Consider the following 57671-nt stretch of genomic DNA (forward strand, 5'->3'; position numbering starts at 1 on the left):
GTGCCATTCAGCTCTGCCCCCTTCAGGCGTTCAGGCGCTGACGGTCCTAAAGAAGCTCTGACCCCTTCAGACGCAGGCTCTGACCCCTTCAGGCGGGCCGGCTCGCCAGCGGTTGGGCTGGCCGCTGGCGAGCTGCCGGCTGGAAACTCCGGACAGGCTCTGACCCCTTCAGACGCTGCCAGCCTAAAGAAGCTCTGACCCCAAAGGAACCGGCTCCAGCGGACGGTGTTACCAACGGCTGACCCGACGCAGCTCCGGACGAGCAAACTTTGGACAGGCTCTGCCCCCTTCAGACGGTCCTAAAGAAGCTCTGACTCCTGCGGGCACTGCCTCCTTGAGCACTAATTCTTCCGCTCGCAGTGCTAGCATTCCCTGCCGCCTAATACTGGCAGTGCTCAACGCCTAAAGCCCGTGCCATTCAGCTCTGCCCCCTTCAGGCGTTCAGGCGCTGACGGTCCTAAAGAAGCTCTGACCCCTTCAGGCGGGCCGGCTCGCCAGCGGTTGGGCTGGCCGCTGGCGAGCTGCCGGCTGGAAACTCCGGACAGGCTCTGACCCCTTTGGAGCTCCTAGGGAATGGCCGAGGAGCTCTGACCCCTTGGAGCTCTGGACCCCTTTGGAGCTCTGACCCCTTTGGAGAAGGGGGGCGGTGAGGGGTTCCGGGGCGAGAGTCAACGGTTGGGGACCGGAGGGGGGGGCTGGAGATAAATCGGCTTGGCCGGACTGACCTCAGCCGACGGCTCGGGGAGCGGAGACAGGTGTCGCGCCCAGCCGGCGTCCCCAGCGGTGAACAGATCGGCCGTCGACTGTGTCGGATCCTCCGTGCAGCCCAGCGCATGGTACAGCAGCGAGGCAGGGGTCCGCGTCTCAAACGACCGCTTGGCGGCTCGGTCGATGATCATGTGCAGTGCATGCCGCGGCCGCGTGACCGCCACATACAACAGGCACAGCGCTTCGGTCACCAATCCAGCGGCATGCTGGCCAAACGCTTCCCGCCACTCCGCCGGAAGCATCTGCCACTGCGTTTGCGAAAGGTATCGGAGCATCGCCCGCGGAGGTTCCGTAGGCCCGTCGGTCCGAGCAATGCACTTCCGCGTTTGACGCACCAGCGTGCCGCCAAGCTCCGGCAGGACAACCGTATCGAACTCGAGCCCCTTGGCTTGGTGAATCGTCATCACGCGGACCTGAGCCGGACGCGGGCGCTCGACCCGCTTCTGCTGGACCAACTCCACAAAGCTGCTGATCCGCGGTTGCCGGTTCAGCTCATACGCATGAGCCAATCCAAGCAACTGCCGAAGCCGCGTCGCATCGGATTCGCTGCAGATCGGAATCAAGGAACGCGAGAGCCAAATCAAAGTCGCCGCTAAGCCCTCGTACTCCAGACGCTCGCGGACCCGCGTCGCCGCCGCGTCCACCCGATCGGCAACTCGATCGTCCCGCCTGCGAGGACCGATCGCTGGCAGCTCGAGCAGCGCCGAGAGGGGCGAGTGCGAGACGTGATAGGCCCACCGGCGGTCACCCGGGTGCTCGGCCATCCGAAGCGCCGAAAGAACCACCTCGACCGCGCCCGAATCGGTCAACGGATTGCCCCCCTCCTGCGACACGTCGACGCCCAGCTCCCGAAGCAGATAAATCAGATATGCGACCGAACGATTGGTGCGAGTCAGGATCCCGATCGTCCGGCCCGGTGCTTCGCCGGCCAAGCGAGCGACTTCATCGGCCACGTACCGCAATCGTGCGACCTCCCGTCGTGCACTCGCTCCGGCACCCTCGGCGTCGACCTCCGGTCCCGTGTGCAGCCGAACAAAACCGGGCAGCGTCGTTTTCGCGCTCGCATGCCTGGGGAACTGAGCGGCGAACTGCTGCAAGGCAGCCGCCTCATAGTCCTCGCGAGATTGCAGTACCGGCTGCGAATCCGAGAACTTGGGATGCCGCCCGAGATGCTGAAAGACATTGGTCACGAACTGCGTGATCACCGGACTGCTGCGGAAGCTGAGATCCTGAGTCGCCTGTTCCACGCCCGGTATCTGCTCGGCTACGGCGTCGAAGATCGCGGCTCGGCCACCCCGCCAGCCATAGATCGCTTGCTTCGTGTCGCCTACGCAAAAGAAGGTCGTGCGAGGCGGATCGGTCGCGGCTCGCAGCGCCAGCGGGCGAAGCACCGACCACTGGGCCGGGGCCGTGTCCTGAAACTCGTCCAACAACACATGGTGGATCGATCCGTCCATCCGCGAATCGAGCGTGTCGATCGCGACCGAGTCGATCCACCGGGCGAGCCGGAATGCCACGTCGTCAAATCCCATCGCCCGCGACTGATGCTTGATCGCGTCAACGTGCTCGGCATAACTCCGCAGCACCTCTCCGGTCGCTTCGGTCTGCAGTCGCAACAAGCCGAGCACTTCCGTCTTGGCACCCGCGAAGGCCGTTTCCAGTGCGGCCACCACGTCGTCGCCCAGCGGTTTGCGATAGTAGGTCAAGCCGTCATCGCCCGACGAACGACCCGCCACGTCACCGATCAGCTTGTGACCGACAATGCCGGGCCAATGACGGCTCTCCAAATCCATCCCTAGCTTCCGCAGCTGGGCGTCGGCGCTCTTGTGCCCAACCAATGCCGATCCCAACACGCCCGCGGCCCGCGTCAGTTCGGCCGACTCGGGAGCCGAGGGGACCTGCAACGATTCCCATGCCGACGGCGGACACCACCGCGACTCGGAAAATGCATCCAGCACAATCCCCTGCAGCTCGCGGTCGACCGAACGGGCTGTGTCCCCTTTGCCGAGCATCGAAAGCAGCGTCGAGAGAATTTCACCGTCGATATCCGCCAACATCGTGTCGATCGCCCGGCGTCGCATCCACGCTTCCTCGATCTCGTCAGTCAGCCGCCACCCCGGGGGCAACCGCAACTCGAACGCAAACGATCGCGCCAACTGCGAAAACAAACTGTCGAGCGTGCAGACCCGCAGCCGGTGGATGTCGCGCATCAAGCGGTGCAGCAGCCGCTGGCAGTCCGCGGCCGAGAGCCCGGCGATCTCGACCTGCCCGCGGAGAGCTTCCAGTGCCTCGGGCTCCTCGGCAGCCCGCGCCAACGTGACCAGCACGCGGTCGAGGATCTCACCGGCCGCTTTGCGGGTGAACGTCGTGGCCAATACCGATTCCACGTCGGCACCGCCAAGCAGTACGGTCAGCAACCGTCCGGTCAAGCGATAGGTCTTGCCGGTACCGGCCGAGGCGCGAACCAGGAGCGGGGGAAGCGTCAGGCCATCCACGGCAACCTCACTCATGTATCGCTGGAAGTCAGATCGTCGGCCAGCAGATTCTGAGCCACGCCGGTCTGCAGAATCGCCGCGTAATCGTCGTACAACACCTCACCCACCTGGGGATCGAGTCCAAACGCTCCCTCGAGCACACCCCGCGCGACTTCCCTCGCCCGCGCCATTGCCGACGAAAGCAACTCGGGCGTGAACTCAGCGAGATGGATCCCGGTCTCGTCCGCCTTCTCGGCAATGTTGAAGTAACCAACGTCGACGTGCTCGGCCGGAGCGTCGATCCGGAGCGCCGAGAGCATCTGCAGGTACAGCGGCAGTTGGAGGTCGAGCCAGCTCTCGGTGCGGCGGTCGTAATGTTTGGCCATCGGCGCGTGGCCGTGCGTCTTGTAATCGAGGATCGCCCAGCGACCGCTGGTGGGATGGTGGTCGATCCGATCAACGCGACCCTTCAGAGCAAGCCGGCGGCCGTCCTCCAGCTCAATGCACGCTCCGTCGCTGGCCACCACCGCAGCCTCGGCGGCGAAGATCTCCCAGCCCGCCGCACGACGCTCGGCCTGTCGCTCGGCGACCACCCGCAATCGCTTCTCGGCCTGAGCAATCTGCAGCCGAACCGCCGCCGACGGAGCGCTCCCGAACTGCTTCTCCGCGTAGGCATGCAGATGCTCCATCAGGGCGTCGGTAATTGCATCCACCTCGCGAGCCGCTCGAGCATCGCACTCGCCAAAACCCTCCACCGCAGCGTGCACCAAGTCCCCAAACTGATTCGCCGCGAGCTCAAAAGCCGCGTCGTCGAGCGGCCGCAGGCCGACGACATGCCGCAGGTAAAAACGAAACGGACACGCCATGTAGTCGCGAAAAGCGGTCACGCTGATCGCCTCGAGCGACCTCCCCGGTTCGGCCTTCGGCAACGGCAGCTCGGTCGCGCCCGCCTCGCGATGCCAGGAGGTGCGAACCCGCGAAGGGTTCGGCGGATGCTCCAGCAATTTCCGCACGCGACGCACCACCACCGGCGGCGGCGAAGCGGCCAACAACCGGCTCGGTGGCGTCGGCGAACCATCCGGACCATTGCGGCCAACGATCAGCGCTTTCGCCGGTCGCGTGCTGAGGATGACTTGCAGCACATAGGCGTCGCGGGCGAACCGCCGCTCGTTGTCGGCCACTCGCAGCTTCGCCCGCAACGTCCCCGGCAAAAACGGGTCGGACGTCACCGCCTGCGGCACAAACGGCGTGTTGAGCCCGATCACGACCACCGCGGCGGCGTCGTCGAGCGGCAGATCGAGCCAACCCGATATCTCGATCCGGTCCGCCGGCGGGTCGCTCAGCAGACGCGGGTCGGCGAGCCGTTGCAGAAGCATCTCGATCGCCGCCGATCCGCTCACTTCCACGTCCAAGTGGGAAGCCAAGTCGGCAAAATGCTCCAGGATCTCGTCAATCTGCTCCAGCGCCCGAGCCACCGCACCGAGCGGTCCCTCGCGCTCCTCGAGCGCGTCTCCCTCGCCAGTATTCTCCTCGCCAGTATTCTCCGCGGGCACGACTCCGCGGCGGGCGTACAAATCGCCGAGTACCTGACGCGTGCGTTCGCACCAGGCGGCCAGCGGTTGCCGCGGTGCCATCAGGGGTGCCAACCACTCCGAAATTCGCGAAGCAGCCTCGTGGAGGTTGGCGTAGGTCTCGCCCGCGAGTGCCGCGGCCGGAAGCGGATGATTCATCCGCACCGGAAAATGGTTCGCCCGCAGAGCGTCCAACTCGGTCAGCAGATCGCTGCTGCGAGCCGTCCCCGAAAACACGCTCAGCACATCCGCGTGTCGCACGAGTGCCGCGAACGCCTGCCAGCTGTGGGAAGCGAGAAAGTCGCCGATCAGACGCAGCAGCCGGCCGGGAGCGGTCCGTGTCAGCGGAGTTCCGGCAACCCGATACGGCGTTAGCCCGCAGAGCGTCAGCTCCGTTTCCACGAGCGGAGCAAACGCGTCGTCGGTGATTCCAATCGTGATTTGATCGGGACTGAAGCGATCCCCCCAGTCGGCCAGCACCCCAGCAGCGGCCGAGCACTGCTGGTCGGCATCGCCGGCGGCAATCAAGTGGCGATCGACCACCTCAAGATGCTTGTCCGTCCAGAATGCCGGCTCGACCCGTCCGCAGCGGTCGAAGCCGGTCGCCTCGCTCTCGGGGACTCCGAGGAAAATCTCGACCGACTCCCCCACCGCATCGAGCATCTGGCAGATTCGCTGGCCAAAATCGACGCACGCGATCATCACGATCCGCTGCTCGGCGCGACACCGGCGTTGCTCGAGCGCTTGGCGGCGGGCTTCGTGGGGGTCGGAGAGTTCGGCCGCGTCGAGCAACCCCAAGTAGCGTTGATGCAGGCTGTCGATCAGCCGCCACCGCTGCCGCTCCGATTCAGTCTCCACATGCTCGATCACATCCAACGGCCCCAGCGCCTCGGCAGCCAAGTCTTCGTGCAACCGCCGCAGCGTCCCCGCCATCTCCACCCAAGGAGCAATCGGTTCACGCTCGGGAACCACCGGCATCAACGGCTGCAGTTCCGCGTCGGCCGTGGAGGTCAACGCTCGCGTCCAGGCCAAGGTTTGCTGCAGCTCCGATGCGATCGGGCGAGGGTTCTCATACAGCCACTCCGGCAGCGCGCCAATCGTCACTGCTCGTGGCGGCACGAGCGGCAAGTCGTGCTCCTCGGCATGCCGCTCGAGAAGTGTCAGCAGCCGACGGGCAGCCCGACCCACCGGCAGCACGACCATCACCCCTCCCAAATCCCAGACATCGGCAGCCGCGTACCGCTCGAACAACTCCTCGACGGCCGAATGCAGGATCGGCCGCTCCCAGCCGAGATAGGTTCGCCGCAGCACCGATGGGCTGGCTGCTGGGCGGCTGGCTGCTCGGCGATCGTCGTCCGTCGGGCCCAAGTCGCTGGCTCCCAGAAGGCGTGCAGGGAAAAAACGCGTGCAGGGAAAATAGAGGCGTGCAGGCGGAAGAGAGACCGCAATAGCCAATCGTAGAGCCCAGCGGAGGCAATGGGTAGCGGGGGTACAGTAGGGGCTCGCGCGGCCGGCCGTGGGTCGCTAGCGGGGGGGTGCCGCGGAGGTTCGGTTTGGGACCGCTTGGCCGGATCGGCCGAATCTGACGGTTGTGCTGAATTTACCGCAGCGGCGCGGCCGATAGTCAGGAGGGACTCAGATATGGCGGACCGAAGCGTGCGCGGGAGGCACCACGCCGATGATTCTATGGATAATCAAGCAGTTGCTGTCGTTGCGTCAGGCCGTCCTCGGCCGCGCTCGTCCGAGCGAGTTGGCGTGGGGGCTGGCGATCGGAGTGGGAATCGGCTTGATCCCCAAAGGGAATCTCGTTTCCGTGCTGCTGATCAGCTCGCTGGTGACGCTTCGTGTGAACCACGGAGTCGCCGCCCTCGCCGCCGTCGCATGCAGCTTCCTGGCCGCGCGATTCGATCCGTGGACGCATGAGCTGGGGGTGATGGTGCTCGGCGCCGAGCAGGTGCGGCCGTTCATGGAGCGGATCTGGAACTGGCCGCTCATGCCCTGGACCGACTTGAACAACACGGTCGTGATGGGCAGCACGGTTCTCGCCGGAGCTTCGCTGCTGCCGACCTACGCGATCTCGCTGCCGTTGTTCCAGTGGCTTGCGACCCGCACCGCGACGCGCGAGGTCCGCTTCGAGCCAGTCCCGCTGCCGAGCGCCGGTTCCGAAACGAAACCCGCACCCACCGCAAGCCCTTCACCCGACCGCGGTTTGCGGCCCAGCTTAAGTTCCGACACAACCGACCGAGAAGCGGTCCTCGCAAAGCTGATCGACGCCCAACCGGCTGGCGGGAACTCAGAGCAAGCCGCAGAGGAAGAGTGGGCCGACCCACTGGCCGACGGACTTGAGGCTGGCGAAGCTCAGCGGACCGAAGCTCAGCGGACCGAAGCTCAGCGGACCGAAGCTCAGCGGATTGAGACGCCGCATATCGAGACGCAAATCGACGTGATTCGGCTCAGGCCGGCGTTGGACGAAAACGTTGCATCGACGGGCGGCGGTGAGCCCGTCTCGGGCGGACAAATGAACGAGGCACTCGGCTATTTGCTGCGTCGTTTGCGAGACTCGCGGCAGGGGAAAGCGGCATGATTCGTTGGCGTTATGTGATCGTTCGGTTGCTGGTCGTGGGGGCGGTCCTCGCCGCACTTCGCTGGAGCGCCGGCCCGGTTTTGCAGTGGTGCGCGGTGCGAGGGCTGCAGAGTGCCACGGGGGCAAAGGTCGAGATCGCGAGCACCGAGGTCGGACTGTTTCCGCCGCGGCTGCAGTTCAGCGGCGTGCAGGTGGCCGATCCCCGCAAGGAGATGCGGAACGCGTTCGCCGCTGACCGCGTCGAGTTGATGATCGACGGCGCGGCGCTGCTGCAGCGTCGCTACGAGGTGCTCGGTGGGCGGATCAGTGGGATTGAGATCGGCGGCGGGCGAAGCGAAAGCGGTCGTCTCGACGTCGTTCCGGCACCGCCGATTGAGGGGAGCGAACCGTCGCTGCTCAGCCAGTGGTGCGGCGAGTTGGCGGGCGACGCTGAAGAGCGGGCCAAAGCATTTGGCGACGGGCTGCAGACGGTCCAAGAAGCCAAGCGGATCCGCGACCGCTGGGAAGCCGAGTACGCGGACCTTCGCGCTCGGGCCGACCAGTTGGAAGAGGAGATCCGGGCGCTGAAAGGGGCCGCCCGCGGAATCGACAATCCGCTCCGCGACCTGCCAAAAATGCAGGACGCGCTCCGCCGCGCCGAGGAGGTTCGCAAGCAGTTGCTCGCCGTCCACCAGCGGCTCGACGCGTTGCCGACGGAGATCCGCAGCGACCTCCATTCCCTGGAGGCGGCCAAGCGGGCTGACCGCGAGCGGATCGCATCGTATCTGCCTGCCGATTTTAGCGGCTCGCCAGCGGAGCTCGGTCCGGAACTGCTCGGCACGATCGTCCGCGACCAACTGGCTCAGGTCCGGGACTACCTCGATTCGGGACGCAGCATTGCCGGCGCGACGATCGCAGGGCCCACAATCGAGCGGAGCCGCGGCGAGACGATCCAGCTCGGTGGGCCGCCCCGTCCGACGTGGTTGATCCAGCAGTGCGGCGTGGACGGCCGACTGACCGTCAATGGCGATGCCTTCACCTTGTCGGGCGTGCTCGAAAACCTGACGCCCCAAACCGAGGTGATGGACGGGCCGCTGCGGGCTCGGCTCCGCCTCGAAGGCCCGCGGGTGGTCCGGATCGATTACCGCCGCTACTACGACCAGGCCGTGCCGCGGGACCATCTGCGGATCCACTGGCCGAGCCTCGACCTCCCCTCGCAGCGACTCGGCAACCGGGACGCCTCCTTGGTCGTCGATGGTGGGCGGCTGGAGCTGTGGGTCGATCTGCAGTCGGTGGGCAATCGCATCGAAGGACGCCTGGTCTCCAAGCAGACGGGGACCAAGCTCGATCTGGCGACTAACGAAAAACTGCAGGACACCGTCATCATCCGCTCGCTCAAAGAGAGCCTCGCGAAGATCGATCACGTCGATGTCGACGCTACGTTCGCCGGTACCTGGCGAAGCATCGACCTGGAGGTGCAGACAAACCTCACGTCGGGACTCTCGCGAGGCGTCCAGTTGGCAGTCGAAGCCCAGCTCGAGGCGACCCGGGCCAAGCTGGTCGCTCAGGTCGAGCGGGTTCACCAACAGCAGATGCAAGCGCTGCAAGAGTGGGTCAACGAACAGCAGATCGACGCCCGAACCTTGCTGGCCGAAACCCAAGCCTCGATCGATGCAGCCAGCCAAAAACTGGTCGGCGAGCTAGGAGCCCCCGAAGCCTACCTCGGTCGCCTCCGCGGCGGACTCGATAAAGCGCTGAAGTAAGGCTGCGTTCGCCTCAAAATCAGCGAAGCGGTACCTCGTACTCGTGCACGTACTCAGCGAAGCGGTACTCGTACTCAGCGAAGCGGTACTCGTACTCGTACTCGAATCGAGCGCGGCGTGGGACTCAAACGCAGCCTCGCCCTGGGATGGTGAAAAGCCCGGAAGAAAAGGGCGCCAGAAGTAGAAACGGCGAGTCAAAACATCATCCTCCCGCCCCGCGGGAGGGTCGGGCTCTTAGGCCCGGGGAGGGCAATGAGTTTCGGCACGAACTCCCGATGAAGCCGTTAGAAAAGAAGCCAATTCGTTGAGGAAAAAGGGTCACACCCACTCATCGCGCGAGCGTCTACCGGCCCCTCCCCGCTCGTTCCTCGCGACCCTCCCGGGGGGAGGGTGATGTCTTGGGCGGAACAGCTTCAACTCATTTACGAGAAAATTTTCACCATCCCAGCCTCGCCCCATTGGCTCGATCACGAGTACCGCTGCGCTGAGTACGAGTACCGCTGCGCTGAGTACGAGTACCGCTGCGCTGAGTACGAGTAGGGGAGGGAGAGTTACTTCGCTGGCAGTTTGGCGAGCCGGAGGTCGTCGACGCGGGAGGTGTCCGCCAGCAGGGCTTGGAGTTTGGCGGCAGCGGACGGTTCACCGCGAACTTCCTCACCCGGAGCGCTGCCCCAGATGAACCGCGTTCCGTCGGTGCGGATGATTGCGTAGACCCAGCTTTCGTTGAACGCTCGGTTGGGGTTGGTCAGCGTGATGGCCGCCAGGTTGCAAATCTCGCGGTGTTTTTCGAGCAACTCCGCCAGCGCCGCCGCGGCGATCACGCGTTGATCGCCAAACGGGCTGCCGATCCCGCCGGTCGGATAGGTTCCGGGGACTTCGATGTGCAGGAGCGAGGTGGTGTCGAAACCGACAAAGTCCTCGGGCGGCAGAAGAATCCCTCGGCCATCGACGACAAACACGGCGGGTCCTTTGACCTCCGCATGCTGGCTGATCACGCGGACCATCGCCATCGGCTGCCGATAGCGGAGATGGATGTCGACGCCATCGGAGCGTTTTTCGACCCGCACGACCTGTTGCACCCAGGGGTGGGTCTGGTAGGCCTGGGCGATCGTCGCCGTCGCTTGGCGATGGAGGAGCGACGTCTTTTCGAGCTGATGGGTCTCGAAGACAGCGGCGGTGATGTCCGACTGGACGAATGGCGGCGGGGGGGTAATCGACACCGCTTCGCGTTCGAGCCGGTAATACTGGCGGCCGATCCGCTCGGCGCCCCAGTGATGCCAGGCTACATAGCTGCCGACGAGCAGCGCCGCGGGCCAGATCAGCGAGAGCACAGCCGGGGCGCGAAGCACGCGCGCGGTCCAGGGGACCGGCGGCGGTTCAGGGGGCATCGGCGGATGCAGCTTCGGCACTTTCTTGTTCGCGCCCACGGTCGACGACTTCCTTGCGTCCGGCGAGTTTCTGAGCCGTTCTCCGGCGGGAACCTTACCAAATCTTCAGATTTAGCTGCAAGTCGACTGCCAGCTGCCGCGAAACCTGCTCGCGAACCGACTCGATCAGCTCGAGCACTTCGTCGCTCGTCGCCCCGCTGTGGGCGACCAAGTAGGCGGCGTGATGGGAATCGAGGCTGACGTTTCCACGGCGGGTTCCTTTGAGCCCGACCTGTTCGATCAGGTTCGCCGCATCGGCGCCATCGGGATCGACGAACGGGAGCGAGATGCGGGGCTGGTCGGCCGGCCGCGCCGCCCGCCGGACGATCCACAACTTTTGCAGTCGCCGGGTCAGTTCTGTCGCGTCGGCCGGTTCGAGTTCAAAATGGACGGTCAGCACGATCCGACCACCGAGGTCGCTTTTGCGGTGGCCGAATTGGATGTGGCTCCTCTCGAGCGTTTCGACCGTACCGTCGCTATTGACGCACTCGACCGCCGCGACCACCGAACCGATTTCCGCTCCGCCGGCGCTGGCGTTGCCCACGACCGCTCCACCGACCGAACCGGGGATTCCGGTCAGCCGTTCGAGGCCGCCGAGCCCTGCCCCGATCGCCCGCGTGATGGCGTGGGCGAGTTTCGCGCCGCTGCCGGCGATCAGGCGATTGCCCTGAACGTCCAGGGAAGACAGCGAAGCCGCGGCGGTATTGATCACCAAGCCATCGAAACCCGCTTCGCGCACTAGCACGTTGGAACCCTCGCCCAGCATCCGGACCGGGATTCCACTTTCGGCGGCGGCTTTGACCAGCCGGCAAAGCTCCTCGCGATCGGTCGGCTCGGCAAAGTACCGCGCCGGGCCTCCGATTCCGAGCCAAGTGTAGGGAGCCAGCGGCTCGTCGTTGCGGATCAGGTGGTCGAGGTCGGCGGGCAGAGGCATCGCGAGCGTGGGATTCGAGGGCGATTCGTGCAGGACGAACAAGCAAATGCCGCGGGGCTCTTGGGGAGCGGCCCGGGCGGTCTCCGCCCTCGCTGACCGAGGGCGATCTGTCCAGATGATAGCGATCGAGGCGCAAAACGAAACGCGTCTGGTTCGAGCGCTGCGGATGGCGAGCGCGAACCAGACGCGTGACGATGGAAAGCGACCGCGAGAACACCGCGGTCGTCGATGGGTTTACGAGCTACGGCGACCGAGCGTCAATGCCTTGCGGATCAGCGTGCGGACGCGGCCTTCGGTTTGGAAACCGGTCAACTGGAGCCGCTTCCAGCCGCTGTCGGTCTGCGAGAAAACAATGATCTGCGGAATCATCGGGCCCCGCATCAGCTGTCCTGCCAACTCGGGCTCTTGGTCGCGATCGACCACCGTCAACGTCACGTCGCTCAACTGCCCGCTGCTCTTCAACTGCGAGAGCGTCGAAGCCTTCAACGTCTGGCAGGCCGGGCAGCCTTCGCCGCTGACGACGACCATCAAGGGCTTGCCGCTCTGCTGGGCGGTTCGATAGGCGTCGGAGTACTTTTGCGTTGGGGAATGCTCAGAGACGACCGTTGCGAGAACTGCGGTCAGAAGCATCGACAACATCAGTAGGCCTTTGTTACGGGTGGGCGATACCACAGCGGCCGCCGACAACGCGCCGACGTAGGAAGCAACACACAGGACGCGATGGTATCTTCCAACGGTTCCGCGAGTCCCTTCGCCCCGATCCTGCCAAAGGCCCAGATAAGTCAAACAAGAAGTAGGTGGCAGCGATCGCGAAGAATATGCGGGTTGGATGGAGCGGAGTATAGGAACCGAGTTTTCGTCGGCAACCGCTGCTGGGAATTTGCCCGGGAGAAACCGGGGGAGGCCACCCGCAAGGGAGGGTGTTGCCGAGGCCGGGTTACGGCTCGAGCCGAGCGCTGTAACATACGGTTTTCAAAATAGTTAAGGCCCCCGCGAGAAATGCTAGAAATGGCCTGGCGGAGGGGCTCTCGGGGGAGCCAAAAAAGTTGGGCTCTCCCCCTCCCCTCGCTGCGAATCTTCTCTTCAGAAGCACTTGTATGAAGCTCCGGATCGCGTTACTCGGACTCGGCGAAGCATGGCCACAACGGCACCGCCCGTCGCTGCGAATGCTGCACGATCGCTTTGAGGTCCGAGCGGTGTTCAACGATGTTCCGCTGCTGGCTGAACAGGCGGCGCGGGAGTTCGGCGCGGTCCAGTGCGACGGTTTCCGATCCATGGTGACCCGGGCCGACATCGACGCGGTGCTGATGCTCGAGAATTCCTGGCAAGGCTGGCTCCCAGTGCTCGCCGCCTGCGACGCCGGGAAAGCGATCTACTGGGCCGCGGATCTCGATTTTGACTCCGCCATCGAGAGCGAGCTGACCCACCGCGTCGAGCGTGCCGGCGTCGCCTTCATGGCCGAATTCCCCCGCCGTTTCGCCCCCGCCACGTTGCGGCTGAAGGAGCTGATCGCCACCCGGCTCGGCCATCCCCAACTGCTGTTCTGCCATCGCCGCCTCCCACGCCAGGAGAAACGGCAGAGAAACGGCGCCCAGCACCCCGCTCGGCGGACCGATGCGGAACTGATCGAGTTGATCGACTGGTGCCGCTACGTCGTCGGCCGCGAACCGGTCTCGGTCAGCTCGATCCGCCACGGCCAGGCAGCCCATCCCGATTACTGGGCGATCACGCTCGAATTCGCCCCGGCCAGCGAGGGAGGAGACCCGGTCGTCGCCCAGATCAGTTGTGGCCGCTACATCCCGGCCGAATGGCACGAGGCGATCAGTTTTCGTCCCCCCTCGGCGATGCAAATCCGCTGCGACTCGGGCGTCGCATTCGTCGATCTGCCCACGACGCTCGTCTGGTTCGATGAAGCGGGAAGGCACCTCGAGTCGCTCGACACCGAACTGCCGGTCGGCGAGCAACTGCTCACCCAGTTTCACCGCGCCGTCACCAGCTTGGTCCGCAAGATGGGCGACCTCGAAGACGCCTGCCGATCGCTGCAGATCCTCCGCACGGCCCGCTTGGCCGCCGATGAAGGGCGGAAAATCAAGCTACCAGCCGCCGGGCGCTAAGCTCTGTCAGAGGACTCCAATTCACCACTACCCTCCCCCCGGAAGGATCGGGCTCTCAGGCCCGGGGAGGGCCTGCTGAATTCAGCCGCGCTCCGTGCTCGACGTTGCGCATCGCCCTCCCCGCTCGTTCCTCGCGACCCTCCCGGGGGGTGGGTATCGCTACCGGTTTTCTGAGAGAGCTTAGATTCGCGCGGTGTCAGGCTCTGGAAAGTCAGGCTGGAAAGCCGGACGGACCGGGCGTCAGCGCTGGCCGATCAGGGCTTGCAGCTTTTTCCAGGGCCGGGTGTTGGCCACGTCGGCTGCGGTCAACCCGCCGCGGCGGGCTTGCAGGACGCCGTATCGCATCACGTCGAGGCCCTCGGGCGAGTGGGCATCGGTGTTGATGACGATCGGAATCCCATGCCGGCGAGCCGCGGCACAGTGGATGTCGTGCAGATCGAGTCGCGCCGGATGGGCGTTCAGTTCCAACAGGGTGCCGGTTTCCGCTGCAGCGGCGAACACTTTCTCCATTTCGACTTCATAGGCCGGGCGGCGATTGATCAAGCGGCCGGTGGGATGGGCGATGCAGGTGACATGGGGGTTGTGAATCGCTCCCAAAATCCGCTCGGTAATTTGTTCCCGCGACTGCTTTTGACCGTAGTGCACGCTCGCCAGAACCCAGTCGGCTTCGGCCAACACCTCGTCGGGCAGATCCATCCCGCCCGCCTCGAGGATGTCGCACTCGATCCCTTTGAGGATCGTCAGCCGATTCCTGTACTCCTTGCGAATCTCCTCGAGCTCTTCCCACTGGGCCAGCAACCGCGCGGGTGTCAGCCCATTGGCCATCGAGACTCGGCGGCTGTGGTCGGTGATCGCAATGTATTCCAGGCCCCGCTCGAGCGCCGCATCGGCCATCTCTCGGATCGTCGCCGTACCGTCGCTCGCCGACGTGTGCATGTGCAGATCGCCGCGAATTGCATCGAGCGTGAGCAGCAGCGGAAGTTTGTCGTTCTGGTCGGCCCACTCAAACTCGTAGCGGTCCTCGCGGATCTCGGGAGGGAACAGGGGAAGCCCGAGCGTCGCGTAGACCTCTTCCTCGCTGCGGCCGGCGAGTCGCTTGTTACCGTCCTCGCCGAACACGCCGTATTCGTTGATCTTCAAACCGCGGCGGCGGGCGATTGAGCGGAGGTGAATGTTGTGAGCCTGCGAGCCGGTGAAGTACTGCAGCGCCGCGCCAAACTCCTCGGCTTCCACCATCCGCAAGTCGACTTGCAGCGAACCGCCGACGCGGATCGACATCTTCGTTTTCTTCTCGTCTCCCCGCAGAATCGTCTCGGTCCGTTCCGGGAACGCCTGCAGATGGTCCATCACCGCGTCGCGGTCGCTGGCCACGCAGAGCATGTCGAGGTCGCCGACCGTCTCGCGGCCGCGGCGGTAGCTTCCGGCAAACTCCAGTTGCTCGACCGCCGCGCACTGACGCATGTACTCGCGGAGCTGCCCGACCACGACGTCGGCGTCAGCCCATCGCATCCGCCGGTCCGCCGCTTCGGCGATCTCCAAGCCTTCGAGGATGGCTTGCTCGGTTTTGGCTCCAAAGCCTTTCAGCTTGTGGACTTCGCCCGCTTCACACGCTTTGCGAAGCGCTTCGAGGCTATCGATGCCGAGTTCGCGATGGAGCTGAGCCGCTTTCTTGGCACCCACGCCGGGGATTCGGACCATTGCGAGCACCGAGCTGGGAACCTCCTTGCGAAGGGCCTCGAGCTGCGGAAGCGAGCCGGTTTTGAGCAGGACCTGCGATTTCTCGACCAGTGTCTTGCCAATCCCGGGAACTGCAGCCAAATCGCGTTCGGGATCGGCGAGTATGTCGCGGACCGGTTCGTCCAAGTCGCGGATCGCCCGGGCACCATTGCGGTAGGCCCGCACGCGGAACGGGTTCTCGCCTTTAAACTCAAGCAGCTCGGCGAGTTCTTCAAAGCAGTCCGCGATCTTGCTGTTGTCCATCTCAGCGACCGGGCGACGACGACCAGCCGGAGTTGTCATAGACCCGCTTCGGCCGCTGCGGCGGTTGCCCGTGGTCCACGAAGTTCGCCACGGGGCGGACGTCCCCGCGGGAGTCGACCGGCTGCGGCTCGCTGATCGTGCGGGAATTCGCCTCGCCGCGGCTCGCATCGCTCTGCCAGTGAATCGGCTTGTAGCCCCAGTGCTGAGCCTGAGCGACCCGGCCCTCGGCCTCGCTCGGTGCGACCAAACGCGGCTGGGAGTCGCGGGCCGGACGGTGTCCCTGCGCGTCGTTGCTCCGCGGATACGGATACTCCGGCGCCGGCAGCGGCCGGATATCAGTTCGCGGAGCGGCCGTCGGAGGCTGCAGCTGCGGTGCGGCGAGCGGCTGGGAAGGGCGAGCCTGCGTCGTGCGTCCCGAATCAACCGAAGCGGCCCGATCGACCGAAGCGGCCCGATCGACCGAAGCGGCCCGATCGACCGAGCGGGGCCACCAGGTCGGCGCGGGCTCAGTCAGCGACGTCGAGGGCGAGTTCGACGTGGCGGACGACAAGGGGCGTCCGCTGGGATCCAGTTGCGGCTGGGGAACCGTCGATTGGTCGATGCTCGGGCCATACGGATTCGGCGCCGAAGTCCCCGGAACAGTCCCGTTGGCCGGAACGGTCCCGTTGGCCGGAACGGTCCCGCTGGCTGGGAGCGGTGGAGCGTAGTAACCGGCCGGCGCGTTGGTGCCTCCGGAGTACCCAGTGGCCGGCGCAACCGTGCCGTTACCGAGGGTGCCGTGACCCAGGGTCCCGCTTGCCGGAGCCGTGCCGCCGTAGGGATTGTAGGCTGGGGCGGTGGCCGCCGGTGGGCAATATCCCGGAGCCGGAGCGACCGCGACCGGCGCTTGAGCCGCCGGAGCGAACGAGGTGACCGGCGACCGCTGGAGCTGCTGCTGGTAGGAAGTGCATGGCTGCTGAACGACGACCGCGGCTCCGGTGTTCGGATCGGTGGTCGTCACCGGCCGGTAGTACGTCACCGGCGCCGAGTAGTAGGACGAGGAGTAGCTCGTGCCGAAAAACTTCGACAGCCCGCCCAGCAGTCCCGGACGCGATGCGGGGATGCCCGGGTAGGTCTGAATGGTCGACGGGACCGTGTTGACGGGCACTTGATACGCCGTCACGGGAGCCACTGCCGCGGGAGCAGCGGCCTGCGGGTAGACGTTCCCCGTGCCGTAGAACGAAGTCTGCGGCGTCGGAGCGACCGGGAAAGTCGTCCCCGCCGGGGGCGAAAACATCCCATACCCCCGGTCGTTCGCCCCTTGAGCGGGGATCGCCGCGGGGTACGCCGCCGAATAGCTCGGCATCTGGAGTGCGGAGGCGCCGGTTGCGCTACTTGGCGCGACCACCGCGGGGGCCGCTGCGACCGGAGCAGCTGCGACCGGAGCCGCCGCCGGAGGATAGGCCGCCGCGTAAGTCACAGGCGCTACCGCGGGAGCGTAAGCGGCTGCGTACGGGTAGGCCGCGGCGTACGGATAGGCTGCCGCGTAGGGGGCGGTGGTTGCGGCCGGGTAGGCCGCGGCGTAACCGGCTGCGTACGTCGGAGCGGGCGCCACCGGCACGTAGGCGGCGGTGTGGTGTTTGCCGAACAGCCAGTCGCACAGCGGGCCCCCATGAGCGGATTGTTCGGGGAGGGCCAGGCCGGCGACAGCCAACAACGTGGCTGCGGTTTTGTGTTTTGCAAACTTCAGTTGAGACATGCGTCACCAAGGAGGTGCGTTCGAATGAAAGGTCCGCTCAAGTGTTGGACTTAAATGCTGAGAAGGCCACAAGTCTTTCACTGCAATTTTCCAATAAATCAGGCGGTTGAGCGGTGCCGCGGGTGGGGATGCGCTGGTCCGGCAGGATGTTGCGCCGCCACGGCGTTCCGGTCGCTGCCTGAGCCGCCTGAGCCGTCACCGCAGCGGGGGCTACGGCAATCGGCTGAGGCGAGCGGAATCGCGGGCATGTCCCAGTGCGGCTTTGAGAATGGCATCGTCCTCGACCGTCGCCAAGCGTCCATCCTCGGTGGGCCGAGCGGCGATGTAGGTCGGCTGGACGGTCACGTGCGGGGCGACGCCGCGCTCGCTGATCGCGACGTTGTTGGGCGAGTAAAACTTGGCGGTCGTCAGGCAGAGCCCCGCGTGGGCCGACTGCATGCGGAAGATGCCTTGCACGCTCCCTTTGCCGTAGGTCCGCGTGCCGATCAGCGTCCCGCGGTTCTGGTCGCGAATCGCTCCGGCAAAGATCTCGCTGGCACTGGCGCTGTCGCCGTCGATCAACACGATCAGCGGAACGTCCCAGGTGTTGGTGTCGTGGGCGACGTAGTCGAAGTTTTCTCGGGCGTTGCGGCCACGCGTGGTCACGATTCGGCCGCGAGTGACGAAGTGGTCCGCAACCTCCACGGCGGCGGAAAGGAGCCCGCCGGGGTTTCCTCGCACGTCGATGATCAACTGTTGCATCCCCTGGCGATGCAAGTTCCAGAGTGCACGCTCGACGTCGCGGGTCGTCGTCTTTTGGAAGTTCGTCAGGCGGAAGTAACCCACGCCGCGATCCGGGTCGGCCAGGTGTACGTTTTCCACGCAGGGAACTTCCACGCGACGACGCTGCACTTGCAGATCGCGACGCTGGCCATCGGCTCCGAGGATCCCAACGCGAACGTAGCTGTTCTCCGGACCTCGCAGCAGATCGGCCACATGATCGGGATCGGCCGAATCGGTCCGCGTCCCATCGACTTCGATGATCGAATCGCCGGGGACGATCCCCGCCACGTCGGCCGGTCCTTCAGGTATCACGTTGACGATCGCCAGCCGGTCGGTGTCGGCTTTGAGCTCAACGCCGAGTCCCACGAAGTTACCCTCGATGTTGGAGAACGTCTCGTCGAGCTGGGCGCCGGTCAGAAACCGCGAGTAGGGGTCGAGCGTCAGAATCGCCCCGCACACGTATTCCATCACGGTCGCCGTCCCGCTCAGTCCCAATTCCTGGCGAGCTAGCCCGGCGACATAGGCAGCGTTGGCTCGCAGGTCGAACCGCGTTTCCGATGGCCGCGAGATCACGTAGCGGTGAACCGTTTGGCGGAAGGCCTCGATTCGCTCTGCCGGGACATCGGCCAATTGCTGCTGGCGGAAAGCTTTCTCGGAGAGCGCCACCTCGAGCGAGGCGGTGCCATGCAGGAGCAGCTTCGCCCAATCGGGCTCTTCCACATAGTGCGTCTCGATGTTCGCGAGCACTTCCGCGTACAGGTCGAGCGCCTGCTGGGTTGGCAGACGTCGTGCGGCGTCGACGAAGGAGCTATCGTCGTAGCGGCGGCGGACGTCGTAGTGCAGTCGGCTGATCAGCAGCCGCTGACGAAGCTGCGCGTCTTCCTCCCAGGTGCGGAGGGCCGACTCGTAGTGGCGGATCGCGTCCCCCCAGAGCTGCTCACTCTCGAGCTCCAGACCCTCGGCCAAAGCCGTGGAGGCGGTGGAGCCGGCAGCCGCACCCGGCTGAAACTCCTCGGCAGCCGTGAGGCGGGGTCCGAAACCGGCCGCAACCCAGGCTGCAGCAAACCAAAAGACCAAGGTGCGGAAAGTAGCAGTCATGCGCGTTGTCCGTCTGACGCGGGCGGGAGATCCGGCTCGGGAGGAAAGCCGGAGTGGCCCCGACAAAAGCGGCGGCCACGGGAATCTAGCTCACAGTTCATGCCCGGTCAAAAATCCGTTGCGGGCTTCTGGGCTCGGATTCCGCACGACCTGCGTGCTCCGCAGAGCCAGCGACAGATCGATCCGGATGTGCGGTCTGTTCCGCACGACTCGTGCCAAAAAAGATCAGGGAATTTTTTGCACGAGGCCGCCCGGGGGGCGGGCCCAGTTGCCGTGACTGTTTGGAGCGCTTCCCGGCGCGAGGTCGACGATCGCCGCTTCACTTCCTTCGTCCAGCGATTCGTCGGTGGGCGTCGCAGCAACGGTATGCGGCGCTGTAGCCCCGGTCAACGATCGCCCCGGCCGCCCGCACTCGCCACTCAAGCCGGCCGAGCCCCGGGCGGTTTCTTGAAGCCATGCGGTCGATGTTGACACTGCGCGGCGGCTGCTTCTAACCTTCCCGCCGGACGCCCCCTTTCGCCGCTCTGCCCTGGCCGCAGGACTCCGCAGTCGCTTTGTCACGACACCGAGTTTTCACGGATGAAGATCCCGGCACGGATGCCGACGAAACACCGCGTGTCGCCGGGCGACCGGCGATGTGATTGCGCGATCGCGGATCGACCAGCGGAGGTTCGCCGCGGGCTCTTGGCCGCCTGCAGCCTCACGCTGGTCCTTGCAATCAGCGGATGCGCTTCGACCCAGTATCTCACACTGCGTTCGACGCGGGAGAATGCACTCGCCGGGACACTTAAGCTGGTCTCCCGGCAAGGTCCCCAGATCCGCGACCGGACGGCCCATTTGCTACGCCGCTATGGGCTGTCGGATCAGTATGCAAAAGATCCCGTCGGCACGATTGAAGCGCTGCGGACGCGAACCGACGCCGCGGATGCCGATGAGCGGAAGTTCGCCGTCGCGGAACTGGCGTATATCGAGGGCAAGCGAGCTGAACGCGAACGCCAGATCGGCCAGGCGCTCGATCACTACGCCGTAACGCTGATCAGCAGTTACGACTATCTGTTTTCAGAGGATTATAGCGCAACTCGCAATCCTTATGATCCGCAGTTCCGCGGTGCCTGCGACCTTTATAACGAAGCGCTCGAAGATACCTTGCGGTTGCTCTGCGCCGAACACCAGTTGCGGCCCGGCCAGAACTACACCATCCAGACCGGGAAGCGTGAATTCACGATCGAAACCAAAATGCGCGGTAGTTGGTCGGCCGAAGATTTTGATCATTTTGAATTCGTCAGCGATTATCAGATTCAAACTCTCAACAATCGCCATAAGACCTACGGACTCGGCGTGCCGCTGATCGCGGTTCGCAAGCCACCGGTCGATTCGAGCGGCGTCGAGGCCTACTATCCCGAGGGAGTGAGCTTTGCGGTGACCGCGATGATTCGCGGTGTTCGCGATCGACGCTCCCGTCAGCCCCAGGCCGCGATCGCTTCGGCCCATGATGATTCCGACGCTGGTTATGGAGCCTTCCGCGGTGGTGCCGGCGAGCTGCAGGCTGTGGAAGAGGGTCGCGAGCACACCCCGCGGTGCGTGTTGGAGTTCTTCGACCCGCTACGTCAGAACCAAATCTATCTGGCGAACCAGTGGGTTCCATTGCAAACCGATCTGACGACCCCGCTCGCATACTTTCTCGACACACCACAGTTTCGCAAACGGAATACGCCCACCGCCGGCCTGCTCGATCCCAATCAGCAGCAGGAGACAAAGGGTCTATTCATGCTAGAACCCTATGACCCGGAGCGGATTCCGGTCGTCATGGTGCATGGGTTGTGGTCGAGCCCGCTGACCTGGATGGATATGTTCAACGACTTGCGGAGCTTCCCGGAGATTCGCGAGCGTTATCAGTTTTGGTTTTACCTCTACCCTACCGGTCAACCCTTCTGGATTAGCGCAACACAGATGCGGGCCGATCTGGTCAAGGCTCGGCAGGTATTTGATCCTCGAGCCGAACATGCGACGGTCGATCAAATGGTACTGGTCGGGCACAGCATGGGAGGGCTGGTCAGCCGGATGCAGTCGATCGACAGCGGCGATGAATTCTGGCGAATCGTCAGCGATCAACCAATCGACCAGCTTCGCGGAGAGCCCGAGGATGTGCAGAAGCTCGTCAGCACGCTCAAATTCCGCCCCAACAATTCTGTCGCTCGCGTGATCACCATCGCGACGCCGCATCGCGGCAGCGATTTCGCCAACGAGTACACGCGGTGGCTGGGGCGGCGGCTGATCAAATTGCCGAACTTTGCGGTCAGCACTGGCAACCGGTTGGCGAAGGAGAACCCCGACTTCTTCAAGGACAGCGAACTGCTGACGATGAACACGGCCATCGACTCGCTCGCTCCCGACTCACCGATCTTCCCAGTGATGCTCCGCGCCAAACGGTCGCCGCGCGTCGTCTACCACAACATTGTGGGAGTCGTCGACAGCGAGAGTTGGCTCGGCAGCGTGGCCCCTGCCTCCGACGGAGTGGTAGCATACCCAAGCGCGCACATGGATGACGTGGAGAGCGAGTTGATCGTCAACGCCGACCACACCACGATTCATACCGAGCCCGAGTCGATCCTCGAAGTCCGGCGGATCTTGCTCGAGCACATCGCCGAGATCGACGCCCAGGACCGCGTCGCCCGCGAAGGAGTTCGCTCGCAAGCCGTGCAACCCGCCGCAGCGATCCGTCGCGAAGAGGCAACTGCGAAGCCGCCCCGCTACCGCTTCGGGCTCGAGCCCGCCCAGTGAGCCGAAGGCGCTAGCCTCGGGCCTCCTTTCTTCTGAGCCGAAGGCGCTAGCCTCGGGTCTTCTTTCCTTTGAGCCGAAGGCGCTAGCCTCGGGCCTTCTTTCCCTTGAGCCGAAGGCGCTAGCCTCGGGCTTTCGCCAGCTCGGCATCTCCGCTGCAGAACCCGCGGCTAGCGCCGTCGGCTGAGGGTTCTCTGACAGCGTTCCGTGAGGCCGAACCAGTTCACCGTACCGCCATCGTGCTGAGCGCCGCGGTGCGGACGAACCGCGACAGCGGTGCAACGGTTCGCATCTGATAGACCTGCGGCTCGCTCGCCGCAGACTTTTCCGCGGGCTTCTCAGTGGCGGGCTGGGCGGCGGCGTTAGCCGGGGCGGACTCGGTGGCGGCCAGGACGGACGCGAGCTCCGAGCCGTCGAATTCGAGGTCGAATTCCAATTTCTCGGTGGCCGGGGCCTGACGGGGCGCCGCTGCCTGATGGGGCTCGAGTTCACCGCGGAGCACGCGGACATCGCGGGGGGCTTCGACGCCGAGGCGAATCGAGTTGCCCTGGACGCGGAGCACGGTGATGGTGATCTCTTCGCCCAAACGGATTTGTTGGTTGACTTTGCGGGTCAAGACGAGCATGGCAATCTCCTTCTGCCGTTCCGAAGAGGTTCGGTGGTAGCTTCCTTTTTGGTCAGCACCGCGTCGCTCGCAGTGCGGTGACTCTTAAGAGCACGAGCCGTGCCAAAAGTTCGGTCCCGACCGTCGCCTTGTGTCGCAACCAATTGTCTCGCAATCAGTTAAGGTAAATCCAGCGAGTCCGGGTTTGGGCTCGCGGGGCGGCTCCCGCGGAATCTTTTACAACCGCTTGTAATCCGCCCGCCCGTCCTCGTACTCAGCGCAGCGGTACTCGTACTCAGCGAAGCGGTACTCGTACTCAGCGAAGCAGTACTCGTAATCGAGGTCCGAGGACAACGGCGCAGGAGCTCCATCTGCTTATCGGGATCGGCACCGGCTCTCAACCGGATTCGAGTACGAGTACGAGTACCGCTGCGCTGACTACGAGTACGATTTCGAGTACGAGGACGAGTACGCGTCCGACTGGCGGACCTCTGGACTCGGCTTAGGGTGCTAGGGGATGATGGGCGGCAGGACCGCGTGACGACGTGGTGCCGATCGTCCCCCGCCCGAGGAGTGAACCGCGTGCCGATGCTCGACCGTGCCGAATACGTCGAACAGGCACACCTCTTCAAAATTCTCGTCGCCCGGCTCAGCGAGCAGATCCCGCTTCAAGACCTGCTCGGGGTCCTCCGCCACGAGTTGCTGGCCAGCACCAAACTGCCGATGGCGGTCGACTTCCTGCTGACTGAGCTCAAGCACAGTGGGATGATGTCGCCAGCGATGCTCCGGCTCGGCCACTACTTCACGCCCTACCAGGCCTACTTGATCAGCGAAGCGGAGGCCGAGCGGGGGCAGTTCGATATGCGGATTGCGGTCCGCATCCTGCAAGCCGAAGCGGAGTACCGAAGCGAAGGAGCCAGCCCGCAGGGGATTTTCTTCTTCCAGTTCGAGTCGATCTCTCGCAATCGGCTGCGGTACAGCCCGGGGCTGAAGGCGATCAGCCAGGACCCGGCGTACGATGAGCCCTGGACGCACTTTATTCTCGAAGTCCGCAACCAGGTGGGGCTGATCGATCTGGCCGACTTGATCTTCATGCGGTCGGAGGACTACCACCGCCGCCGGACCGCCGCCGGGGCCGACAATTCGAAGCTCCCACCGCCGCTGTTCGGTGAAAAGGAAGGCCGGATTGCGTTTGCCAATCGCCACAAAGATCCGCTCTACCTCTTCTCCGCAATGCAGCGCCACCTCGGCTACCCTCAGGTACCGCGGCCCGAACCGCCGGACCCCAGCAAGGAGCTGCTGCCACAGCTGATGCGACGGATGGAGCGGCTCGAGACGCGGATGAAGCTGATGGAAGAGGAGAATCGGCAAGGGATCGACATCACCAAATTCTACGGCGACCGCCCCCCGAGTCCCTAGAAAGTCGCCTTTCGCTCCGCTCATAGTCGCCTTTCGCTCCGCGAAAGTTGTGTTCAGTGCGCTACTTTCGCGGAGCGAAAGGCGACTATCGCTCCGCTAGGCGATCAGCTCCTCGATGACGTTTCCGTGGACGTCGGTCAGGCGGAAATCGCGACCGGCGTAGGGGAACGTCAGCCGTTTGTGGTCGAAGCCCATCAGCTTGAGGATCGTAGCGTGCAGGTCGTGGACGTGGACGCGGTTTTCCTCCGCGCGGAAGCCGAGCTCGTCGGTGGCTCCGTGCACATAGCCACCCCGGACTCCGCCGCCCGCCATCCACATCGAGAAGCCGTGGTGGTTGTGGTCGCGGCCGTTCATCTTGCCTTGATTGCTTCCCTCCTTGGGCATCTCGACCACCGGCGTGCGACCGAACTCCCCGCCCCAGATGACCAGCGTGTCTTTGAGTAAGCCCCGCTGCTTGAGGTCTTTGAGCAGCGCCCCGATCGCCTGATCGCACTCGCCCGCCAAGGCGCGGTGACGGGCTTCGAGATCATCGTGGTTATCCCAAGGCTGCCCCGCGCCGTGCCAAACCTGCACGTACCGCACGCCCCGCTCGACCAGCCGCCGGGCGATCAGAATCTGCCGGGCTTGGGTTCCCGGTCCGTACAGGTCGAGAATGTGCTGGGGCTCGCGAGAGACGTCGAACGCTTCGGCCGCTTCGGACTGCATCCGGTAGGCGAGCTCGAACGATTGGATCCGGCTCTCCAGTCGCGGATCGTGTTCTCGAGGTTCCTGATGCACGCGGTTGAGGGCAGCGAGCAGGTCGAGCTGCTCACGCTGATCGGACCGCGATAGCCCGTCGTTGGTGACGTGTTCGATCAGCCGATCGATTCGCGTTTGACTGCTGTCGACGTACGTCCCTTGGTAGACGCCTGGCAGAAAGCCGGCTTGCCAGTTCTGCGTCTCCTTGATCGGATAGCCGCCGGGACACATCGCGATGAAGGCGGGGAGGTTTTGGTTCTCGGTCCCCAGGCCATAGGTCAACCATGAGCCCATGCTGGGGCGCACCAGCCGCGACTCGCCGGTGTTCATCAGCATCAGCGACGGCTCGTGGTTTGGCACGTCGGCCCGCATCGAGCGGATCACGGCGATCTCGTCGATCGACTCGGCGGTTTTTGCGAACAGCTCGCTGACTTCGATGCCGCTTTCGCCGTAGGGGCGGAACTTGAACGGCGACGGCATCACCGCGCCGGTGGGCCGCTCGGTTTTGAGATTTCCGCCAGGTGCTGTTTTACCCGCGAATTTTTCCAGTGCGGGCTTGGGATCGAACGTGTCGACTTGGCTGGGCCCGCCGTTCATGAACAGATGGATGACGTGCTTGGCGCGGGCCGGGAAGTGGGGTTCGCGGGGGGCGAGCGGCCCGTTCTGATCCAGGCTGTTCCGTGTCAGCCCATTCTCAGCCACCGCCGCCGCGACGCTCTGGCCATCGGCGAGCAATTCGTGCAGCGCGAGGCCGCCGATTCCCATGCCGCAGGCCCGCAGCATTTGCCGCCGCGTGTATCCGCCGCAGCCCGAGTGGTGGCCGTCGCTCGAAGAGTCGTGATTCATGCGATGCATCCACGGTCGATTGAGGAGATCAGTCGACGAAGGCGAACTCGTTGCTCATCAACAGTGCCTGCGCCAGTTGCTCGCGGCGATTGAGGCCGGGCTTCGGGCCGCGGCGATCACCGGGACCACGAAAGTCGTCTTGGGAATGAAAGGCGTAGCTGGTTTGCTCGACATCGAGGCGTATTGCGAGCTCGCTGGAAAAACCGTCGAAGCTGGTCGTGCCGTTGTCGTCGACCACGAGATCGAGCGGCTGCCCCGCGGCGACGTCGACCTGCAGCGAGCCAGAGCTCTGGCGGTTCTCGTGCGCCACACCGCTCCAGAGAACCGCTTCGCCGAGGACCAATGTCGCGCGGACTCCGTCCCCTTTGGGGTTGGGATGGTTGACGCTCGCGGAGACCTCCACGCGGCCGCCGCGAGGGGCGATCCAGCGGCGGACGACTGCTCGCTTTCGACCGCCGCCTGGATGTCCGCCGCGGCTGGTGAGCGAAGCATAGCCCCACTCGGGATGCGGGAACTTCTCGCCTCCCGCATACCGGTTTTCGCTGAAGTGGGGAAAGGGCTGAAACTCGCTGACCGTCCCTTGCTCGTCGAGCGTCGCGATTCCGTACTGCCAAGCCGATTGGTAGTCGACGGGCTCGAAATCGTCGGCCGGTTCGCGCACAAAAGCTTCGGCCAAACTGCGTTCCCGATCGCTCGGGGATCGCCGCAGCACGCGTCGGTAGAGCGCTTCGACGAATCGTTCGGCGTCGTCCGCTGATCCGCTCGGCGGCGAGTTGTCAGTCGCGGAGGCTGCGAGTTCGCGCTCGACGGCCGCGGCGGAGTCCCGCGCCGCTTGCAGTGCAAACGGGCTGTTCATCAAGTACAGGGCTTGCTGCGGGACGGTCGTCGCGTGGCGTTCGGGCGTGTGGGCGTCGGGGCTGGCCAGATCAAAGACGCGAAATACGCCCGGCAGTTGCTGGCGGTCGATGAAGGCGTAGACGGTTCGCCGCGGCGGTGTGGAGGCCTCGGTGATCTTCACCGGCTCACCCCCGAGCGTTCGCTGGAGATGGCCCGAGACCACCAGCGTCGAGTCCCGCAGCGCTTCGAAGCCGAGCCGCCGACGATTGCCGCGGGCCAGCAGCCGGTTCTCGGGGTCGGCTTGCATCTGCCGCTCGCTGGCACGGGATCGCTGCTGGTACAGGTGCGTCAGCACGATGCGGCGGACGAGCCACTTCGTGCTGTACCCTTGGGCGACGAACTCCGCGGCCAAGTCATCGAGCAACTCGGGGTGGGCTGGTCGCTCGGTGCGAACGCCAAAGTCGCTCGGCGTGTCGACCAGGGGACGCCCCAGCAAATGTCCCCAGACGCGGTTGACGTAGACGCGAGCCGTCAGCGGGTTTGCCGGGTCGGCGATCCGCATCGCGAGATCGAAACGGCCGCTGCCGGTGGTGAACGGTTCCGGGGTGGCGTCTTCAAGAATCGAGACGAACTGCCGTGGTGCGACCGGGCCGCGGTTGCCGGCTTGGCCGCGCACGAACACGCGAACGTCTTGCGGCTTCTCGATGTCGGTCATCCGCAGCGGCCACGGACTGTCGTCCCCTTCCTCGGTCTGGCTGCTGTTGAAGACGCCGTACAACGCGTAGTAGTCGGTCGTCGGCACCGGATCGAACTTGTGGTCGTGACAGCGGGCACAGGCGACGGTCAGTCCGAGCAGTCCACGCGTCACGACGTCGATCCGATCGTCGATCGTATCGTGTTTGGAGAGGAAACGCCGGCCGATCGTCAGGAATCCCATGGCGTCGAGATGCCCCTGTTCGCCTTCGGGATCGAGCCGATCGGCAGCCAACTGGTAACGAATCATCTCGTCGTAGGGCAGGTCGCCGTTGTAGTGGCGGATCAGCCAATCCCGGTACCGCTCGCTGCCACGCAACCGACGCTCGCGGCCGGCGAGCGTGTACCCGATCGTGTCGGCGTACCGCGCCACGTCCATCCAGTGCCGCGCCCATCGCTCGCCGAATTCGGGCGACGCCAGCAGCGAATCGACCAGCCGGGCATAGGCGTCGGGCCGCTCGCTGGCGACAAAACGCTCGACGGCAGCTTCGCTCGGCGGCAGCCCGGTCAGATCGTAGGTCAGCCGGCGAACGAGGGTCCGTCGATCGGCCGGCTCGGCCGGAGCGAGTTGGTGTTCGGTCAACCGTTCGGCGACGACTGCATCGAGCACGTCGCGGGCGGAGTCGGCCACTACCTGCGGCGGCGGAGTCCGCTCGGGAAGCTGAAACGCCCAGTGCTCTCGCGGATCGGCCGCCGGCTCCGCATCTTCCGGTTCGTGCTCGAGCGGCTCGCGAGGGTCGTACGCACCGCTGGCGATCCACTGCCGCAGGACTTCGATCTCCTCGTCCGCGAGCTTCCCTTCCGGGGGCATTTGAAGATCGGGCGAGTCGTACTTCACGGCAGTCAGCAGCAAACTCTGTTGCTCATCGCCAGGGACGACGGCCGGACCACGCGAGCCGCCGCGGCGGGTGGCTGCGGCGTCGTCGAGCCTCAAGTCGCCGGAGGAATCTCCCAACTCGAGCGAGTGGCAGTCGTAGCAGTGTTCGACCAGCAGCGGACGCACTCGCGACTCGAAGAAGGCCTCCTCTTGGCGGTCCGCAGCGATCGCCTCGGCGGCACCGGCCCTCCCCGCCAGCGGCTCCAATCGAGCGGCGCCGAGCAGCGTCGCTAGGATCAGGAACATGCGAAGAGTCATCGCTGGCCTGTGAGTGGGCATCGGTGGCCTGTGCGAGGGGAGTGGCACGGGAAAGGACGCTTCGCAGGCGGGACCGCTCCCATCGCAGCGACAGGAACGGCGCGAAGCGACAGGCGAACGAAACCCGCTCGCCCGTCCTAGCTACCGATAAAGTATAGCTGTGCGGTGGTCGGGGGAGCAAATCCGCGCCCCCACCCGCTTTACTCGTCCGAGGCCCGCATGACCGGAGTCAACAGCGGGCTGGAGGAACAGATTTCCGAGTCGCGGAAGTACAGCTGCCGCTCCCGCTCGGCCGCTTCGGGACCGTCGGAGGCATGGACGAGGTTCATCTGTCGGCTGCTGCTGAAGTCGCCGCGGATCGTTCCCGGAGCCGCTTTGAGCCCGTTGGTCGCGCCGAGCATCTCGCGAACGACCGAGATCGCTTCGAGCCCTTCGAGGACCATCGCGACGATCGGTGCCGAGGTGATGAAGGCCTCGAGTCCCGGGTAGAACGGCTTTTCCACGTGTTCGGCGTAGTGTTGCCGAGAAAGTTCGGGCGTCACGCGGAGCATTTTCATCGCCACGATCTGCAGCCCCTTGGCTTCGAAGCGAGCGGTGATTTCGCCGATCAATCGGCGCTCTACACAGTCGGGTTTGAGCAGGACGAGTGTCTGTTGCATGGGAGTGTTGGTTCGATCGGTTGAGCACGGAATTGCGAAGGCCGCAATTGTGCCCCAACGGCGAACTAGCGTGAAGGGTGGTCAGCCCGCTCCCGATTGGGGCTAACGCCTCAACCTTGCTGAGCCGTAGGCGCTAGCCTCGGGCCTCGCGGTCCCCGGAGGTTCCGCTGCAGAACCCGCGGCTAGCGTTGTCGGCGCAGGGTTTCTGACCGAGTCTAACGCTGGAGCGGCCCCCAGAAGGGACTCGACGCCGGCTGGCCGGCAACGCTCGGCGAAGCGGGAGGCGCTGCCGGCGGGACCGGCAGCCCCTTGGCGGCAGCCAGCCAGGGGAGGCGAACGTATTCGGGATCAATGAACCGGGGACCGTCTTGCGCAGGACCGTGGTGCACAGGGCCGTGGTGCACAGGGCCGTGGTGCGCAGGCGAGTCGTAATAGGTGGCCGGCGGAGCGTCGGCGAGATGCCCCGCCCGGCGCGGCTGGCAGGCATGGTAGCCATCGCCCCAGCCGATGCCCAACCAGCGGCCGAGTTGGTTGCCGGCTGGCGTCGCGCGGTTTTCCTGCCCGCGGGCGTGGCCGCTGAATCCAAAGTCAGCACCGGCCGCGGGGACCGCTGCGGTCGAAAGGACCGTGCCGCTGCAGCAGGCCAACGTCAACGGCAGAGTGAGCGACCGCAGGGTGGAGTGGAGGGAGGTGCGCATAGCAGCTACCGGCAAAGGGGGGCGGGAGGTGTCGGCGCGAGCGAGCGCCGCTGGCAGGACTTTCGACCGTCTGCCCGGCCGGGCACCAGCGGTTGTCGGGTTAAGGCAGTTCGTCGGTCGAGAGGGCCTGGCGCGGCAATCGGCCCTGTGACGCTTGTCGCAGTCGCACCGCGTTCAGCTAAAACCCGGCTCAGTAGGGGCCCGGCTCAGACCACCGCCGCTGGCAATGGCTGGTCGAACAGACCGGCCAGCAGGTTGTCGGCGGCGATGCGTGCCATCGCTTCCCGGGCCTCACGCGTGGCGCTGCCGATGTGCGGAGCGATCACACAGTTGGCGGCCTGGGCCAGCGGATGTTCCGGCGAAAGCGGCTCGGGATCGGTGACGTCCAATCCGGCTCCGAGCAGCGGCCCGTTGCGGAGAGCCTCGAGCAGCGCATCCTGATCCACCACTCCCCCGCGTGCCGTGTTGACCAGCACCGAGCCTGGCTTCATCCGCTGCAAGGCTGCGGCGTCAAACATGCCCGCGGTTTCCGGATTGAGGTCGCAGTGGATGGAGACGAAATCGCTCTCCTCCAAGAGCTCTTCGAACGAGACGCGACGGGCTCCGGTGGCTTGCTCGAGGTCTCGCTTGTCGCTCCGGGCCGTGTACAGCACGCGCATCTTCCAACCGCCATGTAGCCGCTGGGCGACTGCCGCACCAATCCGCCCGCCGCCGACAATCCCGATCGTGCGGTCACTCAATTCGACCCCCAGATAGCCGAGCGGCTTCCAGGTTTGCCAGCGGCCCTCGCGAACATCGTCGACGCCTTCGCGGAGATGGCGGGCGGCGGCCAGCAGCAGGGCAACGGCCATGTCGGCGGTCGCTGCGGTAAGGACGTCGGGCGTGTTGCCGACTCGGACCCCACGCTTTTGCGCTTCGACGGTGTCGATGTTGTTGTAGCCGACGGCGTAATTGCTGACGACTTTCAGCTGCGGTCCGGCCGCGGCAAATACCTCGGCGTCGATCCGGTCGCTGAGCAACGTCAGCAGCCCTGCCGCACCGGGCACCTTCGCCAGCAATGTATTGCGGTCCGGGGGCAATTCGCCGGGCCAGACTTCCACGTCGCAGTGTTCCGACAGCCGCTCCAGGCCGATGCAAGGAATCTGCCGGGTCACAAACACACGCGGTGCAGCCATACCACTTTCTTTCTTAGATGTAGAACATCGTTTCGGGGCTCTCGGTGCACTGCCGCACGAGATCGATCAGCCGCGTCTGGGCGAGGATCTCGCGGGCGGCTTCGTCAGCTTTGGACCAGACGCCGCGGAGGGCCGCGAGCTCGCTGGATTGGTCATTCGCATCGGCGGCCGGGGAAGCTGACTCGCCGCAGCCGATTGCCTCGGCGATGTCCATCAGCGTGACCCGCTCCGGTTCGACCGCCAAGCGATACCCGCCTTGGCTCCCGCGCGTGCTGGTGACGAACCCCGCGGCCTTCAGCGTCTGGAGGATCTGCACCAGGAACGGCTGCGGAATCTGGTGTTGGGAGACGATCTCGCGAAGCGTGACCGGCCGCTCCTGATCGTGGCGGACGGCCAACTCCAGCATCGCTAGACAGCCGTAATGCACCCTCGCGGAAACCTGCAAAGCAATCACCCTCGAAAACTTGGGGAGAGGAAAGCGGAACCGAGCTCAACTGCTATGCAGCCCGCATTCGGTTTTCTCGAACCCACTCCAGCGACCCGCCCGCTCGTCCTCTCCGTCCATCACGCTCCGGGTGCAGGGCCAGCAGCCGACGCTGGGGTAACCGCGGTCGTGTAGCGGGTTGTAGGGAATGTTTTGGGAGGTGATGAGGCCCCAGACCTGCTGTTTGGTCCAGTTCGCCAAGGGGCTAACTTTGACCAACTGGAATTTTTTGTCCCAACCTACAATCGGGGCCTTGGCCCGGTCTGGGCTCTGGTCGCGACGGATCGCACTTGCCCAGGCGTACTGGCCGCGAGCGGCGCGGTGCAGCACTTCAAGCTTGCGTTCACCGCAGCAGCGGTTGGGGTCGGTTTTGTAAACCGGACCGCCGTTGGCCGCTTCGTACTGCTCGACCGTCAGCTCGGGATACTTGTACTCGACTTCGATCCCATAGCGACGGCGGACCGTCTCGCGAAGCTCGAGCGTCTCTTTGAACTGGTAGCCCGTCTCCAAATTGAAGATCGGTGTCTTCGGTGCCACCTCGGCCAGCATGTGGATCAAGCACATCCCCTCGGGGCCGAATGCAGTCGCCATCGTGAATCGGGGAGCAAACCGCTCGGCCGCCCACCGCAAGATCTCTTCAGGCGAAGCCGACTCGAGCCGCTGGCTTTCCTCGGCTAACTCGGCCAAAAACGTCTCGGTCGGCTCCAGCGGCGGATCAGCGGCCAAGGCCCCCCGCAATTCCAGCTGATCCGAAGCATCCCCGGGGACATCATTGAGGACGCGGAGCTTGGGAGGAGAGGATGCGCCCGACGAGGCTACTGGCAGAGATGAGGACGTGCGGGCTGGAAGCGGCGCGGCCATGGTGGAACCCGTTTCGATCGACGGCAATGATTGCGGAAGAACAGCAATACTACAATGATGATCCAAAAGGTCAAGTATGCGTATCATCGGCCGCTGATCCGCCGCCACTTGGCCCCTTTTTCAGCGGATTTGCACAATCCGTAGCCTCGCTCTGTGCAGCCAGTGCCAGCCGCCCGCCGCCCAAAATCTCCCCCCACCCCGCCCCAACTCTCGCTAACCTCAGGAGCCGGCCGCCCGCGAGTCTCCGCGCCAATCAAGGCCCTCCCGCAGAACTCGGCTCCCCCGTTGTGCTCCGGCCCCTTTCCTCCCTGACCCCCTTTCCCACCACTGACCACCTGTCCTCCCTGGGCTCTGCACCTATTTCGAAAGACTGGGGGGGAGAGCGGAAGCGGGGCGTTGGGGATGGTTGGGTGGGCGTAATCGAGATCCACCACAGCTCTGGAGGAAGAGCTCTCGCCCCCTTCCGAGTCTCTGACCCTTTGGCGCCTCTAGATGATTCTCCTCGGGGCTCTGACCCCTCTGTGCTAGTAACCCCTTTGCGCTACTAGGTTGGCGAGCTTGGGAGGACGGGGTTGTGGGGGCAGCTTAGGTCGTCGCGACCGAGGCTCCGTTAGGAAGTTGCTCGTCAGGGCAGTGCCCCCCTTCCGAACTCGGCTCTCCCGTTGTGCTCCGGCCCCTTTCCTCCCTGACCCCCTTTCCCACCACTGACCCCCTGTCCTCCGTGGGCCCTGACCCCAATTCGAAAGACTGGGGGGGAGAGCGAAAGCGGGGCGTTGGGGATGGTTGGGTGGGTGTAATCGAAATCCACCACAGCTCTGGCGGAAGAGCTCTGCCCCCTTCCGAGTCTCTGACCCTTTGGCGCCTCTGGAGGATTCTCCTCGGGGGCTCTGACCCCCTTGTGCTAGTGACCCCTTTGCGCTACTAGGTTGGTGAGCTTGGGAGGACGGGGTTGCGGGGGCGACTTGGGTCGTCGCGACCGAGGCTCCGTTAGGAAGTTGCTCGTTAAGGCAGTGACCCCTTTGCTCGTTACGGCTATGACCCCTTGCGGGCGCTTGCTGCTAAATTGGAGGGCTTGAGAGGGTCGCGTTGCTGGGGAAGTTCAGGTCCTCGCCGCCGCAGCCCTGATAGGGGGAGTCTCGTTAGGGCTATGACCCCTTCTGGGCGAGGGCTGTGACCCCTTCTGGGCGGTGACCCCTTCTGGGCGGGCGAGCTTGGGAGGGTGGGATTGCGGGGGCAGCTTAGCTCGTGGCGGTCGAGGCTCCGTTAGGTAGTTGTACGTCAGGGCTGTGACCCCTTCTGTGGTGTGCAGGGCCGCTTGATGGACGGGGGGGCTGGCGAGGGTGGTGAGCTTGGGGTTCCTGGGTGGCCGGAGGACCGTCAGGGCTCTGACCCCTTTATGCTGGGGGGCGTCTCCTTAGGGCTGTGCCCCCTTGTGGGGGTTTAGGCTGTGACCCCTTCCGAACGGTGACCCCTTCTGGGCAAGAGCTGTGACCCCTTCATGTCAAGCGATCCGAACTGCTAGCGTTGGGGCTGTGACCCCTTCCGAACTAGTGACCCCATCCGGGCACTCGGTAGACTGGAGGGTCTGGCGAGGATAGGTGTCTTGGGGTCTGCGGGTGGCCGAAGGGGAGTCTCATTAGAGCTGTGACCCCTTCTGGGTTAGGGCTGTGACCCCTTCTGGGTTAGGGCTGTGACCCCTTCTGGGCAGGGCCCTAACCGCTTGCAGGGCCTCTCGGTAGACTGGATGGGCTGGCGAGGATGGGGGAGGTTGGTTTCTTCGGGTGGCCAAAGTCTCGTCAGGGCTCTGACCCCTTTGGGACTGACCCCTTTGTGAGAGAGGGAGCTGACCTCTTTCTGTTTCCCCTCTTGAGGGTGGGGCGCGATTCGGCGGGTTGGTGTGCTCCTGATGGGGTGTGGGCGTCGGATCGGTGTGGGGGTTCAGGTGGCGAGGTCGATGTGCAGCCGCTCGACGATTTCGTCCGGCCCTCCGCTTTCGCTGCTACCCTCGTCCGTCCTTTGCTCTTCGGCAACGGTGCCCGATCCGGCGAGGATCGCCATCCCCACAATGGCACTTGCTAGCGATCCGAACAGCACGCCCACCTTGGCCGAGCGGAGGAGGCTTTCCTCCAGCGCCAACTCCGTGATGAACAATGCCATCGTGAACCCGATCCCTGCCAAAAATCCGCCGCCGATGATGTGCCGCCAACGGACTCCGGCCGGATGCGGAGCAATCCGCAGCTTGATCGCCAACCAGCAGATGAGCACGATCCCGAGCGGTTTGCCAACCGCCAAACCGACGATCACCGCGAGCGCCACGGGCGAGACGATGTCAGCCAACTCAAAGGCCACCCCCGCGTTTGCCAGCGCGAACAGGGGCATGATCAAAAAGGCCACCCACGGGTGGAGCAGACGGATCAAGTACTCCAGCGGCGAAACGACTTCCCGCGTTACCCGGCGAAACCGCACCACTCGTTCGGCCAGTCGCGACTCCGATTCCCAACGCTCGCCCTGCAGCCCATGCCGCGCTCGGCTCAGAACATCGGCGATCAAACCGCGATTGAGGTAGGCGTGGGCCGGCGTCATCAGCCCCAGAATCACGCCGGCGATCGTGGCATGCACTCCCGATTCGTGGAACCCTAGCCAGATCCACGTTCCCATAAAGACATAAATCCCCATGCTGCGGACGCCTACCCGCTGCATCAGCCACACGACCGCGATTCCGACACCTCCGAAGAGCAACCAGTTGAACTCGATCCCCGAGGTGTAGCCGACAGCGATCACCAGAATCGCGCCGATGTCGTCGACGATCGCCAGCGAGAGCAGCATCACGCGGAGGTTGGCCGGAATCCGCCGACCGAGCAACGCCATGCAGCCGACGACAAAGGCAATGTCGGTGGCCATCGGAATGCCCCAGCCATCCTGCCCTTCCTGGCCAGCCTGCAGGGCCAGGTAGAGGCCCGCCGGAACCAGCATCCCGCCGAGCGCAGCGGCAACGGGTAACGTGGCGCGGCGAATCTCTCGCAGTTCCCCGAGCACCAGTTCCCGCTTCACCTCCAGCCCAATCACGAAGAAGAAAATTACCATCAGCCCATCGTTGATCCAGTGCTTGAGCGAATGGTTCAGTTCGAATTCGCCCAAGGAGATCCCGATCGGGAGCTTCCAAAACCCCAGAAAGCTTTCCGCCCAGGGAGAGTTGGCTAAGAGGAGCGCGGCGACCGAAGTGGCCAGGAGCACAAAACCGCTCGACGCTTCGATGTGCATGAAGCGGGCGAGCGGTTTGATCCAGACGTGGATCCGTTCGTTGGGCAGCAAAGAGGGTTCGTCGGAGTCGTGATGTTCGGCCATGGTCTCGAAGGGGCTGCGGACGGATTCGCGGAAAAAGCTTACAGCGGCAAAAGTGTCAGCGGACCAGGTCGGCGCTGGTTCCCCAAACGCCCGCGAAGACCTGCTCGCTGAGCGGCAGCCGAGTGCGGGGTTGGCGGTCGCGGGAGGCAAGGGGATCATCTGCATCGCGGGCCTCCCCGGGATAGCCAATCGCGATCGCCGTTTGCGGCTCGTGGCCCTCGGGAACGCGATACGCCTGGCGAACGCGGCTGAGATTCACGCCTGCCATTTGATGCACCTGCAATCCTTCCGCGGTGGCTTGCAGCGCCATGCCGGCCGCGGCGGCCCCCAGGTCGTGCAGGGCCACGCGGTTCGGCTTGCCGTTGCGGCGAAACGTCGTGCGGATCACCGTCAGCAACAACACCCCGGCGTGTTGCGCCCACTGTTGGTTCGCCTCCAGAAGACACGACAGCGCGGTCTCGAATGCCTTGCCATCTTGCCGCCTCGCAAACATGAACGACCACGGCTGATCGTTGTAGCTGCTCGCCGCCCACCGCGCCGCCTCGAGGCAACGCAGGACCTTCGCATCCTCGACCACTCGCGGCTCGAACCGGTAGGGGCTCCACCGCTCAGCAATCGCTGGCAGTACCTCGTGGTCGGTTTCGGATCGCATGAGTCTCTCCAGGGGGGGCAGGTTCAGTCGCTCGCCGTACGGCACAATCTTCGTCGCACCAGCCGTCGGGCGCTAGCCCCCCGAATTCCGGAAAACGGTAAAACCGAACGCAAGAAGCGTGGCGGCTGATGGGGTGAGAAGCTTCCGGCCACCGCCTATAGTCGATGGACGTGAAACGCGTCGTCCGGCAAATTCTCTTTGGCTAGATCGATCAAGTGCTGGTGGTGGGTGAAGAAAACCACCTGCGTCTTGCGGCCAATCTCCGCGAGCACGCCGAGTGCCGCTGCCGATCGCTGGTCGTCGAACTGGACCAGGATGTCGTCGAGGATCAAGGGCACCGGGCCGCGCCGCTCGAGGTGCGCCTCGAGGCTGGCCAAGCGGAGGGCGAGGAAGAGCGCATCGGCCGTCCCTTCGCTCAAGCAGGGAGCCGGAACGGCCGCGTCATCGGGGCCGCGGATCCCGACCAAGATCGGCGTTCCTTTGTCGTCGAACTGGGGCCGCAGGGCGTGGTAGTCACCGCAGGTCAGGCGGCTGAAGATCGCTTCGGCGCGGCTCAGGATCGGCCCTTGGTTTTTCTGCCGGTAATCCTCGATGGCCCGGCCAAGGGCAACCGCGGCGACCCGCAGCTGGGCGTAGCTCCGCGCTTGCCGCGCCGCCCGCGCCGTCAGATCCTGGATCTGCTGGCCGATCTCCGCCGCCTGTCCGCTCCCATCCATCGACTCGACCACGCTGCGGAGGGCGCCGACCTGCTCACGCACATCGCCGTGCTTCCCCGCGAGCGACTCGGCGGAGATCCGCAGCTGTTCGATCTCCGCCGCCAGGGGCTCGCTTTCGCAGGCGAGGCTGTCGGCGACCAAGTCCTCGAGGGGCCGTCCGGCGGCTAGTCGTTCGAGCTGCGATTCGGTTTGCCGGAGTTCCGTTTCGAGTCGCCGCCGTTCCGTCGACCGCCGTTCGATTTCCGGCAGTTGATCGACCGCTTCGCATCCGACTTCGCGGCACAGCTCCCGCAAGATGGCTTCGAAACGCACGATCGAACGCTCGGCGGTTTGCATCTGTCGTTCATTTTCTTCCCATTGCTCGGTAAGAGTCTGGCGTTCACGTGCCGCTGTCTGAAACTGAAGCAACCGCTGATGGAGCCGGTCCATCGCCTGGTAGGGCGACATCGCGTCCAAGGCAGCATCCTCAAGAATCCCCGCGGTGTCGGCGACGAGCGCCGCGACCTGGGCGGCGAACGCCTCGCTGTCGCGGCGGATTCCGTCGATCCGCTGCTGGTGCTGGTCCCGCTCCCGTTTCTTCTCGAAAATCTCGTCGATCCGACCCACGCGGTGACGGACCTCGTCTGGGGTCGCATCGGCCGGAGCTCCGATCGGTTCAACCGCAGCAGCCCATTCGGCCTGCCACCGTGTAAGACGCTCCGTGGCCGATGCAAGTTCGCCCGCAATCCGTTCAGCCTGCGTCCGCAGCTGGACGACTTCCTTTTCGGCCGCCTCGTACGCCTCTCGCTGCTTGGCCAACCCATCCCGCAACCGCTCGGCCGCATCGCAGAGGCTGAGCAGATCCTCGCCCTCGGCAAAGTCGCTCTCAGAGCCGTCTCTCTTGGGGCCGTCTCTCTCGGGATCGGGAAATAGACTCGCGGTGCCCGAGCTGGCGGTGCCCGAGCTGGCGGCAGTGCGCGCGGCAGCCGGTTGGGGACGCACGCCTCGAGCGGCGGCCAGCGACGTGCGGACGGCTTTGACGGCAGCGTCGCGATCGGCAACCAAAGCAGCCACCGCTCGATCCGCGGCCTCCGCCTCCGCCACGGCTTCCACGACCGCCTCGTGCGCGTCCAGCCAGTGCCGCATCTCGTCGGGCCAAGCTGCTTCGATCCCAGCTTTCTCCCACAGCGTCCGCCACTCCTCCCAGCACCGATCGCGAACCTGCTCGGCCGTCGCCAGTCGCTGTTGGAGTTCGCTGCCCTCGTGCTCGAGCGCTGCCAGCTGCGATTCGGCCCGCGCCCGCTGGGCGACCCGTTCGGCTTCCTGCCGCATCCGGTCGACGATCCGGTCGGCGTGCAGGATCGCTCGCCGGAGGGCATCGCGAAGGGCATCGCGGCGGGCGTCGCGGCGGGCGGCTGCCGCAGCGTCGGCGGTCGCGACCCACGACTCGAGTTGTTCATCGCGCTCGCGACGAGCGGCTTCCAGTTCGGCTTCACTGGGAATTGCATGCTCGCCGCGCAGTCCCTCCAGTTCTGCGTTCAGCCGGGAGCGGTTTCGCTGCCAAATCTTCGCTTCCCCCTCGAGCCGCTCGTGTTCCGCGACAGCGTCGCTGAGTGCTTGTGCCACCCGCTGGACGGTCGGTTCGGCGGGCGGACGCAGCCGCACGGCCTCGCGGAGCGAGCCATGAAAGCCGCTCAGCCGTCGCACCGCCGCGTCGGCTCGGGCCGCGTGGTGCGCGGCGACTTCTTCGGCTTTGCGAAGCTCGCTCAGCAACCGCTGGGGATTGCCGACCCGCCGCAGCACCGCGTCGAGTGGAGCGGGATCGGCTGGCGGCTCACTCACCGTCCACTGCTGTTCGGCCAACGCCAGATCGCGGCGGCTCGCGGACAAGCGGGCGGTGTCGGATTCGACCTGCTGGTGAAGCCGAGTGCCTTCGTCGGTGAGCCGCCAGATGCGATCCTTGACCGCGTCGGGGATCCGCAGCGAATCGAGGTCGACGTCCGCCGAGGAGCCGATCCGGGCGAGCAATTCGGCGATATCCGCGTCGGCCTGGTCGCGGCGTTTTTCGATCCCGCGGAGATGCTCGCGGGCTTCGTCCCGAGCTCCGACCTGGCGGGCAAGCGATTCGATCCGCGGCGCGAAGGGAGTCAACGCATTCTCGTTCGGCAGCGCCGCCAGCCGTTGCTGGAGTTTTGCCCCCCGCTCTTTCAACTGGGTGTGCTCGACCGCGGCCACCCGCAGATCGATCTCTGCTTGTCGGCGGCGAGTGCTGAAGGCTTCGTCGAGCAGCGGCACGTCAGCGAGCGGTTTGAGAGTTTCGCGGATCGCCTCCCGGGCGTGGGCCAGGGGGACCGCTTCGAGCGTCCGTTCGGCAGCAGCCAGCTTGGTCCGCACCTCGACCAGTTGCTCGGCGAGCTGATTCGATTCGTCGCGAGCGGCTTCGAGTTCCGCACATCGCCGCTTGTATTCGTTCGTCGGCAAGGTTGCCGCCCGCATCGCGGTGCGGAGCGTGTTCAGCTCGCTCAGTGTTTGATTCAGCGCAGGCTTCGTGCCGCTGGGCAAAAACAGATCGCGGCATTCCTTCTCGAGCCTCGCTTGGACTTCCCGCAAGCTGCTGACCCCAACGCCGGCGGCGAACAGGATCTCTCCCATGTCCCCCTGCCCTTCGACGATCGCTCGGCCTCCTTCGACCAGCCGGTCGCGGTCGAGCCCAAATCCCTGGATGAACGACTCCTCGTCCATCCCGCCGAGCATCGCGGCTAGCTCGGCCGGGTCGATCGCCTCGCTCTCGTCCGGCGTCAGCAGCGTCTTGGCTTTTCCCTTGCGACGGACGCATTCGAGCGCGCGGCCGTCGGCCGCCGAGAGCCGTCCGCCGACGCGGAGATTCGCGTAGCTGTGCAGATAGCTGTCGGTGCTTCGCGTCGGGACGCCGAACAGCCAGGCGAGGATCGCCCGCAGGCTGGTCGATTTGCCCGACTCGTTGGGTCCGTAAATTAGATGAAAGCGGTTCGGACCGGCCGACAAATCCAGCGACGTGTCGGTGAAGCGGCCAAAAGCCTTCAGATCAACGCGGTCGATGCGCACGGGCGGAACGAGCTGGCGGAGCGGGCGGAGAACAGAATCGCGACGTACTACGGTGAACTACTGTCGCCGATTCCACGCAGTCTGGCCAGCAGGGAGGGCCGCGCTTCGGCGACGAGCTCCGCGATGTCAGCCTCAAAAATCTCCGCGGGCACTTTGCGGCTGAGCTCAGCAAAGGCTTTGCCAAGGGTCTCATCGGCTTCCCCATCCCCGCCCAGTTCGTCGAGCACCAACAGCAAGCTGGCGATCGGTCCATCCCAGTCGATGTCCGGATCTCGAGCCGCCGGCAACTCGCTGCGGATCCGCAGGCTCTCGACCCAGACTCGCCCCCCGCCGATGTCAAGCGCCCGCGCCCGGAGCGCGTTCTCGTAGTGCGTGTGCTGGCCGATCAGGGTCGTATGCAGTTCCGAGCGTCCAGAGACGCGAGCCCGCACGACCAACGAGCGATCGTCGCAGTGCTCGAGCCGTTCGCTGAGAAAATTGCCGAAGCGATCGACGATCTCGTCGACGTGGTCGTGCTCGCCAAGGTCGATCGGGCAGATCTCCCACCGCACGACGTCGAGCGGCACGAACGTCCGCGTCGTCTGCCGGTTCCCGCCAATGTCAACGAGCACGCACCCCTTGGGGCCCGTCTCGCGGGTGTGGCGACCTTGCACGTTGCCCGCGAAAACCACGGGAGCGGTTCCCTCGAGATGACGCTCGCCGCGGAGATGGATGTGCCCGAGAGCCCAGTAGTCGTAGCCCTTGTCGGCCAGATGCTGGGGAGTGCAGGGAGCGTAGGGTTCGTGCCCTTCTCCGCCGGTCAGACTCGTGTGCAGCAGCCCCAGATTGAACATTCCGGCGTCGGGTTCGGGATACTGCAGGGCCAAGTTATCGGTCTCGGCGCGGTTGCGAAACGAGAGCCCATGGATCGAGACGCCGAGCGACTCGAGCCGCACCGTCTCGGGACGCTTGGAGGAGAGCAGGATCGGCGAGCCGTCGGGGTTCTGGGGCAACGGCAACGACTGCGTGAGTATGCTCGCCGCGTCGTGGTTCCCGCGGATCACGTACAACGGGATCCCGTGGCTGATCAGCTTCGTCGCTTGGCGGACGAAGAACAGCCCAGTGTTGTGGTCCCGCCAATCGCCGTCGTAGAGATCGCCGGCGATGACCACGAAGTCGACCTCTTCGCGGATCGCCAGATCGACCAGATTCTCCAGCGCTCGCCGAGTGGCTCCGCGAATCTCCTCGACCGGAGCCCCCTCGTACGATTCGAGCCGTTGCAGCGGACTGTCGAGATGGATGTCGGCAGCGTGGATGAAGCGTGGCATAGGAAAATCGTACGAGAGTCGGCCGGCATCCGCTACTGCCGCTTGCGGCCCCGCTTGCGGAACCGATCTCGCGCTTCCCCCACCGCGTCGACCATCGCATCGACCTCGTCCGGGGTGTTGTAGAAATAGAAGCTCGCCCGCGTGCTCGCCGTGATCCCCAGCGACTGGTGCAGCGGCATTGCGCAGTGATGGCCGGCGCGGACAGCAATTCCTCGCGTGTCGAGCCACTGGGCGATGTCGTGGGCGTGGATCCCTTCGATCGCAAAACTGACGATGCCCGCTTTATGCTCCGGAGCCGGACCCAAAATCTCCAGTCCCGGAATCTCTCGCAAACCGGCTTCGGCTCGTTCGACCAGCTGACGCTCGTATCGACCAATCGCTTCGAGACCGACGTGGCCGAGATACTCGACCGCCGCTTCCAGACCGATCGCTTCGGTGATCGGCGGCGTCCCCGCTTCAAACTTTTCGGGCAGCGGTGCGGGTTCGAAGCCCCGCGTCGTGACGCGGTGGATCATCGCGCCGCCACCGAGGAACGGCGGCATCGCGTCGAGCACTGCTTCGCGGCCGTAGAGGACGCCGATACCGGTCGGTCCGCAGACTTTATGACCGCTGAAGACGACGAAATCCGCCCCCCACTCGCGCACGTCCACCGGCCCATGCGGCGCTGCTTGAGCTGCATCGACCAGCGTCGCTGAGCCTCGCTCGCGAGCCATCTCCACGAGTGCGGCGACTGGATTGACCGTCCCCAGCACGTTGCTGACGGCCGTGAAGGCGAACATCTTGGGACGCAGCGCGTCGAGCATTCTGGCGACGCTCTCCAGATCCAACCGGCCGTCGTCGGTGAGCGGCACGAAATGGACGTGCGCCCCGACCTGCGTCGCCAACTGAAACCAGGGGACGATGTTCGCGTGATGCTCGGCCATCGTCAGCAGGATATGGTCACCTTCGCCGACGTTTGCCGACCCCCAAGCCCGGGCAACCGTGTTGATCGCGGCGGTCGTGCCGGCCGTGAAAATCAGCTCGCGGGCGTGCTCGGTGTTGAGGAACCGGGCGACCGTCTTGCGTGCTCGCTCGTACCGCTCGGTCGACTCTTCGCTGAGCGTATGGATTCCGCGGTGGACGTTGGCGTAATAGCCGCGATAGCAGTCGGCGATCGCGTCGATGACCGCCGCCGGGTGCTGTGTGCTGGCGGCGTTGTCGAGGTAGGCCAGCGGCGCACCGCTCCGCGAGCGGGTCGTGAGCACCGGAAAATCGCTTCGGAAGCGGCCTGCGTCGAGCGCGAAGGCTTCGGTCACCGTCATCAGCTCTCCTCACTCAAACTCGGTCCGCCAAAGCTGTCCACCTCGGCATCTTCATCCTCGCCGTCGATTGGCGAATGCATCGCTGCCTGCAGCACTCGCCAAGAGAGCAGGCAGCATTTTTGTCGGTTCGGCGTCAGGCTCGCCTGGAACAGCGCGAGCATGTCCTCGGCCGAGAACTGCTTGAGTTCCTCGACCGTCATCCCCTCGATCCGCTCCATCAGCATCGAAGCGGAAGACTGGCTGACCGTGCAACCGTCGCCTTCGAACCACGCCTGGCGGACCCGCCCCTCGTCATCGAGTTCGATCTCGACGCGGACGACGTCGCCGCAAAGCGGATTGTCCCCCTCGTGAGCATGCGTAGCCACTTCGCAGTGGCCGCGATGGTAGGGATCTTCGTAGTGCGGCAGCACGTGTTCTTCGTAGATGTCGCGTTCGTCGATCGACATGTCGTCAGCAAGCGAAAGAGCGGATGGAGAAACGAGCAGATCGATTTAAGTCTACGCGAGTTGTCAAAAATCGGACAGGGGCAGCCCCCAGCCCCCTCTTCCGCAGACGTCGGAAAGTCGAGCCTCCATTGTGGCTCGTAGATCGTCCCACGCTGGGGTTGCTCTCGGGGGGCGGTCGTTGCTATTGCTCATCATCGTCGATGGTGGGGGGATCACCACCTGGAAATTCATCCGCTGCTATGCCCTACGGACTGTACGTCTCGGCTGCCGGTGCCAACGCTCAGAATCACCGGCTGCAAGTTCTCAGCAATAATCTGGCCAACGTCCAGACGGCTGGTTACAAGCCGCAGCAGGCGATCATGCAGGCCCGTTTTGCCGAGCTGATTGAGCGCGGTGAAGTGCCTCCAGGTACGGGCGGGATCGACGACGTCGGGGGCGGAGTCACCGTCCAGCCGGTCGCCACCCAGTTTGGAGAGGGATTGCTCCGCAGTACCGGCAACGAAACCGATTTTGCGATCAACGACAGCGAGTCTTTTTTCGTCGTCCAGCGGGGCGACAAATCGCTGCTGACTCGAGCCGGTGACTTTCTGTTCGACAGCGCGGGGCGGTTGATCAATCAGGCAGGCGATCCGGTGCTCGACACCGGCGGCCGACCCATCGCCATCGATCCGACGCTGCCGCACAGCGTGCTCGACGGCGGCCGGATCCAGCAGGCCGGCGAAACGTTCCAGTTGATGCTGGCGCGGCCGCAGGAACTCGGCGAGCTGAAGCATCTCGGTGGCAACCTGTTCGAGGCGCCAGCGGAATTTGACCTTGTTCGCGGCAACGCGCGTCCGGTAGTCAGCGGGTTCATCGAGCAGTCGGGAGTCAAGCCGACGGCGGCGATGATGGAGTTGATCGAGGCCAGCCGGGCCTACGAGGCAAACGTGCGGATGATCCAGAACCAGGACCACGTCATCGGCTCGCTGATCTCCCGCGTGTTGCAAGCCTAGGTTTCACCCAAGGAAGTTGGATGAGCGTTCAAACGTTGTATACCGCGGCCACTGGCATGGACGCGATGCAGACCAAGCTGGACGTGATCGCCAACAACTTGGCGAACATCAACACGACCGGCTTCAAGAAGGACCGCGCGAACTTCGAAGACTTGCTCTACCGCACCGAGGTCTACCCCGGCGTGCAGGATGCTTCGCAGCAGTCAACGGCCGTCGGGACGCAAGTCGGTCTCGGTGTCCGGATCTCGAGCACGCAAGCCGATCAGCGGCAGGGGACGCTGCAGCAAACGGGGCGCGATCTTGATATCGCGATCGAAGGCTCAGGGTTGTTGCGAGTGCTCGACCCCGGCACGCAGGCGCCGATGTACACGCGGGCCGGAAATCTCAATATCAACGCCGACGGCCAACTCGTTATTGGTTCGGCCCAGACCGGGCGGTTGCTCGATCCGCCGATCCAGATTCCCAACGACGCGATCAATATCGTGATCAATCCCAATGGGCAGGTCATGGTGCGGCAGCCGGGAAATGTCGAGTTGCAGCAGCAGGGGCAAATCCAGCTCTCCCAGTTCGTGAACCCCGATGGGCTGCTCAAGGTCGGCGAAAATATGTATGTCCAGACCGACGCTTCGGGGCCCGAGCAGAACAGTGAGCCCGGTCAGAACGGCGTCGGAATTATTCGGCAGCAGAACCTGGAAGCTTCCAATGTCGAGCCGGTGCAGGAATTAATCGATCTGATAACCACGCAGCGGGCGTTCGAATTAAATAGCCAGGCAGTTCAGGCCGGCGACCAAATGATGCAGACGATTTCCAATCTGCGTCGGTTCTAAGGTGAGTATGTTGTGAACTGCGTATCCGGCTTCCTTGCGACGACCGTGCGCCGCCACTCTATTCTCGGGGGTGTTGGTGGCATGCGCGTGGCGACGCAGTTCATTTGCGCGCTGGCAGGTTTGGTTTTGGCGGCCGGCTCGTTCGTATTCGCGGCTCCGCCGGAGTCTCCGTCGGCCCAGTTGGCTGCGCTGCCTGGCGGAGTGCGAGATGCGCCTGAGTCGGTTGGCGGAGCGGCAACGCCGATGGCGATGCTTCAGCTCCGCGGCGATGTCGTCCTCGACAGTGTGATCGTGCGACTCGCCGATGTGGCCGCGCCGGTGGGTCAAGCTCCAGCGGGCTGGGAGCGGGCCGCCGCAGCCGCGGTGGGATTGCTGCCGACCGATGGACGGCGCCTGCGAATCGAACGTCAGCGGCTGAGCGAGATGCTGTATCGGTCGGGGTTGCTCGGGGAGCGAGTGCGGTGGAGTGGTCCCGAAACGGTCACGCTCCGGTATGCCGAGCCTGTGGGCAAAACGTTCGCCGGCCGGGTTCGCCCTGTCGCCGCAGTCGGGCCGGTCGTCGCAGCGGGGCTTGCGGCCGACGCCGCGCCGCTGGCGCCCGCCGAGCGGAACCGAATCCGGCGAATGATCGAAGTCGCTTTCGAGCAGACGTACGAGCGTCTTGACGAGCGGTACGAATTCACAGTTGACCATCGGCAGGCGAATTTTGCGGCCCTCGACGGGCTGCGGGCGATCCGCTCGTTGCAGCTTGCCGATGAGCCCACCTCCGGAAAGCCTGGCGGTCAGACGCTCGCGATGATCATCCGTGGCGAGACGGAGTTCGAGCGAGTCGAGGCGACGCTTCGAATCGAGTTGGTCGAGCTGCCGCTGGCAGTCGTTGCCGGCCGGACGCTTACCCGTGGGGACATTATCGCCGACGGGGACGTGCGTCTCGAGCCCGTCGCCCGCGAGCGATTTCACGATTCCTTGATTCGCGATTTGGAATCCGTCGTGGGCATGGAAGTCAAACGCTCGATCTCCGAGGGGCGGCTGATGGATCTCGATGACGTGACAGCCCCGCTGGTGATCCGCCGTGGCGACTTGGTCGAGCTCCGCGTCGTCGGTGGAGGTGTCACGGTTACCACGGCAGCACGAGCGCTGGACTCCGCAGCGGCCGGGGAGCCGGTGAGCGTGGAAACGCAATCGCCACGCCGCAAGCTGTTCGGACACGCGGTCGCTCACGGTGTCGTCGAGATCGTCACCCGGCCGCCGGCGACAGCCAACCCGGGCCAGTAGAGATCGGAGAGCTGGAACCCGGCTGGGGATTTGAGGTTTGAGATTTTGGTTGCTGGTGTTTGTTTGTTTCCCGCTGAGCTGACACAACGATGATGGATAATTTTGCTACCGCCCGGCGATGCCTTTTGGCTGTGGCGGTCGGTGGGCTCGTCACCGCAGCGGAGACGTCGGCTCGCGGGCAGGACGGATCGTTGCTGCATGCCGCGCCGCCGGTCGCCATGGCGCCGCCAGTCGCCATGGCGCCCCCGGTCGCTGCGGCGCCTCCGACCACAGTGGGAACCGCCGGTGGCGTGCGGCAAGTCGCTGCGACCGCTGGGGTTCCTCCGGCACTCACGCCACCGCCGCGCAGTGCTGGAGGTGCGGGCTATCCGGCGAGCCCCTACGTGCCGCAGGGGATCCCGCTCAGCGGAGCGAGTTGGACTTACGTACCACCGGCTGCGGTGCGGACTTATCAGAAAAACGACATCGTCACGATCCGCGTCGATGAGCTGTCGCGAATGCAGGCCGAAGGGAACGCCGAGAATCGCCGCAACGCGCTGTACGACGCGCTGTTGAAAGATTGGATTGAGCTCGACGGGCTCGACCTCAAGCCAGCGCCGCAAAATGACGGCGACCCGCGGGCGCAAGGTTCGCTCAATCAGCTCTATCGGGCGGACGCTTCGCTCGAGTCTCGCGAGTCGCTGTCGTTCAACATCGCGGCCCGCATCGTGGACGTTCGGCCCAATGGTGATCTGGTGCTGGAGGCGCGAAAAACGATAAAGGTCAACGAGAACGTTTGGGAGACGTCCCTTTCGGGGATCTGCCGACCGGTCGACATCGCTCCGGATAACGTGGTGCTGAGCCGAGATTTGCTGGACATTCGGATCGACAAGCAGGACCGGGGAAGGCTCCGCGATGGGTATCGTCGAGGTTGGTTCACGCGGTGGTGGGAAACGCTCGCCCCGTTCTAGACGCTGTTCACTCTGCCATTGAATCCGAGTTTGCCGATGTGGTTCCCTCGCCATCACCGCCCGTTTCCTGCCGTCCTGCTGCTGGTCGGGTTCGTGCTGGCAGTGGAGGTTTCGCCCGCGCGTGGGGAGGGACTTCGGCTTCGCGACGTGTGCCGTCTGAAGGGGCAGGAGGTCAACACGCTGCAGGGTTTAGGATTAGTCGTCGGGCTTCGGGGAACCGGGGATGCGGACGCCAAACCCACCGCTCGTGCACTCTCGCGGATGATGCAGTTGATGGGGGGCCAGATGTCGACGGATCCCCGCGGCCAGCTGATGCTTGAGGACGTGGAGGATGCCCGGAACGTTGCGCTGGTGTTCGTCAGCGCTCGGATTCCTCCCGTCGGAGCCCAGCAGGGAGACCGTCTCGACTTGGTCGTCAATGCGATCAGCGCCAAGAGCCTGGAGGGGGGCTACTTGATGCTGACTCCGCTGCTCGGGCCACGTGCTGACAATCCCACCGTCTATGCCGTCGCCGAAGGTCCGCTGCGGATATCCGAGAACGGTTCGGCGACCACGGCCACGGTGCATCAGGGGGCCAAGATGGAGGCCAACGTGATGGCGCCATTTCACCGCGATGGCAAATTGACGCTGATCATCGACCGCGACATCGCAGATTTCGACACCAGTCAGCGGATCGAAGAAGCAATCAACTCGCTCCCCGATTTCTCCTTCGGCGGCGGTAGTGAGGGTTTCTCGCCGGGGATGGCGGGCTCTCGTTCGGAGCCCAGCGCCCGAGCGATCGACCAACTGCATATCGAGGTGCAGATTCCCGAAGTCTATCGCGACAACCCCATCATGTTCGTCTCGGGGATGATGGCGGCCCCAATCTCGCTGCCTTCCAAGTCGAACCGCGTCGTGATCAACGAGCGTGAGGGAGTCGTGGTCATCGGGGAGGATGTGGAGATCGCACCGGCGCTGATCACCCACCAAAACCTCCGCATCGAAGCCAAGGGCGAAGCGGGGCTCGTTCCGCTTGACCAAATGGGACGCCCGGGGAGCAACGCAAAGCTCAAAGCTCTGGCCGATGCTCTCAACGCGCTCGACGTTCCCGCGGCCGATCTCATCGCCATCATCAAAGCGCTCAAGCGCAAAGGCGATTTGTACGGCGAGGTGATTTTTCAATAAGACAGCCATAGGCAGTGCAAGAGCGCACATCCCATCACCCTCCCGCTTGCGGGAGGGTCGGGCTCTCAGGCCCGGGGAGGGTTTTTGCACGCCCTCCCCGCTCGTTCCTCGCGACGCTCCCGGGGGGAGGGTGATGGAACAAACTCGCACCCCAGTTTTTGAAGTACCCCATGAACATTTTGCCGAATCAGACGCAGCGGCTGACTCCCCCGTCAACGCTCGGCGCGCCCCCCTCCCCCGCGGCCGATCCGGCGCGGGAAGCGTTTCGCGATTTCGTGGGCCAAACGCTGTTCGGCCAGATGCTCTCTTCGATGCGAAGCACCGTCGGAACTCCCGCCTATTTTCATGGCGGCAGGACTGAGGAAATTTTCCAGGAGCAGATGGACCAGATTCTGGTCGAGGATATCACCGAGAAGTCGGCAGACACGATCGCTGATCCGATGTACGAACTGTTCTCCCTGCGGAGGTCGTGAGCGAATGGTTGATGCGAATTGGATAGACGCCGTTGCCGCGTACCTCAAGCGACTCGACCTGGCTGTCGGTGCGCTCGCCGCGGCGCTCGATCGCTTTGAAGCTTTGCCGGCTCTGACGGGCGAGGGCGATCCGTCGGAACCCGCCGTGGCCACAGCCGAAGCCTCCGCACAGCTCGAGTCGCTGCTCGAAGAGCGTGCCGAGTTGCTCGCCGGCTCGCGAGTCGAAGGACGGCGAGGGCGTTCGCTTCGTACGGTGCTCGAGCACTGCGGCGAAGCGGAGTTGCTGCAGGAGTGCGAGCGAATCGCCGCGCGGATCGAGGAGCAGCGAGTCCGGACGATCAGCAGCTTTGTCACGCACTTTCATCTGGCCGAGGCGAGCAAGGACTTGGTGCGAATTCTGACGCGTTCCGGTTCCTCGCCGGGAACGTACGCGGGACCAGGAGCCATTCGTGCTCAGGGATACGCTGGCGGCGGGTTGCTCGACGAAGCGGCCTGACGTTTCGGGCGACTTTGCGGATTGTATCGATCGTCGGGCGGGCAATCGCCGATACCGATGGATGAGTAGCTCTCGTCCACGGTGGAGGTATTGCAATGTCCCTGTTCAGCACGATCCACAACTCCGCCGGTGCGCTGCAGTCCGCTCAGATCGGGTTGCAGACGGTTGGCAACAACATTGCCAACGCGAACACCGAAGGCTACATCCGCCAGAACTATATTCAGACGACTCCGGCCCCCTCGCGCTCTGGTCAGCTAATTATCGGTCATGGCGTCCGCCCGGCCGGAATCACCCAGCAGATCGATCAAGCGCTGGCCGAACGGATGTGGGACGCGGGCAGCCAGCTGGCGTCGGGGGCACTGCAGGACAAGACCCTCACACAGCTCCTGTCGCTGATGAACGATCTCGACGGGACCGGGCTCAATGACGAGCTCACGGCGCTCAATGGAGCGCTGCACGACTTGGCCAATGAGCCAAATGATGCCTCGCTTCGCCAAGTCGTGATCCTCACCGCCGAGTCGCTCACGCTGAAGATGAATCGAACGCACAAAGAGGCGCTTCGCGTCCGTTCGGATCTCGACGCGGCATTGGTCGACACGGTCGATCGGGTCAACGACCTCGGTGAAAAGATTGCTAAGCTCAATCTCCAGATCAGCACGATCGAGGGGGGGCGACTGATCGGCAGCGATGCGACCGGTTTGCGAGACGACCGCTATCGAGCGATCGAGGAGCTTTCGCAACTGATCGACGTCAACGTCCAGGAGCAGGCGACCGGGACCGTGAGCATCTTCGTGCAAGGTGACTATCTGGTCTCGGAGATCTACAACCGCGAACTGAAGATCGACTACACCAAAGTTGAGGAGGGGGGGGAGATCCGTTTTCGCGACAACAATGCTGAGCTGCAACTCAGCGGCGGCGAGTTGTACGCGATCAAGCGAGGCCGGGATGTTCAGGTGGGCGAAGTGCTCAACGATCTCGACGACCTCGCCCGAACCCTGGCGCGGGAGTTCAACACGCTTCACTCTCAGGGACAGGGGCACCGCGGGTACGACTCGCTGACCACCGCCGAGGCGTTCGTTCCGGACGCCGCGCTCGACGCCGCCGGGCTGGCTTGGACCCCTGAGGCGGGCGCGTTCGATTTGACGCTAGTCGACGAGGCGGGCAAGCGGCTGTCAACGCATCGGATCGACGTCCGGCTCGGCGATCCCGACCGAGACGGGGGAAGCACGGTCGCCTCGATCATCGCCGATATCGATCGGATCGATGGGCTGAGCGCGGAACTGACGCCGAATGGACAGCTGCGAATTGCCAGCGATCTGCCGGGAGTCGAATTCACCTTCGGCGGCGACACCTCTGGATTTGTCGCGGCGGCCGGGCTCAACACGTTCTTCGTGGGCCGCGGAGCCGAGTCGCTGGCGGTCAATTCGGTGCTCAAAGACGACCCCAGCATGTTGGCGATCAGCCGTGGAGGGATCGGTGCCGACACCGACGGACTGACCGAAATAGTCGATCTGCTCGATGCTGACATCGAACGGGAAGGAGGCGTCTCGATCCGCGACAAGTACGCGAAGATGGCCAACCGCCTCGCCTTGGCGACCTCCAATCAGCAAGCGGCGACGCAGGGTCTGCAGTCGTTCTACGCCACGCTGCAGGGTGAGCACTTGGCGATCACGGGCGTCAACATGGATGAGGAAGCGCTGCGGATGATCACTTACCAACGCGCCTTCCAAGCGGCATCGCGCGTGATCGCCACGGCCAGCGAGATGCTCGAATTACTGACGTCGCTCTAACCTCCCCGTGACCCTCTCCGATTCATCATCAGCCGCCGGGCGCTAGCCCCCGGTTCCCGAAAACGCTGTGATAACCGGACGCTAGCGCGTTGCGGCTGATTGAACACAGCGTGATGCGACGTTAGTTGCTCAGCGCACCGGAACCCGCGGCTAGCGCCGTCGGCACACCCGCGGCTAGCGCCGTCGGCTCACCCGCGGCTAGCGCCGTCGGCTCACCCGCGGCTAGCGCCGTCGGCTCAGGTATTGGTGACGAAGATCGGTTGCCAACGACCATCGATCCGCCGCTCCTGCGGCACGAACCGTGACTTGTAATTCAGGTGCGGATTCCCGGCGACGTACATGCCCAGGTAGACGTACCGCCGTGAAGTGGCGGCGGCCAGTTCGATCTGTTTGAGGATCGAATAAGTCCCGAGACTGAGTTTGGCACAGTCGGGATCGAAGAAGCAGTAGACTGCTGAAAGGCTGGTCGCTCCCAGGTCGACCGTCGCCAGGGCCACCAGCCGCTCGCCCATCCAGTACGATAGTTCCTGCGTGTCGCAGCAGCTCTCGACCAAGAACGCTTCGTAGTCGGCCAAGCTGAGCGGTCCACCACTCGACGCCAAATTCCGTTCGTCACGATGGCGATTGAGCAGATCGACGCGACTGCGATCGGCCATCGGCGGCTGCAAGCGGCACTCCAGGACTCGATCGCCGCGATCGCGAACCCGCCGCAGCGAACGGCTCCAGCAAAACCGCTCCACGTCCAACCGCGTCGGCTCGCAGGCTTGGCAGCCCCCGCACCGGGTGCGGTACAAAAAGGTTCCACTGCGGCGGTAGCCCGCCTCCATGTACGCGTCAAACTCCGCGGGGCTGACCAGTCGGATTGGCCAGTGCAGCGGCATCCGCGCCTGACGACCCTCGAGATACGGACAGGGCTGCGGCTGGTCGTGGATCATCACCAGCGCATTGCTGGTCAGCGGGCTATCGACGGGGGTCAGTTGATGGCGCATGAGGGGACAGCCCGGAAGGGGACGAGCAGAGCCGCCGAAGTTACCCCTATTCTAGCGGTTCACCGTGGGTGAGTCGCCTTTCGCTCCGCGTTTAGTCGCCTTTCGCTCCGCGTTTAGTCGCCTTTCGCTCCGCGAAAGTAGCGCATCGAACCGTGCATTTGCGCTACTTTCGCGGAGCGAAAGGCGACTCTGCTCGGGCGGCTCAGGAGAACTCGGCGTATTCGTCGAATTCGCTGTGCCGGTCGGGAGCCTTATCGTAGAACCGGGTGAAGTCCTTCTCCCACACCAGTTCGACTTCGCCGACCGGACCGTTACGCTGCTTGGCGATGATGATCTCGGCCTGCCCAGCGTACTGGGCCTGGTCCTCGCCGCGGTGGTAGTACTCTTCGCGGTGGACGAACATCACGACGTCGGCGTCCTGTTCGATGGCCCCCGATTCCCGCAAGTGGCTCAGCCGCGGGCGGTGGTCCTTGCCCTCTTCGGCTTGCCGGTTGAGCTGGGAGAGGCAGAGCACCGGGACGTCGAGCTCACGGGCCATCCCTTTCAGGCGGCGGGCGATTTTCGCCACCTGTTCTTGGCGCGGGTCGCGGGGGTTGTCCGGCTCGATCAACTGCAGGTAGTCGATCACGATCAATCCGAGTTTGCCGTGGCGGCGCTTGATCCGCCGGGCGCCGGCGGCGATCTCGCTGACCGTGCGGCTCGGCGAATCGTCGACGAACAGTGGCGATTGGCTGATCTCGCTGGCCGTCTGGCTCAGCCGAATCCGATCGTCGTTGCTGATCGTTCCGTTTCGCAGCCGGTGACCATTGACCTTGGCCAACGAGCAGAGCATTCGGTCAGCCAACTCGATCGCCGCCATTTCCAAGCTGATGAACAGCACCGGCTCTTGGAGCTCGATCGCCACGAACTGGGCGATGTTCATCGCGAACGCCGTTTTCCCCATACTCGGGCGAGCGGCGAGAATGATCATCTCGGTGTTGTGCAGCCCGCCGGTCATGTCGTCGAAGTCTTTGAAGCCCGTCTCGACTCCCCCTTCGACGTGCTCGCCGGCCAAACGGGCGTCGATGCGGTCCATCGACTGGTGCAACACGTCGCTGATCGCGTTCAGCGAATTGGCCGTCCGCCCGTCCATGATCGAGAAGATTTTCTGCTCGGCCTGGGCGACGAGATCACGAGCATCGTGCGTCTGCTCGTAGGCGTCGGCGAGGATCTCGGTGCTCGACTCGATCAGCTTCCGGAAAGTGGCTTTCTCGGCGACGATCTGGGCGTAGTAGACGGCGTGGGCCGCGTTCGGAACCGCTTGGCTCAGCTGCCCGAGGTAGGCGGCCCCGCCGATCGCTTCGAACTGCTCCTTGCGTTTGAGTCGCGAGACGAGCAGGGTGATGTCGATCTTTTCCCCTTCGTCGTACATCTCGCGAAGGACCGCATAGAGTTTGCGGTTAGCGTCGTCGTAGAAGTCGTCCGGACGCAGCAAGGTCGCCAAATCGTCGCAGCATTCGGGCAGGATCAGAACGCTTCCCAGGACCCCCATTTCGGCCTCGAGGTCGAACGGGGGATGGCGTTTGAGGATCTCCGCGGTACTGCTCCGCCGCGGTTTGTCGCCGCGCTGCCGCGATCCACTGCCCTTGCCGTCGTTGCTATTGGCGATCAAAGCCGATCCACTCCGTTTGGATTTGCTGGTTTGCGGCACACGTGCCCACTGCTTCGCTCTCCCGGGAATCGGGCCCCAAGGTCTTGAGGCCCCCGGGTTTTGAGGTCCCAGCATGGTCGTCGCTCGCTGGCGAGGACGCAACCGAGGCTGTCCCGGCGTGCCCGCCGAACCGGGGTTTACCTCTTTTTATCGGCACTTCCCGGAGTCTCGATCCACTCCGAGCGGCTGTGGACAACCGGTCGAGCGACTGCTGCGCGACGCCAGCGGGGAATTTTACCATGCGTCGGTGACCGCTGGGGGGCAAGGCTGGGGGGGCAGCAGCTTGCTGGCCGTTTGGCTGGTTGTTTACAACGGGGCGGTCTCCCGATCCCTATGTCTCTCGAGTGGTTGAGGCCGGTTTGTCTAAGAAGAAACGCCGTCGCATCTTCAAACCGTTTCGTCGTGCCTCGCGTCCCGGTGCGGTGCCCGGTACGATCCGCCCGGCGGCCGATGCGCCCCCGCCGCTGATCGATTTGTTCGCCTACGACGAACACCGGGTCCACCGAGCCAAGAACGTCACGGCCGAGGAAGTCGCCCGCGCTCGAGGCTCGGCCCGCGTCGTGTGGATCAATGTCAGCGGGCTCGGCGACGCCGACGTGATCCGCTCGGTGGGGCAGACGTTCGGGCTTCACGAGTTGGCCCTCGAAGACGTGGTCAACGTGCACCAGCGGGCGAAGGTCGAGGAGTTCGAGCACTATCTGTTCGTCGTCGCCCGGATGGTGAGAAACCACCAGGAGCGGCTCGAGAGCGAGCAGTTCAGTCTGTTCATCGGATCGAACTTCATCGTCACGTTTCAGGAGCATGTGGGGGACTGCTTCAACGGGATCCGCAATCGCTTGCGGTCCCCCGAGAGCCCGCTGCGGTCGCGGGGGCCCGACTTTCTCGCCTACGCGTTGCTCGACGCCGTGATCGATGCCTACTTTGCTCCGATCGAAGCCTTTGGTGAGTCGCTCGAGCGAATCGAAGACGAGCTCGAGATCCGTCCGACTCCGGAGCTGGTCGGACAATTGCACCAGATCCGTAGCGATTTGCTCCTGCTCAGGCGATCGATCTGGCCTCAGCGAGAAGCGATCAACAACTTGCTCCGCGACGACAACCGCTTGATCACCCGCGACACGCGACTGTTCCTCCGCGACGTCTACGACCATACCGTCCAGCTGGTCGACGTCACCGAGACCTACCGAGAGCTATGCGCCGATTTGCGCGAACTGCACTACGCGCGGATCGGCCATCGGACCAACGAAGTGATGAAAGTCCTCACGATCATCTCCACGATCTTCATGCCGCTGAGCTTCATCACCGGACTCTACGGGATGAACTTCGACACCTCCGCCTCGCCGTTCAACATGCCGGAGCTGCACGCCCGGTACGGCTATCCGATGGCTTTGGCGGCGATGGCCACGACCGCCGGAATCCTGCTCTACTTCTTCCGCCGCCGAGGCTGGCTCCATCGCGAGATCTGATGGTCTGCCTTAGTCGCAGCAGGATGGCTCGCGGATCGATCGTTTAACGGCAAGCCGAAGGCGACGGAGTTTTGAAAAAGCAGTCGTCTTCGGCTTGCCATTAAACGAACCGAGCAGCAGTTTTTTTGGATGTCCACTCGGGGCTCGTCCAAGGGGGATTCCCCCGCGATTTGCGGCATTTCCGCAGGTCTGGGCGGTGGAGAGCTGAGGTCGGGGGGAGGATTTTTCAAGAAATTGAAAAGACGGATAGACGGCGGGAACCGGCGGTCGTAATCTTCCGCCTCGCAGCGTCGAAGGGCAGCGAAAAAGTTGCCCGCCGCACGTTACGCGGAACCGGGAATTTTCGGTTGAACCGGAACTCGAGTTCCGCGGTCATTGCAGCCGAAAGTGTACCTCGTTCGAAGATCGTCCGAACCAAATTTTCTTAAGGGGGTGGTCATCCACCTGTATGCTCACCGACATCCTGACGCCGCCGACGTTGCGGCAGCCCCAGCCCGTACTGAACTTTGATCAAGCACGAGCGTTGGGTGACCAGCACGGAACTCCGCTGTTGGTCGTGTCACGATCCCGGGTCATCGAAACCTACCGCACGATGCGGGAGAATTTGCCGGGAGTGGAGCTGTTCTACGCGGCGAAAGCCAACCCCGATCCGCACATCCTCAAGGTCCTGTGCGAAGAGGGTTGCAGCGTAGATGTCTGTTCCTACGGGGAACTTCAGGCGGCTCTCCAAGCCGGCTTCACCCCCGAGTCGATGTTGCATACGCACCCCTGTAAGACCGACCGCAACCTCTTGGACTGCTATGCCGAGGGCGTGCGGTGGTTTGTTTACGACAATCCGGCGGAATTGGACAAAATCGCCCGGCTGACCCCCGACGTGAATCTGCTCCTGCGATTGGCCGTTTCGGCCGACTCGAGCATGATCAATCTGTCCGCCAAGTTCGGCGCCGAACTCAGTTCAGCGATCGAGATGCTGCTCGAGGCCCGGCACCGGGGGCTGAACGTTCGCGGATTCTCGTTCCACGTCGGTTCGCAGTGCCTCAACCCTGGGGACTACGAAGCGGCGCTGGCCGGAGTGCGGCGAGTGTGGGATGAAGCGCTGCGGCTGGGCTTCGAACTGGAAGTGCTCGATATCGGCGGCGGTTTTCCCGCCCCGTATCGCGACGACCGGTTGATGCTCCTGGCCGAGTTCTGCCAGACCGTCTCGCGGGGACTGCAAGCAACCTTTGGCGATCTTCCGGTGCGGTTGATCGCTGAACCGGGCCGCGGGTTGTGTGCCGAGAGCGTCACCTTGATCACTCGGGTGATCGGCAAAAGCGTCCGCAGTGGCACCGCGTGGTACTTCATCGACGACGGCCTGTACGGCTCGTTCTCGGGCAAGGCGTTCGACCACACCGACTTCCAGCTGCTCGCGGACAATCCGTTTGGCCTGCCGACCAGCCCCTGCGTGGTCGCCGGACCGACGTGTGACAGTAGCGACGTGGTCTCTCGCGATCAGCTGCTGCCCGAGTTGAACATCGGCGACCTGTTGCTGGTCCCCACGATGGGAGCCTACACCGGCGCCAGCGCCTGTCCCTTCAACGGCCTGCCGGTCGCTAGCTCGGTCGCGATCGACTGAGCGGCAACGTCCCGCCGAGCAAACAACAAAAACGGGACTTTCGCCAAGCCGGCGGAAGTCCCGTTTTTTTTGTAGGGTCGCGTCCAGATACCCTCCTCCCGAACATTGGGCTCTACACAAGTCCAAGAGCTAGAAAAGGCACCGCCATCACCCTCCCCCCGGGAGGGTCGCGAGGAACGAGCGGGGAGGGTTTCCGCAACGGTGAGTTTCACGTAGGGCTATCGTTCGGGATTGCTCTCCCTCCCCTCGCTGACGCTCGACCCTCCCGGGGGGAGGGTGATGACAGGTCGTGCGACTTGCCTAGAGACCAGTGCACCGAGGGAGGGTGACGCGACTACCGGGCCTCGACCGCTTCTTCGGCTTCCGCCCCTTCGACTTGCGGCTCTTCGACCTCGATCGGTTCGACCTCGACCGGTTCGCCGGCGTCGATATCCGAGGCATCGAAGACGCCGTCATCTCCGGTGTTCTCGATCGGCACGGGAATCGAGCGTCCGTCCTCGGTCTCGAGCGTGGCCGAGATAATCTGGTTGTTGCCTTGCGGCGAGGTTTCGACCAGCAGGACGCCGTCGGCTTGGCTGCCGTCGACGTGCAGCACCATCACCGGAGTCCCCGTGTTGTTCTCGTTCCGCTGGGCCGTCTCCACCAGGCTGACCGACATCGATTCAATCTCTCCCAGCTCCTGTTCGATCACCGGGTTGCCCTGCAGTTGGCGTTTGAACTCTTCGCCCATCGCCGTCTGCGCTTGGTTCCAGCCGAAGTAGATCAAGGCCGCGAAGCCGCCGCAGATCAAGAGCCCGATCAAGGCCAGGACGGCGAGCACGATCAGGACGATCTTCAGGCCCGAAGTGGACTTGGCCGGCGGAGTGGCGTCGGGTTGGAAGGTGGCAGACATGGGGGCGATTCCTTGTGAGTTGAGAATGCTTGGGGGAGTGGGAGAG

41 protein-coding genes are annotated in these 57671 nt (G+C 64.4%); 16 read left to right on the forward strand and 25 right to left on the reverse strand.

Annotation, left to right across the window (positions count from 1 at the left end; all coding sequences use genetic code 11):
* Nucleotides 1-668: 668 nt before the first annotated feature.
* Both GNK13_RS20995 and GNK13_RS21000 read right to left on the reverse strand, forming a co-directional pair.
* Entirely contained in the window at nt 669-3278 is a 2610-nt protein-coding gene (locus tag GNK13_RS20995) for a UvrD-helicase domain-containing protein (protein WP_203545391.1), read from the reverse strand.
* Complete coding sequence (locus tag GNK13_RS21000; protein WP_164104598.1) at nt 3275-6181, reverse strand: PD-(D/E)XK nuclease family protein; 2907 nt, start codon at nt 6179-6181, stop codon at nt 3275-3277. The genes GNK13_RS20995 and GNK13_RS21000 overlap by 4 nt, the downstream gene beginning before the upstream one ends.
* Before the next feature lie 310 nt (nt 6182-6491).
* Here GNK13_RS21000 and GNK13_RS21005 point away from each other — a divergent pair, with 310 nt between their 5' ends.
* Both GNK13_RS21005 and GNK13_RS21010 read left to right on the forward strand, forming a co-directional pair.
* Nucleotides 6492-7397, forward strand: a complete 906-nt coding sequence (locus tag GNK13_RS21005; RefSeq protein ID WP_164104599.1) for a TIGR03546 family protein — start codon at nt 6492-6494, stop codon at nt 7395-7397.
* Nucleotides 7394-9139 (forward strand): TIGR03545 family protein, encoded by a 1746-nt coding sequence (locus GNK13_RS21010; RefSeq protein ID WP_164104600.1) that lies wholly within the window; start codon nt 7394-7396, stop codon nt 9137-9139. The genes GNK13_RS21005 and GNK13_RS21010 overlap by 4 nt, the downstream gene beginning before the upstream one ends.
* 551 nt (nt 9140-9690) lie before the next feature.
* Here GNK13_RS21010 and GNK13_RS21015 read toward each other — a convergent pair.
* From GNK13_RS21015 to GNK13_RS21025, 3 genes are all read right to left on the reverse strand, one after another.
* Nucleotides 9691-10566 (reverse strand): hypothetical protein, encoded by an 876-nt coding sequence (locus GNK13_RS21015; RefSeq protein ID WP_164104601.1) that lies wholly within the window; start codon nt 10564-10566, stop codon nt 9691-9693.
* A 55-nt stretch (nt 10567-10621) separates the two neighbouring features.
* Entirely contained in the window at nt 10622-11500 is an 879-nt protein-coding gene (gene murB / locus GNK13_RS21020; protein WP_164104602.1) for a UDP-N-acetylmuramate dehydrogenase, read from the reverse strand.
* Nucleotides 11501-11734: 234 nt separating this feature from the next.
* Entirely contained in the window at nt 11735-12139 is a 405-nt protein-coding gene (locus tag GNK13_RS21025) for a thioredoxin family protein (protein ID WP_235935385.1), read from the reverse strand.
* A gap of 458 nt (nt 12140-12597) precedes the next feature.
* Between GNK13_RS21025 and GNK13_RS21030 the strand changes: the two genes are divergently transcribed.
* The gene (locus GNK13_RS21030) at nt 12598-13614 is read left to right on the forward strand and encodes a Gfo/Idh/MocA family protein (RefSeq protein WP_164104603.1); all 1017 of its coding nucleotides are present in this window, start codon (nt 12598-12600) and stop codon (nt 13612-13614) included.
* A gap of 240 nt (nt 13615-13854) precedes the next feature.
* Here GNK13_RS21030 and polX read toward each other — a convergent pair whose 3' ends face one another.
* From polX to GNK13_RS21045, 3 genes are all read right to left on the reverse strand, one after another.
* Nucleotides 13855-15594: a DNA polymerase/3'-5' exonuclease PolX gene (polX, locus tag GNK13_RS21035; protein WP_164104644.1), complete on the reverse strand. Its 1740-nt coding sequence runs from the start codon at nt 15592-15594 to the stop codon at nt 13855-13857.
* Nucleotide 15595: 1 nt separating this feature from the next.
* Nucleotides 15596-17332: a hypothetical protein gene (locus tag GNK13_RS21040; protein WP_164104604.1), complete on the reverse strand. Its 1737-nt coding sequence runs from the start codon at nt 17330-17332 to the stop codon at nt 15596-15598.
* A 210-nt stretch (nt 17333-17542) separates the two neighbouring features.
* Nucleotides 17543-19192 carry a S41 family peptidase gene (locus GNK13_RS21045; protein ID WP_164104605.1) on the reverse strand — a complete coding sequence of 550 codons (1650 nt, stop codon included), beginning with the start codon at nt 19190-19192 and terminating at the stop codon, nt 17543-17545.
* Nucleotides 19193-19771: 579 nt separating this feature from the next.
* Between GNK13_RS21045 and GNK13_RS21050 the strand changes: the two genes are divergently transcribed.
* Nucleotides 19772-21973 (forward strand): esterase/lipase family protein, encoded by a 2202-nt coding sequence (locus GNK13_RS21050; protein WP_235935386.1) that lies wholly within the window; start codon nt 19772-19774, stop codon nt 21971-21973.
* Nucleotides 21974-22193: 220 nt separating this feature from the next.
* Here GNK13_RS21050 and GNK13_RS22020 read toward each other — a convergent pair whose 3' ends face one another.
* Nucleotides 22194-22595 (reverse strand): carbon storage regulator, encoded by a 402-nt coding sequence (locus GNK13_RS22020; RefSeq protein ID WP_164104606.1) that lies wholly within the window; start codon nt 22593-22595, stop codon nt 22194-22196.
* 567 nt (nt 22596-23162) lie between these two features.
* Here GNK13_RS22020 and GNK13_RS21060 point away from each other — a divergent pair.
* On the forward strand, nt 23163-23993 hold the full coding sequence (locus GNK13_RS21060) for a hypothetical protein (RefSeq protein WP_164104646.1): 831 nt from the start codon (nt 23163-23165) through the stop codon (nt 23991-23993).
* A 96-nt stretch (nt 23994-24089) separates the two neighbouring features.
* Here GNK13_RS21060 and GNK13_RS21065 read toward each other — a convergent pair whose 3' ends face one another.
* The 13 genes from GNK13_RS21065 to GNK13_RS21125 all read right to left on the reverse strand — a co-directional run bounded on the left by GNK13_RS21065 (nt 24090) and on the right by GNK13_RS21125 (nt 43009).
* The gene (locus GNK13_RS21065) at nt 24090-25577 is read right to left on the reverse strand and encodes a DUF1501 domain-containing protein (protein WP_164104607.1); all 1488 of its coding nucleotides are present in this window, start codon (nt 25575-25577) and stop codon (nt 24090-24092) included.
* Between the two features lie 28 nt (nt 25578-25605).
* Nucleotides 25606-28302 (reverse strand): PSD1 and planctomycete cytochrome C domain-containing protein, encoded by a 2697-nt coding sequence (locus GNK13_RS21070; RefSeq protein ID WP_235935387.1) that lies wholly within the window; start codon nt 28300-28302, stop codon nt 25606-25608.
* A 200-nt stretch (nt 28303-28502) separates the two neighbouring features.
* Nucleotides 28503-28961: a nucleoside-diphosphate kinase gene (gene ndk, locus GNK13_RS21075; RefSeq protein ID WP_164104608.1), complete on the reverse strand. Its 459-nt coding sequence runs from the start codon at nt 28959-28961 to the stop codon at nt 28503-28505.
* Nucleotides 28962-29176: 215 nt separating this feature from the next.
* Complete coding sequence (locus GNK13_RS21080; protein WP_164104609.1) at nt 29177-29659, reverse strand: hypothetical protein; 483 nt, start codon at nt 29657-29659, stop codon at nt 29177-29179.
* 206 nt (nt 29660-29865) lie between these two features.
* Nucleotides 29866-30834, reverse strand: coding sequence for a 2-hydroxyacid dehydrogenase (locus GNK13_RS21085; RefSeq protein ID WP_164104610.1), 969 nt, complete (start codon nt 30832-30834; stop codon nt 29866-29868).
* Nucleotides 30835-30847: 13 nt separating this feature from the next.
* Nucleotides 30848-31279 carry an RrF2 family transcriptional regulator gene (locus tag GNK13_RS21090; protein ID WP_164104611.1) on the reverse strand — a complete coding sequence of 144 codons (432 nt, stop codon included), beginning with the start codon at nt 31277-31279 and terminating at the stop codon, nt 30848-30850.
* Nucleotides 31280-31324: 45 nt separating this feature from the next.
* Entirely contained in the window at nt 31325-32179 is an 855-nt protein-coding gene (locus GNK13_RS21095; RefSeq protein WP_164104612.1) for a phosphoadenylyl-sulfate reductase, read from the reverse strand.
* Between the two features lie 1938 nt (nt 32180-34117).
* Nucleotides 34118-35524, reverse strand: coding sequence for a Na+/H+ antiporter NhaA (nhaA, locus tag GNK13_RS21100; protein ID WP_164104613.1), 1407 nt, complete (start codon nt 35522-35524; stop codon nt 34118-34120).
* A 55-nt stretch (nt 35525-35579) separates the two neighbouring features.
* Complete coding sequence (locus GNK13_RS21105; RefSeq protein ID WP_164104614.1) at nt 35580-36176, reverse strand: nitroreductase family protein; 597 nt, start codon at nt 36174-36176, stop codon at nt 35580-35582.
* 155 nt (nt 36177-36331) lie between these two features.
* Nucleotides 36332-39955 carry a YhaN family protein gene (locus tag GNK13_RS21110; RefSeq protein WP_164104615.1) on the reverse strand — a complete coding sequence of 1208 codons (3624 nt, stop codon included), beginning with the start codon at nt 39953-39955 and terminating at the stop codon, nt 36332-36334.
* A 47-nt stretch (nt 39956-40002) separates the two neighbouring features.
* On the reverse strand, nt 40003-41262 hold the full coding sequence (locus GNK13_RS21115) for a metallophosphoesterase family protein (protein ID WP_164104616.1): 1260 nt from the start codon (nt 41260-41262) through the stop codon (nt 40003-40005).
* A gap of 32 nt (nt 41263-41294) precedes the next feature.
* Nucleotides 41295-42566: an aminotransferase class V-fold PLP-dependent enzyme gene (locus GNK13_RS21120; RefSeq protein ID WP_390622539.1), complete on the reverse strand. Its 1272-nt coding sequence runs from the start codon at nt 42564-42566 to the stop codon at nt 41295-41297.
* Nucleotides 42563-43009 (reverse strand): iron-sulfur cluster assembly scaffold protein, encoded by a 447-nt coding sequence (locus GNK13_RS21125; protein WP_164104618.1) that lies wholly within the window; start codon nt 43007-43009, stop codon nt 42563-42565. Before GNK13_RS21125 ends, GNK13_RS21120 begins: the two co-directional genes overlap by 4 nt.
* A gap of 239 nt (nt 43010-43248) precedes the next feature.
* Between GNK13_RS21125 and GNK13_RS21130 the strand changes: the two genes are divergently transcribed.
* From GNK13_RS21130 to flgK, 8 genes are all read left to right on the forward strand, one after another.
* Nucleotides 43249-44001, forward strand: a complete 753-nt coding sequence (locus GNK13_RS21130; RefSeq protein ID WP_164104619.1) for a flagellar hook-basal body protein — start codon at nt 43249-43251, stop codon at nt 43999-44001.
* A 20-nt stretch (nt 44002-44021) separates the two neighbouring features.
* Entirely contained in the window at nt 44022-44828 is an 807-nt protein-coding gene (gene flgG / locus GNK13_RS21135) for a flagellar basal-body rod protein FlgG (protein WP_164104620.1), read from the forward strand.
* A gap of 81 nt (nt 44829-44909) precedes the next feature.
* Nucleotides 44910-46103, forward strand: a complete 1194-nt coding sequence (flgA, locus tag GNK13_RS21140) for a flagellar basal body P-ring formation chaperone FlgA (RefSeq protein WP_164104621.1) — start codon at nt 44910-44912, stop codon at nt 46101-46103.
* Between the two features lie 92 nt (nt 46104-46195).
* A complete protein-coding gene (locus tag GNK13_RS21145) occupies nt 46196-47053 on the forward strand; it encodes a flagellar basal body L-ring protein FlgH (protein ID WP_164104622.1) in 858 nt (285 codons plus the stop codon).
* A 36-nt stretch (nt 47054-47089) separates the two neighbouring features.
* A complete protein-coding gene (locus GNK13_RS21150; RefSeq protein ID WP_164104623.1) occupies nt 47090-48217 on the forward strand; it encodes a flagellar basal body P-ring protein FlgI in 1128 nt (375 codons plus the stop codon).
* 170 nt (nt 48218-48387) lie between these two features.
* A complete protein-coding gene (locus GNK13_RS21155; protein WP_164104624.1) occupies nt 48388-48690 on the forward strand; it encodes a rod-binding protein in 303 nt (100 codons plus the stop codon).
* 4 nt (nt 48691-48694) lie between these two features.
* Nucleotides 48695-49186 carry a hypothetical protein gene (locus GNK13_RS21160; protein ID WP_164104625.1) on the forward strand — a complete coding sequence of 164 codons (492 nt, stop codon included), beginning with the start codon at nt 48695-48697 and terminating at the stop codon, nt 49184-49186.
* A 95-nt stretch (nt 49187-49281) separates the two neighbouring features.
* A complete protein-coding gene (flgK, locus tag GNK13_RS21165) occupies nt 49282-50976 on the forward strand; it encodes a flagellar hook-associated protein FlgK (protein WP_164104626.1) in 1695 nt (564 codons plus the stop codon).
* Nucleotides 50977-51212: 236 nt separating this feature from the next.
* Here the strand turns inward: flgK and GNK13_RS21170 are convergent, their stop codons facing one another.
* Both GNK13_RS21170 and dnaB read right to left on the reverse strand, forming a co-directional pair.
* Nucleotides 51213-51965 carry an arginyltransferase gene (locus tag GNK13_RS21170; protein ID WP_164104627.1) on the reverse strand — a complete coding sequence of 251 codons (753 nt, stop codon included), beginning with the start codon at nt 51963-51965 and terminating at the stop codon, nt 51213-51215.
* Nucleotides 51966-52167: 202 nt separating this feature from the next.
* Nucleotides 52168-53613, reverse strand: a complete 1446-nt coding sequence (gene dnaB / locus GNK13_RS21175) for a replicative DNA helicase (RefSeq protein ID WP_390622540.1) — start codon at nt 53611-53613, stop codon at nt 52168-52170.
* Between the two features lie 115 nt (nt 53614-53728).
* Here dnaB and GNK13_RS21180 point away from each other — a divergent pair, with 115 nt between their 5' ends.
* From GNK13_RS21180 to GNK13_RS21190, 3 genes are all read left to right on the forward strand, one after another.
* Complete coding sequence (locus GNK13_RS21180; protein ID WP_164104629.1) at nt 53729-54007, forward strand: hypothetical protein; 279 nt, start codon at nt 53729-53731, stop codon at nt 54005-54007.
* A gap of 7 nt (nt 54008-54014) precedes the next feature.
* Nucleotides 54015-55118: a magnesium/cobalt transporter CorA gene (gene corA / locus GNK13_RS21185; protein ID WP_164104630.1), complete on the forward strand. Its 1104-nt coding sequence runs from the start codon at nt 54015-54017 to the stop codon at nt 55116-55118.
* A 448-nt stretch (nt 55119-55566) separates the two neighbouring features.
* On the forward strand, nt 55567-56733 hold the full coding sequence (locus tag GNK13_RS21190; protein WP_164104631.1) for a type III PLP-dependent enzyme: 1167 nt from the start codon (nt 55567-55569) through the stop codon (nt 56731-56733).
* 334 nt (nt 56734-57067) lie between these two features.
* On the opposite strand, the gene GNK13_RS21195 is transcribed toward GNK13_RS21190, so the two are convergent.
* On the reverse strand, nt 57068-57625 hold the full coding sequence (locus GNK13_RS21195) for a hypothetical protein (protein WP_164104632.1): 558 nt from the start codon (nt 57623-57625) through the stop codon (nt 57068-57070).
* Between the last annotated feature and the right edge of the window lie 46 nt (nt 57626-57671).

Source organism: Candidatus Laterigemmans baculatus (assembly GCF_010367455.1).
Taxonomy (GTDB): Bacteria; Planctomycetota; Planctomycetia; order Pirellulales; family Pirellulaceae; genus Laterigemmans; species Laterigemmans baculatus.

Coding starts and splice junctions, on each gene's coding strand:
- GNK13_RS20995 (WP_203545391.1), bottom strand. CDS start 3,278: ATGAGTGAGGTTGCCGTGGATGGCCTGACGCTTCCCCCGCTCCTGGTT.
- GNK13_RS21005 (WP_164104599.1), top strand. CDS start 6,492: ATGATTCTATGGATAATCAAGCAGTTGCTGTCGTTGCGTCAGGCCGTC.
- GNK13_RS21010 (WP_164104600.1), top strand. CDS start 7,394: ATGATTCGTTGGCGTTATGTGATCGTTCGGTTGCTGGTCGTGGGGGCG.
- murB (WP_164104602.1), bottom strand. CDS start 11,500: ATGCCTCTGCCCGCCGACCTCGACCACCTGATCCGCAACGACGAGCCG.
- GNK13_RS21025 (WP_235935385.1), bottom strand. CDS start 12,139: ATGTTGTCGATGCTTCTGACCGCAGTTCTCGCAACGGTCGTCTCTGAG.
- GNK13_RS21030 (WP_164104603.1), top strand. CDS start 12,598: ATGAAGCTCCGGATCGCGTTACTCGGACTCGGCGAAGCATGGCCACAA.
- polX (WP_164104644.1), bottom strand. CDS start 15,594: ATGGACAACAGCAAGATCGCGGACTGCTTTGAAGAACTCGCCGAGCTG.
- GNK13_RS21040 (WP_164104604.1), bottom strand. CDS start 17,332: ATGTCTCAACTGAAGTTTGCAAAACACAAAACCGCAGCCACGTTGTTG.
- GNK13_RS21045 (WP_164104605.1), bottom strand. CDS start 19,192: ATGACTGCTACTTTCCGCACCTTGGTCTTTTGGTTTGCTGCAGCCTGG.
- GNK13_RS21050 (WP_235935386.1), top strand. CDS start 19,772: ATGAAGATCCCGGCACGGATGCCGACGAAACACCGCGTGTCGCCGGGC.
- GNK13_RS22020 (WP_164104606.1), bottom strand. CDS start 22,595: ATGCTCGTCTTGACCCGCAAAGTCAACCAACAAATCCGTTTGGGCGAA.
- GNK13_RS21060 (WP_164104646.1), top strand. CDS start 23,163: ATGCTCGACCGTGCCGAATACGTCGAACAGGCACACCTCTTCAAAATT.
- GNK13_RS21065 (WP_164104607.1), bottom strand. CDS start 25,577: ATGAATCACGACTCTTCGAGCGACGGCCACCACTCGGGCTGCGGCGGA.
- GNK13_RS21070 (WP_235935387.1), bottom strand. CDS start 28,302: ATGACTCTTCGCATGTTCCTGATCCTAGCGACGCTGCTCGGCGCCGCT.
- ndk (WP_164104608.1), bottom strand. CDS start 28,961: ATGCAACAGACACTCGTCCTGCTCAAACCCGACTGTGTAGAGCGCCGA.
- GNK13_RS21080 (WP_164104609.1), bottom strand. CDS start 29,659: ATGCGCACCTCCCTCCACTCCACCCTGCGGTCGCTCACTCTGCCGTTG.
- GNK13_RS21085 (WP_164104610.1), bottom strand. CDS start 30,834: ATGGCTGCACCGCGTGTGTTTGTGACCCGGCAGATTCCTTGCATCGGC.
- GNK13_RS21095 (WP_164104612.1), bottom strand. CDS start 32,179: ATGGCCGCGCCGCTTCCAGCCCGCACGTCCTCATCTCTGCCAGTAGCC.
- nhaA (WP_164104613.1), bottom strand. CDS start 35,524: ATGGCCGAACATCACGACTCCGACGAACCCTCTTTGCTGCCCAACGAA.
- GNK13_RS21105 (WP_164104614.1), bottom strand. CDS start 36,176: ATGCGATCCGAAACCGACCACGAGGTACTGCCAGCGATTGCTGAGCGG.
- GNK13_RS21115 (WP_164104616.1), bottom strand. CDS start 41,262: ATGCCACGCTTCATCCACGCTGCCGACATCCATCTCGACAGTCCGCTG.
- GNK13_RS21125 (WP_164104618.1), bottom strand. CDS start 43,009: ATGTCGATCGACGAACGCGACATCTACGAAGAACACGTGCTGCCGCAC.
- GNK13_RS21130 (WP_164104619.1), top strand. CDS start 43,249: ATGCCCTACGGACTGTACGTCTCGGCTGCCGGTGCCAACGCTCAGAAT.
- flgG (WP_164104620.1), top strand. CDS start 44,022: ATGAGCGTTCAAACGTTGTATACCGCGGCCACTGGCATGGACGCGATG.
- flgA (WP_164104621.1), top strand. CDS start 44,910: ATGCGCGTGGCGACGCAGTTCATTTGCGCGCTGGCAGGTTTGGTTTTG.
- GNK13_RS21145 (WP_164104622.1), top strand. CDS start 46,196: ATGGATAATTTTGCTACCGCCCGGCGATGCCTTTTGGCTGTGGCGGTC.
- GNK13_RS21150 (WP_164104623.1), top strand. CDS start 47,090: ATGTGGTTCCCTCGCCATCACCGCCCGTTTCCTGCCGTCCTGCTGCTG.
- GNK13_RS21155 (WP_164104624.1), top strand. CDS start 48,388: ATGAACATTTTGCCGAATCAGACGCAGCGGCTGACTCCCCCGTCAACG.
- GNK13_RS21160 (WP_164104625.1), top strand. CDS start 48,695: ATGGTTGATGCGAATTGGATAGACGCCGTTGCCGCGTACCTCAAGCGA.
- flgK (WP_164104626.1), top strand. CDS start 49,282: ATGTCCCTGTTCAGCACGATCCACAACTCCGCCGGTGCGCTGCAGTCC.
- GNK13_RS21170 (WP_164104627.1), bottom strand. CDS start 51,965: ATGCGCCATCAACTGACCCCCGTCGATAGCCCGCTGACCAGCAATGCG.
- GNK13_RS21180 (WP_164104629.1), top strand. CDS start 53,729: ATGGTCGTCGCTCGCTGGCGAGGACGCAACCGAGGCTGTCCCGGCGTG.
- GNK13_RS21190 (WP_164104631.1), top strand. CDS start 55,567: ATGCTCACCGACATCCTGACGCCGCCGACGTTGCGGCAGCCCCAGCCC.
- GNK13_RS21195 (WP_164104632.1), bottom strand. CDS start 57,625: ATGTCTGCCACCTTCCAACCCGACGCCACTCCGCCGGCCAAGTCCACT.